Here is a 57,671-nt window from a genome sequence, read left to right as displayed (position 1 = left end):
TCGCGCTGGGTCAGTGCGTCCAGCCGTGACGTGGGCTCGTCGGCGAACACGAAGGCCGGCCGCAGCAGCAGCACGCGCAGCAGCGCCAGGCGCTGCAGCTCACCGCCGGAGACCTCGCCCGGGTGGCGGGCCAGCAGCGCCTCGTCCAGCTTCAGGCGCTGCAGCAGCGCGGGGATGCGCTCGGCCTCCAACCGGTGCAGCCGCACCAGATCGTCCAGTCCCTGGCGCAGGCGCTGACCCGGCGCGAAGGAGGCCACCGGGTCCTGGTAGAGCTTCTGGAAGCGCCAGGCCGGCACGCCGGCCCGCCGCTGCACCCGGCCGCGGGCGATCGCCTGCACGCCCACCAGCACATGGCCCAGCGTGGTCTTGCCGCAGCCGCTGGGGCCGACGACGGCCAGGGCCTGGCCCGCGGTGATCGTCAGGCTGGCACCGTCGAGCACGCGCCGCGGGCCGAAGTCCACGCCGATGTCGTCGGCGCGGATCAGCGGCTCGTCCGCGATGATGGCGACCCGGTCGGACCGCACCGGCCACAGCGCCGGCCAATGCCGGGGCTGCGCGGCGATCAGGGCCCGGGTGTAGTCATGCCGCGGTGCCTGCAGCACCGCGTCGGCGGGCCCGGCCTCGATGATGCGGCCCTGGCGCAGCACGGCCAGCTCGCCGCCGAGGTGGCGGGCCAGGTCCAGGTCGTGGGTGATGGTCAGCAGGGCCTGGCCCTGACGCTGTGCACGGGCCAGCAGATCGGCCACCTGGGCGCAGGCGCCGGCGTCCAGGCCCTTGGTCGGCTCGTCGGCGATCAGCACGCGGGCATCGCTCTGGCTGGCGCAGGCGATGCCCACGCGCTGGGCCATGCCGCCCGAGACCTGGTGCAGCCACTGGCCACCGGCCTGGGCCAGGCCGAGGGCCTGCAGATGCTGCGCGGCGCGGGCCCGGGCCTCGGGCCAGGGCAGGCCGGCGGCATGGCGTCCGGTCTCGGCGACCTGCAGGCCCAGGCGCATCAGCGGGTTCAGCGCGGTCCAGGGCTCCTGCGGCAGCATCACCAGTTCGCGGCCCCACAGGCTGCGCGTGCGCTCGCGCTGGCCATCGGTGGCCCGGCCCAGCACGTCGAGGCGGCCGTGGGCGGCCAGGGCCGCGGGCAGGGTGCCCATGATGGCCTGGGCCAGCAGCGACTTGCCGGCGCCGGACTCGCCGACCAGGGTCAGCCGCTGGCCGGCGCGCAGCGTGAAGCTGCAGCCGTCGAGCAGCCGCCGCGCGGGCAGGGCCCGCAGATGGACGCCCAGATCAGTGGCCTGGAGCACGATGTCGGACGTTTGGGTCATGCTGCGCTCTCCTGGGCTGCGGCGTCGGGGGCGGGGGCGGGGGCGGGGGCGGGGTCGGTCGTGCGCGGGCCGGTCAGCGCCTGCAGCGCGCCCAGCACCAGGATCAGCGCCAGCACCGGCGCGGCCAGCAGCCAGGGGGCGTCCTGCCAGTAGGGCAGGGCCTCGGTCATCAGCAGACCGAGCTCGGCCTGCGGCGGGCGCAGGCCCACGCTGATGAAGCCGAGGGCGGCCACGGCCAGCACGGCGGTGGCCACCGCATAGACCCACAGCCGGGCCAGCAGCGCGGCGGCCGGCCGCAGCACGTGCCAGTGCAGGATGTAGCCGGGCCCGAAGCCCAGCAGGCGTGCGGCCTGCACCGGCGGGCCGGTCAGCGCCGAGCGGGCGCGCGCACGCATCAGGCGGAAGAACTCCACCCAGGCCGTCAGCACCAGGCCGCCGTAGATCGCCCACTTCTCGCCCGGCGCCAGGGCCGCCAGCAGCAGCACCCACAGCAGGCCGGGAATGGCGGCCACCGCGTCGGCCAGCAGGCACAGCGCCCGGTCGGTCAGGCCGCCACGCAGCGCGGCCAGCAGACCGGCCGCCGTGCCCACCGCCACCGCCAGCGCGGCCGATGCGAGCGCCAGGCCGACCGAGGTGCGCAGCCCCTCGCCCAGGCGGGCCAGCTGGTCGCGGCCCAGATGATCGGTGCCCAGCCAATGCCGGACATCAGGGGCCTGCAGGCTGCCCATCAGATCCTGCAGATGAGGGTCCGGCGCCAGCAGCGAGGTCAGCCCCGCCACCGCCGCCAGCAGGCCGAGCACGCCGAGGGCGGCCCACGGCGCCGGGCGTGCGGGGGTCAGGTCGCGCATCGGTCATCTCCTCGTGTCGGTGCGGGCTGCGCTGTCCGCGTCGCGGGGGGCGCGGCGGTGGTGCCGGCGGTCCGCAACCGTGGATCGAGTCCCAGGTGCAGCGCATCGATCGCCCCGTGCAGCAGCACGAACAGCAGCGCCATCGTCAGCGCCGTGCCCTGCACCATCGGCACGTCGCGGGCGATCACCGCATGCACCAGCGCATGGCCGATGCCGGGCCAGGCGAACAGCGTCTCGACCACCACCATGCCCTCGACCAGCAGCACCAGCTGCACGCCGGCATAGGCCAGCGTGCCCAGCAGGATCTGCGGCAGCGCATGGCGGCGCAAGGCCACGCCCCGTGGCAGGCCCTTGACCTGGGCGAAGGTGTAGGCCTCGCTGTCCAGCACCCGCCGCGCCGCCTCGCGCACCACCTGCGTGAAGCCCGGGCACAGGGCCAGGGCCAGCGTCAGCGCGGGCAGGATCACGTGCTCGGGATCCTCGTGGCCGGCCACCGGCAGCCAGCCGGCCTGCACGGCCAGCAGTGCCGACAGACCGATGCCGATCAGGAAGGCCGGCGTGGCGCGCAATGCCGTCATCGCGGCCTCCACGCTGCTGCTGATCCCGCCATGTGGCCGCGCGGCCGCCCACAGGCCCAGGCCGAGCCCCAGGACCAGCGCCATCAGCCAGGCCACGGCCGACAGCCACAGCGTGTGGCCGAGCTGGTGCGCGACCAGCGCCGTCACCGGCTCGCCCAGCACCATCGACACACCGGCCTGGCCCTGCAGCAGCTGGCCCAGCCACTGCAGCCAGCGCGCGGCCGCGGGCCGGTCCAGGCCGAGCTCGGCGCGCACGGCCTCGGCCGCCGCGGCATCGACCAGGTCATAGCCGTAGCGGCCGGCGGCGATGCGGTAAGCGGCATCGCCGGGCAGCGATTCGGCCATCACGAAGCACAGCGTGCCGACCACCAGCAGCGCCGACACCGCCTGCAGCAGCAGGCGGCGCCAGAAGGCGGCGCCCATCAGCGGGCCCAGCCCATGCGGCTGATGCGATAGCTGCGCTCCAGCGGATCGACGCTGACGCCGGTCAGGCGCTCGCTGGCCGTCATCGAGTGCACGGACCAGGCCACCGGGATCACCGGCAGTTCGGCCTGCAGCACGGTGGCGATGGCCCCGCGCAGGGCCGAGCGCCGCCGCGGATCGACGGCACGGCTCATCGTGTCGATGCTCTGGCTGACCTGGGCGCTGTGCCAGCCCATCGCGCCCCAGTCACCGCCGCGCGGGCCGAAGTCCTGGATCAGGCTGCCCAGCGGATCCGGCACCAGACCGTGGTTGCGCGCCAGCAGCGCCAGCTCCAGCGTGCCGTCCTGGTGGCCGGCCGGGATCTCGCCCGAGTTGGTGATGCTGACGGCCAGATCGATGCCCACCGCCTTGAACTGCGCCTGGATGGCCGAGGCCATCGGCGGCAGCTCCGGCCGGTCGGAGAAGGTGCGCAGCGTCACCTTGAAGGGCTGGCCCTGGGCGTTGCGCAGCAGGCCGTCGGCGCCCGGCTGCCAGCCGGCCTCGCGCAGCAGGGCGCGGGCGCGTGGCAGATCCTGCGTCAGCGGGCTCAGCGTGGGCACATGCCATTCGGCGAGGATGGGTGCGAACAGCTGGGTGGCGGCGGCCTGCGGCGCGCGCAGCAGCGACTGGGCGATGGCCGGGCGATCGATGGCCAGGCTCATCGCCTGGCGCACCCTCAGGTCCGACATCAGCTTGTGGCCGGCGTTGACCTTCAGGTACAGGGTGCGCGGGATCGGCTGCAGGTGCAGCTTCAGGCCACGAGCCTGCTGCAGCGATGCATAACGCACCGGGTCATGCGTGTAGACCAGATCGGCCTGGCCCGAGCTGGCCATCATGCCGCGTGTCTCGGCCCGGCCCACGGCCAGGTAGTCGACCGCGGCGATGGCCGGGCGGGCGCCGTCGTAGCCGTCGAAGCGGCGCGTCTGCAGCGACTGTGGCGGGCGCAGCGCGCTGACCTGGTAGGGGCCCGAGCCGATCAGCTGGCGCACCGTGCCGTCGGCCGCATAGGCTGCCGGCGCCAGCACCAGCGTGCTGGCGTGCGACAGGAAGGCCGGCAGCGTGCTGAAGGGCTTGTCCAGCCGCAGCACGACCGCATCCGCCGCGGCCTGGATCTGGCGCACCCCGGCGTTGCGCAACAGGCCGGGCTGGGCCAGCGCGCGTTGCAGGCTGGCCGCCACGGCCTCGGGCGTGACCGGGCTCTGGTCATGGAAGCGCGCCCCCGGCCGCAGCGTGAAGCGCCATTCCAGCCCATCGGGCGAAGCGGCCCAGCTGCGCGCCAGACCGCCCACCAGCTGCCCGCGGTCATCGACCTCGACCAGCGTCTCGGCGATCTGCAGGCGGGCGAACACGAAGCCGGACTTCGACGGCTCCAGCCCGGCGACCTCCCAGGGGGCGATGACCTTGAGCGTGCGGTCGGTCTGCGGCGGGGCCGCGAAGGCCGTGACATTGCTGAGGCACAGCAAGGCAGCCATCGCGCCTTGCAGCCACTGTCGCCGCGGGATGCGGACAGTCTGGGAACTCACGGACATCGTTCAGATCAGGTGTGATAACGAATTCTCAGTATAAGTAATGTCGAAAGGATGAGGCCAAAGCCCGGCCCGAGTGCGGTGGCATTGCCTGGCGTGATGAAGGGCTGGCTGCCAGCCTCAGGCCGCGGTATAGGCCGTCTTCCACTGGCTGTAGAACTCCGCCGCCTGCGGGCCCTGTTCGCGCGGCCCCAGGCTGGAGCCCTTGCGGCCGCCGAAGGGCACGTGGAAGTCGACCCCGGCTGTCGGCAGGTTGACCATCACCATGCCGGCCTGGGCATGACGCCGGAAATGCGTGGCCCGCTTGAGCGAGGTGGTGGCGATGCCGGCGGCCAGGCCGAAGGGCGTGTCGTTGGCCAGGGCCAGCGCCTCGTCGTCGTCCCTGGCGCGCTGCACGCTGACCACCGGGCCGAACACCTCCTCGCGGTTGATGGCCATCTGCGGCGTGGTGTCGGTGAACAGCGTCGGCTGCAGATACCAGCCCGGCTGGCCGTCCGGGCTGTGGGCCATCGCCCGGCCGCCGAAGGCCAGCCGCGCGCCCTCGTCGCGCGCCCGTTCGATCGCCGCCAGGTCGACGGCCAGCTGCCGCTCGTCGATCACCGGGCCGATGTCGGTGCCGGGCTTGCGCGCATCGTCGACCCGCAGACGGCCCAGGCGCTCGACCAGGGCGGCGACGAAGCGGTCATGGATGCCGGGGGTGACGATCAGCCGTGACGAGGCGGTGCAGCGCTGGCCGGTCGAGTACCAGCCGCTCTGCACCGCGGCGTTCACCGCCACCTCCAGGTCGGCGTCGTCGAGCACCACCATCGGGTTCTTGCCGCCCATCTCCAGCTGGCAGCGGGCCATGCGCGCGGCGCAGGCCGCGGCCACGCCGCGCCCGGTGCGCACCGAGCCGGTGAAGCTGATGGCCGCCACCCGCGGGTCCTCGGCCAGCACCGGGCCCAGCTCCAGACCGCGGCCCATCACCAGGTTGAAGGTGCCCGCCGGCAGGCCGGCGCGCGAGAGGATCTCGGCCAGCGCCCAGGCCGAGGCCGGCACCGCTTCCGCCGGCTTGAATACCACCGTGTTGCCCTGCGCCAGCGCGGGGGCGATCTTCCAGGCCGGGATGGCGATGGGGAAGTTCCACGGCGTGATCAGGCCGACCACGCCCAGCGGTTCGCGCGTGAGCTCGATGCCCACGCCCGGGCGCACGGACGGCAGGGCATGGCCCTCCGGCCGCAGCGCCTCACCGGCGTGGAACTTGAAGATGTGGCCCGCGCGCGTGACCTCGGCCGCCGCCTCGGGCAGGGTCTTGCCCTCCTCGCGGGCGAGCAGGTCACCGAGCTCCTGGCGCCGCGCCAGCAGCTCGGCGCCCACCGCGTCCAGCACCTCGAAGCGCTGCAGCGGGGTGCTGGCGGCCCAGGCCGGTGCGGCGGCGTGGGCGGCGCCGATGGCCTCGCGCAGCTGCGCGGCATCGGCCTGGGCGAACTCGCCGATGCAGTCCCGGGTGTCCGAGGGGTTGATGTCGCGGCTGGCCGAGGGGCCTTCCAGCCACTGGCCGGCGATGAGGTTGCGGTGCATGGAGGATGTGGAGCTGACGGGAGAACTCAGGTGCGGGGGATGCCGGCGCGCTCGATGACGGCGCGCCATTTGGCGATGTCGGCGCGCATGCGCGTGGCCATCGCGCCGGGTGGGCTGGCCTGGCCGATCGCGCCCTGCTCCAGCAGGCCCTGCTGCACATCGGGCAGGGCCAGGGCGCGTCCGATCTCCTGATGGATGCGGCCGACGATGGCCGCGGGCGTGCCAGCCGGCACGGCGATGCCGTTCCATGACGAGGACTCGAAGCCGGGCACGCCGGCCTCGGCCAGTGGCGGCACGTCGGGCAGGCCGGCAAACCGGCGGGTCGAGGTGACGGCCAGCGCCGTCAGCGCCTGGCTGCGGATCTGGCCGAGCACGGCCGGCACGATCTCGAAGCCGATCTGCACCTCGCGGCTGCGCAGCGCGGTGACCAGCTCGCCGGTGGTGCGGAAAGGCACGAGGGTGACGTCGATGCCGGTCATCGCGCGGAACAGCTCGGCCGTCAGGTTCTGCGTGCTGCCGATGCGCACGGTGCCGATGTTGAGCTGGCCCGGCCGCGCGCGGGCGGCGGCCAGCACGTCGGCCACCGAGCGCAGGCCGGAGCCGGCGCCGGTGACCAGGGCCAGATCGAAGCTGGCCAGCGTCGAGACATGGACGAAGTCCTCCATCAGCCGGTAGGGCAGGTGCTGGAACAGCGACTCGGTCAGCGCCGTGCCGCTGCCGGCCATCAACCAGGTCTGGCCGTCCGGTCGCGCCCGGGCCACCGACTGCACCGCGGCCACCGGGATCGGCTTGTTGTCGATCACCACCGGCTGGCCGAGCGCCTCACCCAGACGGCGGGCGACCAGGCGGGCCACCAGATCACCGGCGCCACCGGCCGCGAAGGCCACCACCAGCTGGATCGGGCGCTGTGGCCAGGGGGCGTCGGCGGCGCGCACGCGCTGCGCGGTGGCGCCGAGAACCGGCCCCAGCGCGGCCGCTGCTGCGGCCAGCAGCCGGCGGCGGTCCGCCATCCTCAGGTCGCGCGTCATGCGGGCGACCCGGCGGCACGCAGGGCTCGCACCGCCGCGGACGGCACGTACTGCGGCGTCGAGTCCTCCCACACGCTGTCGGTGATCTGGCGCTGGTCGCTGCCGTCGGCGTTCATCACGAACAGCTGGCCGTAGGGCTGGAAGGTGTTGTCGTAGTGGCAGGCCTCGTCGCGATAGCCGGCCCGGCCGCTGTTGAACAGGATCTGCCGGCCGTCCGGCGTCCAGACGGCGTGGCCGTCGCTGGCCTCGTGCGTGGTCAGCCGCTTCAGATCGCTGCCATCGGGCCGTACCGTGTAGAGGTCGAAGTTCGACCAGATGCTGCCGGGCTTCTTCACGCCGCGGTTGAACAGGATGCGGCTGCCGTCGGGCGACCAGATCGGCATGTTGTCGTAGCCCTGGGTGATGCGGCGGACCTTGCGCGTCTCCAGGTCCAGCACCGCCAGGCCGCCGAGCGAGGCGCTGGCCGGATCCGGGTTGGCGATGCGGAAGACCACCTCACGGCCATCTGCCGAATAACTCGGAAAGCCGGCGTTGAACAGGCTGTCGTCGGTCAGCGGCTCCAGGCCGCTGCCGTCGCGCTTCACGCGCATCAGCCTGGCCCGTCCCTTGCCCCGCTGCGTGAACCATTCGCCCACGCCGAAGACGATCCACTGGCCGTCCGGCGACCACACCGGGAAGAAGGCGCCGGCCAGGCCGCGCTTGACCAGGCCCATGTCCAGGCCCGACTGCTTCGCGACGCTGTAGACCCGGCGGCGCTGGCTGCCATCGGCGCGCATCACGTCGACCGAGCCGTCGTCGCCCTTGGCAGTCAGCACCATCCAGCCGTCGGCCGAGAAGGCGGGCCAGACGTCGGTGTAGCGGTAGTCGCGGCCCGGGTCCCAGCTGTAGAGCGCTTGGTCCTGCTTCCAGCCCCGCCAGGTGAATTTCTCGTAGACGAGGGTCTTGCCGTCGGGCGACCAGCAGGGCGTGCGCAGGCCGCCGAGCTTGACCACGCCGGTGGCCGCCCGGGTCGAGTACAGGCCGTCCTCGGGCCCGCCCTTGCGGCGCCAGACGATCTCGTCGGCGCTGCGGTACTGCGGGCTGATCTTGAAGCCCGGCCCCTGGGTGTGCACGGTGCGCGCGCCGCTGGCGACGTCGACCGAGACGATCTGCGAATCGATCTGCAGCAGCAGGTCGGGGCGCAGCACCCAGTAGGTGTACTCGGTCTGGGTCTCGTAGAAGACGATGCGCTGGCCGTCCGGCGACCACTTGGGCGAGCCCAGGCAGTGGCCGGCGCGGCTGGCCACCTTGCGCAGGCCGCCGCGGCCATCGGCGCGGAGGATGTAGATGCTGAGTTCCTGCGTGTGCTCCCAGCCGGCGCCGTTGTGGTGGCCGGTCCACTCGGTGTCACGGTCGGACGAGAAGGCCAGCCATTGGCCGTCCGGCGACCAGGACGGGCGGAAGAAGCCGTTGGGCAGACCGGCCTGGCCCTGGACGCCGGGAATGCCCGTCAGGTTGAGGGCCTGCCCGGTGGCGATGTCCTGAACCCAGATGTTGGCCAGGAAGCCGTCGCGCGTGCTGACGTAGGCCACCCGACGGCCATCGGGCGACAGCACCGCGGCATCGTCGACGGCCGGTGAATCGGTCAGGCGCTGCACCGCGCTGCCGTCGGCGCGGGCGCGGTAGATGTTGCTGTTGCCCAGGCCGTCACGCTCGGAGGTGAACACCAGCCACTGGCCATCGGCCGAGAAGCTGGCGTTGTAGTCCAGCGTGCCGCTGTCGATCAGCTTGCGCTCGCCGCTGCCGTCGGCCTGGGCGATGTACAGGGCCGAGGCCGAGGGGCCGATGCGGTTGAGCAACAGGGGGCCGGCCGGGGCGGTGTCGGCCGCCGCAGCCGTGGCGGCCGCGGATGCGAAGGTCGAGCCGAGGGCGGACGCGCCGAGGGCGGCGGTGCCGGCCAGGAAGCGGCGGCGGGGGAGCAGGGTCATGGCGGTCTCCGTGTCAGGGCCGGTCGGGGCCGGCGTCGTGGTTCGCAAAGGTGGGGCATGGCTCGGGGCGCCGGGCGCCGCGAGCGTTCAGGGCGCGAAGGTCACGGCCAGTGGCGCGGCGAGGGCCGCCGACGGTCCGGCCGCACCCAGGCGGCCGTCGCGTTCGACCGGCCACAGCTGCAGCCGTCCGGTGCGCTGCAGCGCGACCGCCAGCCAGCGGCCGTCGGGCGACAGGTCCATCGCCCAGGGCAGTTCACCGCCGGCCGGCATGCGTTGGGCCAGACTCAGCAGGCCGGATGCGGCGTCCACGGTCCACACCTGCAGCGTGTGTTCACCGCGCTCGGCCACGTAGAGGTGGCGTCCGTCGCGCGACAGCAGCAGCTCGGCGCCGCTGCGGTTGCCGCTGAACGCCGGGGCGTTCAGCGCGACGGTCTGCTGCAGGGTCAGCGTGCCACGCGCCTCGTCCCAGTCCAGCACCATCAGGTCGGCCGTCAGCTCGTTGAGCAGATAGGCCTGGCGGCCGCCGGGCGCGAACACCAGATGGCGCGGGCCGCTGCCGGCCGGGACGACGAAGGCCGGCACCGCGGGCCGGGCCGGCGTGGGCCCGATGCGGCCGTCCGTGCGGTCATGCGGATGGATGAAGACCCGGTCGGCGCCCATGTCGGCGGCCAGCAGCCAGCGGCCACCCGGCGACAGCGCGAGCCCATGGGCATGGGGCGACGCCTGGCGCCGGTGCGGCCCGGAGCCCGTGTGGGTCACGATCTGCGATGGCCCCTGAGGTGTGCCGTCAGGCAAAAGCGCCAGCCGACCCACGCTGCCGCTGCCGAAGTGCGCGACCAGCACGCTGCGCCCCGCGTCGTCAAGCAACAGATGCGTCGGGCCGGCGCCGCCGGTGGCCGCGCGGCCGAGCTCGACCGCGCTGCGGCCGGTGAGCCAGACCGAGAGCTGGCCGCCGGCGGGCTCGTCGGTCAGCACGTACAGGCGCTGACCTTCGGCATCCAGGCTCAGCCAGCGCGGTTTCGGACCCTGCATCACCGGCCGGCCCTCGCCGAGCCGCGCCTCGCAGCTGTTCCAGTCCCAGGCCTGGACCGAGCCGCTCTCGCTGCTGCCGTACAGGGTGCCCTGGACCTGGCAGGCCGTCTGAGCGGCCGCCGTGGGTGGGATCAGCGCTGCCTGGCAGCCCGCCAGCAGAACCAGGCCGGCGAGCAGCGCCGCCGCCAGCCCTGCCGGCCGGCCCGGGTGTCGTGCCTCAGAACACATGCTTGAGTCCCGTCTGCACGCCGAGCGAGCGGCTGTAGGTCTCGGTCTTGGCGATGCCCACGTCGGCCGACAGGCTGGTGCGCTTGCTCAAGGGGTGGACATAGCCCAGGCCCAGCTTGGCCGTGGCCTGGCCGTTGGTGACCGGGAAGGCCGCGTAGGGATTGGGCGTGGTGGCCACTGTGGCCCCGGGCGTCACCGCGTTCGGATTGAAGCCCTTGGCCGGGTCGTAGCGGCCGACCGCCAGGCGTACGGTGCCGGTGCCCACCGGCATGTGCGCGCCGAGCAGCCAGGTGGTGGTGGTCGGATTGCCTGCCACGTTGTTCTGGCCGAAGGACAGGTTGGCCATCGGCTTGATCCAGCCGAGATCCAGCGATCCGGCCAGCATCGTCGAGCGGTTGTTGATCGCGTCGCTGCGGTGCGAGTCGTTCCAGGCCAGCGCCAGCCACAGCGGGCCCTCGTTGTACTGCAGCGCTGCACCCACGTTCCGGCCGTTGGGCGAACCGGTGGCCGTCGCCGAGGTGCCACCTTCTCCCAGACCGACACCCAGCTGCACCGACAGGCCCCTGAACTTCGGCGACAGGTAGAGCGCCGAGTTGCGCTGCGCTGCCACGAAGTTGCCGCCGCGGGTGTAGCCGGCGAAGCTGGCCACGTTGTACTCGTAGCCCCAGGGGTCGGAGGCGATGCCGACGTTGAAGTGCGGCGTGGCGGTGCGGCCCAGCCGCAGCTCGCCCCAGCGCTGGCTCGACAGTCCGACCCAGGCCTGCGAGTTCCAGAAGCCCGCGTTGTAGCTGCGCACGCCACCGGTGTAGGTCACGCCGTCGCGCGGTTCGGTCGAGCCGGTGTCGGGCTGGAATCGGTGCTCGATCAGGAAGTTGGCCCGCAGGTCGCCGTCCAGCACCTCGCTGCCCTTGAGGCCCAGCCGCGCGCTGGACGACGAGTGCATGGTCCAGGCACCGCGGGTGCCGATCTGCCAGTCACTGAAGTGGGCCAGATTGGACTGCCCCGTGTCGGCCTTGGACACGGCGATGTCGATGATGCCGTAGACGCTGACATTCGACGTTGGGGGCGGCGTGGTCTGCGCCAGCGCCGTGGCGGCGGCCAGCAGCAGGGCCGCGGCGGCGATCGGGGTATGGATGTTCATGTCTCCTCACTGCGTGGTCGCTGCAGATGGGACTGCAGTGCGCGCAGCGTAGGAGAGCGGTCTTCTCAAGCCACTGAACGAATCCGAGATTCGCTGGCACTTTTCGCGGGCGCCAGGGTAGACCCGCGGACCCGCCTGGAAGCGGCTGCGGCCGGCTGAAGCCGGGCAGCGCCGGTTCAGGCCGCCTTGCCGGCGCCCGCCTGGCTGGCGACGCGAAACTGGCTCGGTGACTGCCCGACCTCCTTGCGGAAGAAACGGGTGAAGTAGGCGGTATCGCTGAAGCCCAGGTCGTAGGCGATCTGTTCGATCGAGCGCTCGCTGAAGATCAGGTTGCGTTTGGCCTCGATGATCAGCCGCGCGTGGATGAGCTTGATCGGGCTCAATCCAGTGGCCGCCAGGCAGGCCGAGCGAAGCTGCGTGGCCGACACCGCCATCAGTGCCGCATAGTCCGGCAGTTTGAGGTTCTGCCGGTAGTGCTGGTTGATCAGCATGCGGAAGCGCTCGGCCAGGCGGATGGCGTGGCGGGTGGCGCCGTCCTTGTTGATCTCGTCGAGCCGCGTGCCGCGCACCAGCATCAGCATCAGCGAGACCAGCAAGGCCTCGGTGCCCACCGCATGGCCGACCATCTTGGAGCGGGTCTCCTGCTCCATGCGGCGGATCAGGTCGTAGAACTCGGTCGGGCCGTCCTCGCTGTAGCTCAGCGGGATCACCCGCGGCTGTGACCACAGCTGCACGAACTCGGGCAGCCGGGTGTTGGTCTGCGCCAGATAGGACAGCTCGATGGTGACCACCCAGCGGTCGGCGTCGAGCTCGTAGTCCAGGCCGTGCACGCACTCGGGCGGCAGCAGCAATGCGCAGGGGGCCTCGAACGGAATCTGCGCGCCCTCGCGGTTCATCACGCCGCGGCCGTGGCGCACGAAGATCACCTGGCCATAGGACGGGTGGACGTGCGGCTCGGTCTTCCAGCGGCCGCGCTCGGTGACGTGGCCGACGTGCACGAACCAGCTGTCGTCCCGGTCCTCACGTTCGACGTAGAGGCGCACGCTGGGCACCGGTGCGGGGGCGGGCGCCACGGCGGGATGCTGCGTGGCGGCCTGCTTGATCGCTGAATAACTGGTCATGACTGCGGATGACAGTCGGGGCGGGCGGGCGCGGTGACGCCGGGAGGCTGGCCCCGGATGGCGGAAGCCCGTGCACGTCGGTAGGCGTGCACGGGCAGGGCGGATCGTGCCGCATGTCGGATGGTGGGGAACTCCGTGAAGTCCCTTTGTCCGTGAGGCAGGCTCAGTGCCGGATCGGTGTGGCGGACGCGATCGCCTGCTGTGTACGGACTGTCGCCCGCTGCACAACCTTCACTGTGCTCCCATTCCAGACACTGTCCACTTCGACGATCACGTAGTGACCGGATCCCGAGCCCCGGATCGCCCCGGTGCGACGTTGCGGCGTCTCACTCATGTAGATGTTGGTCGTCGTGGCGGCGATCGGGCTGTCCGCGGCATCGCGCAGATCGTAGGTATCCATGACGACGAAGTCATCGGTACGCAGCATGCCCTTGCTGTCCGGAACCGCATCTCCCTTCATGCGGATCACGGCACCGCTCATGTTCGTGTCGTACTGAAGTGCGACAGCCGTGAGACGGCCGTTCTCCAGGATCGGTGTCACGTTCTGAAGGGTCGACGGGGTCACCGGATGGCTCATGCCCGTCGGCAGCCAGCCCGGAACCTGATCAGCGGTGACATTCGTGCCGATGCGCAGCCAGCTGCTGTTGTAGAAGCGCGTCCCCGCTCCTGCCTTGCCGGTAGGGTAGTAGATGGCACCCCCGGTCTTCGGATCGATGAAGTTGGGCATCAGCCGGTTCGTGTTCTGGACGCTGGCCAGCTCGAAGGGCTTGTTCAGGTCCAGCTTGGTCCGTGCCATCGCGGTCGTCCGGCTCTGGCTGAGCAGCCATTCATAGGCCGCATCCAGCCGGCGCGACCAGATGGGGGCGATCTGGCTGGATCCTCCGTTGAACGTGACCCAGAACAGACCGCGGGACTGATCGCCATAGCGGTTGGGTTGCGCGAGAAAGTTGCGCAACGCCAGCTCCTGATCGTCCTTGGGCGCATGAGGATCCATGATCCACAGCCGTGGAATCTCGTAGTCCACGAGGTCCTTGTACAGATGGTTCTGCTCGGTCCAGAGGTTGTTCGACAGGAAGTTCTCGGACGAGTTCATGACCATGACGTTGTCGTCGGAGGTCAGGAAGTGATAGTTGTTGATGTCATGCCCGTCGTGGATCTTGCTGCCGTCACTGCCCCAGTGGTAGTTCCAGATCATGTCGTCGGTGGACGGGTAGTAGCGGGGGGTGTTCGCGGTGGTCTCGACATAGGTCGGATCGGTCATGCCACGAGCGAACACCTCATCCTTGTAGTAATTCTGGCCCCACTGGTTGTCGTACATGAGGATGCCGGCGAAGTAGTTGTCCCGCAGCACATTGGTCTGCAGGATCATCATGCCGCCCACCGACTGTCCTGCGCCGTAGATGTGGTCCTGGCTGATCGAATAGCGCTGCTGCAGGTCATCCCACAGTTTGACCAGCGCCGAGTAGTGTGCGGTCGTGCCCGAGTTGTCGCCCACGCGTTGCGTGTAGACCGGAACGACCACGATCATCCCGGCCAGCCCGTGCCGGGTCTTGACCAGGTTCTGTGCCCAGTCCGACGCCATCACGGTCGCGCCACGGGACTGTGCCGCGGCTGCCAGTGGATGAGTGCCGGCATTGAATGCGGGATGGTTGACCGTGACCAGCGCGTACTTCTTCGACGGGTCATAGTCGGAGGGGACGAACAGGGCGTAGTCCATGTCCACGGCTTGCAGCGTGCCGGTCTGCTCGGAGTAGCAGTTGAGTGCCGTGAAGCTCGGACCGGAGGCGCCATAAGCGCCGGGCGTATTCGTGTAGAAGCGGAATCCTTCCAGGCCGCTGATCGTGTAGGTGCCCGCCAAGGCGGCTCGGGCGGTGCCGGTCTGACCGGCGGTGTAGTTCATGACCTCATGCGTGCCCGGCGTGATCGTGTGGGTGCGGGTCTTGATCGTGCCGGTCTGGGTCACTCCGGCGGACAGCGCGTACGTGAAGCCCTGCTCCGTCGCGTGCTGGTAGTCCTGGTAGACCTCGATGACCACGTAGCGGCCGCTGCCGGATCCACCGGTGGACGACATCGCGGGCTGGTCGTTGACGTACACCTTGGTCACGTCACCGATCTGGCCACTGCCGTCGTTCACGGAGTTGGCAGTCCATGTTCCCTGCCAGACATCGAGCGCGTAGCTGGCTTTCGTCACGTCCGCCCCGGCCATGTCCATGCCGTACTCGATGACGATGGCCGTCAGCTTCGCGCCATCCGATGCGATGCGTCCGATGGTGCGGACACTGACGATGCCGTCATCCGCGGCCATCTGGGCGGTGGTCGCGGCACCGTTGTCGGCCTGGGTCGAGATGCAGCCTGACAGGGGGGCCGCACCGATGACGAGGCAGGCAATGACGCCAGCGATGGGTAAGCAGGCACGGTTCAGACGCTGGATGGAGGTCATGGGGGTGGGTCTCCAGGATTGATTTGACGTGTACGGCCCGGGGCGCAGGCCCCCACTCAGAACATGTACTTCACGCCCGTGATGACCGAGCTCTGTGCGCGTCCGGCCGGCGGTGCCGCCGACGGCGTGCCCGACGAGGCCGACAGGGCCGACGTGCCCTTGTTGCGGAGGTGGGCGAGCGTCACGTAGGCCTGCAGGTCCTTCATCAGCAGCCAGCTGCCGCGCAGGTTCAGGAGATCGGCGCCGTTGGGCGAGTCGTCGAAGCGCAGGGTGGCGACCATCGCGTCGACGGTGAAGGCGGTGTCGGGCACCGGCGTCTTGACGGCCAGCCAGTACAGCCGGCTGCGCGGGGTGGCCGCGCTGCCCTGGTTGTCGCGCGCCAGCAGGCCGGCGCCGACCTGGCTGCCGCCGATCCTGCCGAAGGCGTTGAGGGTCCAGCGGCTGTCGGTCTTCGACGGGCTGGTCAGGCCGCCGAAGGTGGCCGGCACGGCCGGCGTGCTGCTGGTGGCGGCCACCGCGGTGGTGCCGCCGTACTGGCGTTCGTAGGCGGTGGCCACGCCCCAGCCGCCCGGGGCGTAACGCAGCATGGCCGACCATTCTCGGCATTGGGCCTTGTCCACCGCCTCGCCGGCGCAGTTGGTGGCGGCGGCGCTGGTGCTGCCGGCGCTCGGGCTGGCATCGCGGCCGACGCTGTAGTTGAAGCCGCCGGTGATGGCTCCCCAGGTTCCGGTGTAGGCGATGGCGTTGTCGGCGCGGGCGTTGGGCACGCCGCTGTCGAGCGTGCCCAGGCCGTGCGAGCCGGCGCCGAAGATGTCGGCGTCCTGCATGCCGTGGAAGCGCATCGTCAGCTGTCGGCCGAGGCTCACGGTGCCCCAGCCGCCCTGCAGGCCGACGAACGCCTGGCGGCCGAAGATGCGGCCGCCCTGGCCGAGCGTGCCCAGATCGGCCGAGATGCCGGCTTCCAGCGCGAACAGGCCCTTGATCGTGGGCATCATGTCGCCGGTGTTGCCGCGGATGCCGAAGCGCGAGGCTGCGGTGCCCGAGCCCACGCGCACGCTGGTGGTGGTGCCGCCGGCGCCGTCGTTGCGGCCGTCGATGATCTCCACGCCCTCGTCGACGAGGCCGTAGACGGTGACAGAAGGGGGAGCGGCGGGGCGGGCGGCCTGGCCCAGGGCCAGGGTCGAGCTCAGACACAGGCAGGCGCAGGCCAACCCGAGCGTGGTGCGGTTCATCGGTCGTGTCTCCAGGCCACGTCAGGTGGCCGTGTGTGTGCGCGGGCCGGTCTTTCGCCGGCCATCGTCGGATCTGCGGACCGGTCGTGGGCCGCCCGGTGGCGGCCGCGACGGCCCGCGGGGCGGGGGATCAGCCCAGGGCGCCGGTCGTGTCGTCGAACAGCTCGTCCACGCTCATCCGGTGCGGGATGATCTTCTGGTCGAGCGCCCAGTCGATGGCCAGCTGCAGGCCCTTGCGGTTGGCTTCCAGGCCCAGCGGCGGGAAGACGGCCGGCACCTTGCCGGCCTCCTGTGCGGCGGCGCGGCTCTCGCGGATCATGCGGTAGATCTCGCGCACGATGTCGGGCCGTTGGCGCGACAGGTCCTGGTGGACGACGAACATGTGGTTGATCGGCACCACGCCCTCGCGGGCGAACCAGGCCTGGGCCGCATTCTGGGCGTCAGGCACCAGGGTGCGCACGCGGCTGTCCTTGGGCATGTCCTCGCCCAGCAGCGCGGCCTTGAGCTCGCCGGCCATCATCATGTCGGGGATGACCGCGCCCTTGGGCAGGCGCACGCAGTTCGGCGGATCCTGGTACTCGGCCAGGTGGCCGTCGCCCAGCGTCATCCAGGTGACCTTGTCGAGGTCCACACCATGCTCGTGGCGCAGGATGCCTCGGATCCACAGGCCGGTGGTCTGCGCATAGGTGCGCACGCCCACGCGCTGGCCCTCGATGTCCTTGGGGTCGACCTGGCCGAAGTCGATGTTGAAGCCGGCGCAGTGGTGCTGGAAGCGGCCCGAGATCGGCGCCGGCAGCAGCACGTAGGGCTTGCCGTAGGCCTTGGCCTGCAGATAGGTGACGATGGCCAGTTCGCCGCAGTCGTAGGCGTTCTCGCGCACCATGGCCTTGAAGCCGTTGTGCGCCGGCGTGGGGCCGCAGCAGTCCAGGCGCACGAGGTCCGAGCGCACGCGCCCGTCCTTCATCGCGAGGGTGACCGGGTAGTCGGCCAGGTTGGTCTTCAGCACGGTGACGGATGCATCCACGTCGGACATGAGGGGTCTCCGATGCCGGGGTCTCGCCCCGGGCTCTGGTTCAGGGCGAAGGGGGGAGGGCGGGCGTGGGTGCGCTCACAGGCGCACCTCGATCAGGCAGGGGCCGCGCTCGCGGGTGGCGTCGGCGATCGCGCGGTGCAGGTCCTCGGCGCGCTCGACGGCCACGGCCCGCACGCCCATGGCGCGTGCCATCGACAGCCAGTCGATGCGCGGGCGCTCCAGCTCGATCATGGACAGCGCGCGTTCACCCGGGGTGCCGGCGCCCATGTTGGCGTACTCGGCCTTCAGGATCGCGTAGCTGTGGTTGGCGAAGATCAGCGTGGTGATGTCCAGGCCCTCGCGGGCCTGGGTCCACAGCGACTGGATGGTGTACATCGCGCTGCCGTCGCCGACCATGCAGACCACCGGCCGGTCCGGGCAGGCGATGGCCGCACCGGTGGCCACCGGCGTGCCGTAGCCGATCGAGCCGCCCATGTTGTTGATCAGGTCGTGCGGCCGGGCGCCCATCGTGTGGCCCAGGGTCTCGCGGCCGGTGGTCAGCGATTCGTCGACCAGGATCGCGTTCTCGGGCAGGGCCGCGGCCAGCGCGTGGGCGATCGACAGCGGGTTGAGCGCACCGCTGGGCACCGGCGTCTCGATGCGCTCCTGGCGGCGCGGGCGGACGTCGCGCGCGCCGAGTTCGTCGAGCAGCATCTCGAAGGCCAGCGTGCTGTCCTCGTCGGCCTCGACCAGCGGGTGCACCCGCGTGCCCGGGGCCTTCAGCAGGCTGGGCTGGTCCGGGTAGGCGAAGAAGGCCACCGGCTCGCGCGTCTCGACGGTGATGATGTGGCGCCAGCCCTTGAGGAACTCGGTGGCCTGTTTGACGGCGTACGGGATGCGCACGATGGGCACGCGACCGGCACCGCGCTCGATGCGCGCGGTGAAGAACTGCGAGGCCAGCGTGGCGCCGGTGGCCGCCGCCACCTGGCCGGCGCGCTCCAGCGCCGCGCCGCGGCAGGCCTGGTTGGCCAGGATGATCAGCGTGGGCTCGCCCGAGCGCAGCACGCGGGCCACGTCGGCCACGCGTGCCGCATCCGGCGCCTTGCGCACGACGGCGGCCGGCGGCGGCGGCGTTGCCGGGCGGGCGGCCTGCCACGAGATGTCGCCGGGCAGGATCAGCGTGGCGATGCGGCCCGGATGCGCGCGCGCCTGGGCCACGGCCTGGGCGGTGTCCCAGGCGATGGTGTCGGCTGACTCCGCCCGCCGCACCCAGTGGCTGAGTGGCCGTGCCAGGCCCTCGATGTCCGAGCCCAGCGGTGGATCGTGCCGCAGATGCGACAGCGAATGCTCGCCGACGATGTTGACCATGCCGGACGACGCACGTCGGGCGTTGTGGATGTTGGACAGGCCGTTGGCCAGACCCGGCCCCAGGTGCAGCAGGGTGGAGGCCGGCCGCCCGGCCATGCGCCAGTAGCCGTCGGCCGCGCCGGTGGCCACGCACTCGTGCAGGCACAGCACGCTGCGCATGCCGGGGTTCTCGAGCGCGGCCAGGAAATGCATCTCCGAGGTGCCGGGATTGCCGAAGCAGACATCGACCCCCTGGCTGACCAGGGTGTCGACCAGGCTGTGTGCGCCGTTCATGCCGGGTGCCTGCCTGTGCTCAGTAGCCGGACTGTTCGCGGGCCAGGCCCACGACGCCGTAGGTGCGCTGCGGCGCAGCCATCAGGAAGCGGTAGCCCTCCTCCATCAGGCGGCGGTGGTTCTTGGCCGTCACGTGCGGGTTGCCGACCACCACGTCGTGCTTGTGGCAGATGGAGACGATGCGGCGCATCGCGTCGGCCACCTCGGGATGCTCGTACTGGCGCGGGAAGCCGAGGGCCTGGCTCAGGTCGCCTTCGCCGATCAGGATGAAGCCGATGCCGGGCACGTTGGCCAGGATGTCGTCCAGGTTCTCGATCGCTTCCGGGCTCTCGCACATCAGGCCGACCAGGATCTCGCCCTCGGGTGCCAGCGGCCACACGTCGGCCTTCTTGTAGTAGTCGGCCATGCTCAGGCCCCAGTAGCGCGCGGCCGTCGCCGGGCCGTCACCGCGCACGCCCTTGGGCTCGTACAGCGGTGCGCCCTTGGGTCGTGCATAACGACAGGACGCGACGGCATTGCAGGCCTGCTCGACCGTGGCCACGTGCGGCCAGACCACACCGTAGGCCCCACGGTCCAGCACCTGCTTGGCGAAGCTCTGGTTCATCTCGACGCCGTTGGCCGGGATGCGGGCCAGCGGCGTGACCGCCGGGGCCAGCGAGCCGCTGTCGGCGATCTGCTTGCGGTTGAGCAGGTACTGCAGCGCATCCCCGAAGGCCGCCACGTCGTAGGGGTTGTGCTCCATCTCGAAGACCAGACCGTCATACGGCGCATCGCTGAAGTCGATCGCGCTCTGGCGGTCGACCTTGCTGAAGGCGGTGAAGGCCGGCTTGCCGGATTCGAAGGCGCGGATCACGCCGTTCAGTCGATTCGAGGTGCTCATGTCGAAACTCAGGTACGTAGGTGTCGGACAGCGCTCCGCGCAGCCCCCTTCCAGAGCCGCCCACGAAGCAGGTATTCATCCAGCGACCGCCGCGGAACCGGCTCCGCCGGTCCGCCAGCGGTGCCCCCCTGGGGGGGCGCGCGTCAGCGCGTAGGGGGGGGGCCTGGCCTCCAATACATGAAGCCCATCCCCTCCCCCGTGCCCGCCGCCGTGCGGTAGCAGGGCACGTAGTCCACCAGCGTCATCTGCGCGCCGGTGTGCTGCAGGGCCATCATCACGCTCACGTAGAGCTTGATCTCCGAGGTGCCCGACTGGTAGCTGCGGTCGTCGATGGCGGCCAGACCGGCATAGTCGTAGTCGCCCAGCAGCTTCATGATGCGGCGGTCGAAGTCCTCGTCGGCGACGAAGTGCGACAGGCCGCCCGAGGCGATGACGCCCACCCGCACGTCCTCGGGCCAGTCCTCGATGGCCTGGCGCAGGATCTCGCCGAAGCGGATGCAGCGCGCCATCGACGGCTGCGTCGGCGGGTAGAAGCAGTTCATCAGCACCGGCACGTGCGGCGGCGGCTCGCCGCCCATCACCCGTTCGTAGACGAAGCCGAAGGCGTGCGGCACGACCGGGTAGTCGGGCAGCGGCTTCATCCACACGTTGTCCGGCCAGGCGTAGAGGTCGCTCAGGTCGAAGTCCGATTGCTGGAAGCGCTCGATCAGGTGGCGGGCCAGCGCCGGGTGGGTGGCGTGCACCCGGTGTTCGGCCGGTCCCCAGGCAGCCTTCTGCGGCGGGCCGTTGTGGGCCTCGGCGCCGCTGAAGATCGCGATCGACGGCGAGTGGTGGATGAAGATCTCCTTCTGGTCCTTGCCCAGGATGATGGCCACGTCGACCTCGGCCTCGCGCCAGGCCTGGGCCATGCGGTCCAGCGCGGCATTGCAGCGGGCGTGGCGGCTGCGGCGCTCGTCCAGCGTCAGCAGGGGCTCGAAGGCGGCCTCGCGGTGGGCCTCCAGCTCGGGGTAGGTCCAGGTGCGGTTGCGGAACCACAGTTCCGGGTTCCTGCGGTCGCGCTCGCCGTTGGTCAGCCAGTCCTCGGGCGCCTGGCCCAGCATGCCGCTGTGGGGCACGGCCATGCCGAATACGATCTTTGCCATGGGGTGTCGGTGTGGGATGGAATGAGGGTCTCAGCCGTCGATGCGCGGCGACCACTTCGGCCGCAGCAAGACGATCGTGTTGAGGGCACCGATGACGAGGAACAGCACGATCACCTGCATCGGCAGCGTGTAGCCGCCGCTGCGCTCCAGTAGCCAGCCCGAGAGCGAGGCCGAGACACCGCCGGCCAGGCTGGTGGCCACCTGCTGGATGCCGGTGGCCAGGCCGATGGCCGGCTTGGGGATCAGCGTCAGCTTGCACAGCGCCAGGTTGTTGGCGGTGGCCAGGCCCAGCAGCGTCAGCGACAGCACGTTCCAGAACAGCGCGCCGTCCAGCGTCGCCGCATGGGCGCCCAGCAGCACCGTGCTGCCGCCGACGAAGCCGGCGACGACGAAGGCCTTGCGCACGAGGACCGCGTCACGTCCGGCGGCGATCAGCCGGTCGGCGATCCAGCCCGCCAGCGTGGCGACGATGGCGATGCCGGCGAAGCTGAAGAAGGTGTACAGGCCGGAGTCCTTCAGCGACAGGCCGCGCTGCTCGACCAGGTAGGCCGGCATCCAGGTCATGCAGTAGAAGGTGAAGTAGCCGTAGCAGAAGTTGTTGACCATCGCGCCCCAGATGACCGGGCTCTTCATCAGGCTGCCGAAGCTGACCTGCGCGGCATAGGCCTTGGAGACCACCAGCTGCTGCGGGTCCGGCAGGTCGTTGCGCACCAGGCCGAGCCAGGGCAGCAGCCACAGCAGGCCCAGCAGTCCGGTGGCCAGGAACATCGCCTGCCAGGACCAGGTGACGATCATCCAGGCCGCGATCGGTGCGCCGATGGCCGGGCCGAACTTGCCGCCCGCCGACAGGATGCCGGCCGCCAGCCCCTTGTGCTGCTCGCCCATGTGGCTGCCGATCCAGCGGTAGCTGGCCGGCACCACGATGGCCTCGCAGGCGCCGACGATCAGGCGCATCACGAACAGGCCGGCCAGGGCCGTCACCGCCCCGGTGGCGGCGGTGGCCAGGCACCAGGCCGCGAAGCACACGGTGTAGGGCCACTTCACGCCGTAGCGGTCGACCACCCAGCCCATCGGCAGCTGCATCAGGCCGTAGGCCCAGAAGAAGGTCGCGTTCAGCAGGCCGCGGTCGACGTTGCTGAGGCCGAACTCCTGGATGAAGTGCTTGTCGGCCAGTGCCGACGACAGGCTGGTGCGGTCGATGAACGAGATCATCAGGCCGAGCATCAGCAGCCCGAGCACGGTCCACATGCCGGCACCCTGCATCGGGCCCGTCGCGGCCGGGGCGGTGGCGGCCGGACGGCCGGGCAGGGCCTGCGGGGGCAGCGCAACCGCCTTGGCGTGGGTCTCCATGGTCTTCTTCTCCGTCTTCGTGGTGCGGTCGGCGGGCTCAGGCCAGGGCCGGATACAGGCGGCGTGCGGTGCCGCCGAAGATCCAGGCCTGGTCCTCGGCGCTGAGGCTGGCCAGGCCCGCGCGGGCGGTGGCCAGGATCTCGGCCAGACTGCCGGGTGAGGTCGGGAAGTTCGAGCCCCAGGCCAGGCGCTGCGCACCGAAGGCCTCGACCACGCGCGCGAAGAAGGTCTCGGCGCTGGCCTGGCCCTTCTTCACGTCGCCGAAGATGCGCGGCGTCAGCTTGAGATGGACGTTGGGCAGGTCGGCCAGCTCGAACAGGCTGCGCGCGGCCGCATACGGCGGGCCGTCGAGCACGTCGGGGCGGCCGAGGTGGTCGAGGATGATGGACACGCCGCTGAACCTCTCGGCCAGCAGGCGCACCTGCGGCAGGCCGACGGGGCCGGTCTGGATGCACATGGGCAGGCCGAGTTCGGCCAGCATCTCCCAGGCCTTGAAGCTCTTCGGGTTGTCCAGCTCGCTCGGGTCGAAGTCCTGGGTCGAGCCGCCGGTGAAGATGCGCAGGCCGGCCAGGCCCTGCCGGGCCCAGCCCTGGATCACCTGCGGCACGTCGTCGGCCAGCATGTCGACCGAGCCGACGGCCACCAGCCGGTCCTTGTACTGGTGGCAGCCGTCGACCACGTAGCGGTTGTCGAAGCCGTAGGTGGTCGACGAGTGCACGACGGCGGCCTTGGCCACGCCGGCGGCGTCCATCGCGGCGATCAGCGTGTCGACGGTGCAGGGGCGCTCCTGCGACCAGTCCGAGCGCTTGCCGAACAGTGGCGCGGGCGGGTAGCGCGTCTCGTCGTCCGAGATGATGTGGGGGTGGATGTCGATGATGTTCATCTCAAGGTCTCCTTGGCTCGGGCTCACAGGCCGCGGGCCTTGAGCAGCGCGTCCAGGCGCGGATACACGCGGCGGGCGTTGCCCTCGAAGATCGCGTGGCGGTCCTCGGCGCTCAGCGCCGCGCACTGGTCGACATAGCGCTTGGTGTCGTCGAAGTAGTGGTTCGTCATCGGGTCGCGGCCACGCACCGCGCCGATCATCTCGGAGCCGAACAGCACGTTCTTCGTCGGCACCACCTGGGTCAGCAGCGCCACGCCGGGATGGTGGTAGACGCAGGTGTCGAAGAAGACGTTGTCGAGCAGGCCTTCCAGCGGGCGCTGGGCGATCTCCAGCGACATGCCGCGGTAGCGGCCCCAGTGGTAGGGCACCGCGCCGCCGCCGTGCGGGATGATCAGCCGCAGGCTGGGAAAGTCCTTGAACACGTCGCCCTGCAGCAGTTGCATGAAGACCGAGGTGTCGGCATTCAGGTAGTGCGCGCCGGTGCCGTGGTGGCAGACGTTGCAGGAGGCGGCCACGTGGATCATGGCCGGCACGTCCAGCTCGCACAGCGCCTCGTAGACCGGGTACCAGCTCCGGTCGGTCATCGGCAGGCCGGTCCAATGGCCGCCGCTGGGGTCGGGGTTGAGGTTGACGCCGACGAAGCCCATCTCCTGGACGATGCGCTTCAACTCCGGCACCGAGTGCTTCGGCGGCGCCAGCGGCGACTGCGGCAGCATGCCCACCGGCACGAAGTTGTCCGGATAGAGCTCGCAGACCCGCTTGACCAGGTCGTTGGAGATCGTCGCCCACTCCAGGCTGGTGCGCTCGTTGCCCAGGTGGTGGCTCATCAGGCCGGCGATCGGCGAGAACAGCGTGATGTCGCCGCCGCGCTCCTTCTGCAGGCGCAGCTGGCCGCTCTCGATCGCGTCGCGGATCTGGTCGTCGCTGACCCGGGCGCCCGACAGCGGCGGCGCGTGGGCCGGGTCGTTGGCCGAGGCGATCTGCCGTGCGCGCCAGTCGCGGAAGGACGGCGGGACGGTGGTGAAGTGGCCGTGGCAGTCGATGATCAGGCTCATGGTCGTGCTCCGGTCTTCAGGCGTTGGGGTCGACGAAGAGCTCGGCCATCGACAGGCGGCGCGGCGTCAGGCCCTGCTTGAAGGCCGTCTGCTCCAGCGCCTCGATGGTCTTGCGGTTGGCCTCGATGCCGTAGGGCAGCGGGTCGTGGCCGACGATCTTGCGCAGCTCGATGTACTTGCGGTCGGTGGCCGTGCCGTCGCGGCGGCCGGCCTCGACCTCGTCGAGCGTTGTCAGATAGGCCTGCTTGGCCTGGTCGAAGGCCCGGTAGAGCGACTGCGCCACCCAGGGATGCTCGGCCAGCACCGCGTCCTTGACGACGATGGTGCCGTGCATCGGGTAGATGCCGGTGCGCGCGTGGTACGCGGCCTCCAGCTCGGTGGCATCGGGCAGCAGGTCGGGGTAGTGGGCCTCCACCTCCTGCCAGCCGCCGGTGGGGTTGCCGGTGCGGCCGATGCCGGCGGCGGCGTCGAAGCCGGCGGCCAGCTCCCCGGCGGCCATCATGTCGGCCAGCGGACGCGTGGCGTGGACGACGTTGGGCGGCAGCTTCAGCTCCTGCACATGCTCCTCGTCATCGACGACCCAGGTCACCTTGTCGTTGTCGACGCCGAACTCGTCGATCAGGACCTGGCGCGTCCACACGCCGGTGGTCACCGAGTAGGCGCGCACGCCGACCTTCCTGCCCTCCAGGTCCTTGGGATGGGTGATGCCGGCATCGGGGCGCACCAGCAGTCCGCCGTGGTGGAAGCGCCGCACGACGAAGATGGGCAGGCCGACGAAGGGCCGGCCGTAGGCGCGGGCGATGAGGTAGGTGGTGGGCGCCAGCTCGCAGACGTCGAATTCCAGATCGCGCACCATGCGGCGGAAGGCGCCGATCTGCGGCTTGACGGTGACGAACTCGGCCTCCACGCCCTCGATCGGGATGGTGCCGTTGCGGAGGGCGGCGGTGTGCGGGTGCTCGGCGATGGCGAGCTTCAGGCGGACGGGACGGGCCACGGGTTTCTCCTGGTCTCTCGGCGCCGGGTCGGTGGGCGGGGCCCGGCGGCGGTGTCTGGGGGCCGACCTCGCAGGGCCGGCGTGACGCAAGAGTAGGAGGGGGCGCCGGCGCGTCCCAGCCACAAATCGGAGAATCGCTGGCACTTTTCGCCGCGTGACGGGCTGCACAGTCCGTCGGCCGATCCGACGGGTTTCGTCGGCACGCCCGCGCCGCTAGACTGATCAGGATGAACCCTGATGTCGCCCCGCCCATCCCCGATCTGGGATGGCGCTCAGCCCCTCATTACTGGCGTTTTCTCATCAACCGGCTGACGGGGGGCGCGGCCAACCAGATGCTGATGGTGGCCCTGGGCTGGCAGATGTACGACCTGACCGGCCGCGCCTGGGACCTGGGCATGGTGGGCCTGGCGCAGTTCCTGCCGATCCTGCTGCTGACGCTGCCGGCCGGCCACCTGGTCGACCGCCATGACCGGCGCCGGCTGCTGGCGCTGAGCCTGGCCGTGCAGGGCGTGGTGGCGGTGGTGCTGGCCACCGGCAGCCTGTCGGGCTGGGTGAGCCCGACCGTGGTGCTGGTGATGTCGGTGCTGCTGGGCGCCGGCCGCGCGCTGCAGATGCCGTCGCAGCAGGCCCTGCTGCCCGGCCTGGTGCCGGCGACGCTGCTGCCGCGGGCGATGGCCACCTCCAGCTCGGTGATGCAGGCCTCGATCATCGGCGGGCCCGCGGCCGGCGGGGCGCTGTACGCCTGGGGTGCGCGCTGGGGTGAGGGCGCGGTCGACGGTGCGGGCGTGGCTGCGGTGGCGCACACCGGTACCGCTGAGGCGGCGGGTGCCGCCGTCGCCCAGACCGCCGCCCATGCCGCTGCGGCCGCGCAATACGGTGCCGCGCTGGTCTACGGTGTCGCGCTGCTGCTGCTGGCGGTGGCGATCGCGGCCGTGCTGACGATCCGGCCCGGCGCCACGCCGGCGCGCCGGCCCTCGGCCGGCTGGAAGGACGTGACCGCCGGCCTGCACTACATCCGCCAGCGGCCGGTGATGCTGGGCGCCATCTCGCTGGACCTGTTCGCGGTGCTGCTGGGCGGCGCCACCGCGCTGCTGCCGATCTTCGCGCGCGACATCCTGCATGTCGGACCTGAGGGGCTGGGCCTGCTGCGCGCGGCCCCCGCCTTCGGCGCCGTGCTGACCGGCCTCGCGCTGGCCCGCTGGCCGCTGGAGCGCCGGGCCGGCCGCTGGCTGCTGACGGCGGTGGCCATCTACGGCGTGTCGATGATCGGCTTCGGCCTGGCCACCAGCTTCGCGCTGGCCTTCGCCGCGCTGCTGGTCAGCGGCGCGGCCGACATGATCAGCGTCGTCATCCGCCAGACCCTGGTGCAGCTGGAGACGCCCGACGACATGCGCGGCCGCGTCGGCGCGGTCAACACCGTCTTCATCGGCGCCAGCAACCAGCTCGGCGAGTTCGAGTCCGGCGTCACCGCGGCGGCCTTGGGCCCGGTGGGCTCGGTGCTGCTGGGCGGCTTCGGCACGCTGGCGGTGGTGGCGCTGTGGTGGCGGATCTTCCCGGATCTGGCGCGGCGGGATCGGTTGGTGGTGGAGGGGCGGCCGGCGGCGGCCGCGGGCTGACCGGTTCCCCGCTCATCGGCCGGCCTTCATCCGTCGATCTCGGTCCACTTCAGTGTGGACCGCGACGATTCGACCGTCTTCTCGATGAAGCGCACCCCGCGCGCCCCTTCGTCCACGCGCGGATAGTCGGCTTGCGCCCGACTGGCCGGTTGGCCCGTTTGCAGCCGGGCCTGCAGGTCGTTCGCCACGCCGGCATAGATGTTGGCGAAGGCTTCGATGAAGGCCTCCGGATGGCCTGCCGGCGTGCGTGTGGCCTGGGTGGCGGCGTCGTGCAGCCAGGCCGAGCCGCGGGTGAGCACCTGCAAGGGCCCACCCAGCGGGGTATGGATGAGTCGGTTCGGGTCCTCCTGGCGCCACATCAGCGAACCCTGGTCCCCGATCACGCGCAGGCGCAGATCGTTCTCGGCGCCAGCAGCGATCTGTGACGCCATCAGCACGCCGCGTGCCCCACCCTTGAAGCGCAACAGCAGGCTGCCGTCGTCATCGACCTGGCGCCCGGGAACGAAGCGGGTCAGGTCTGCGCAGATGGATTCGATCTCCAGCCCGGTGACCGTTGCGGCCAGTTGCTCGGCATGGGTACCGATGTCGCCGATCGCGCCGGCGATGCCGGTCCGGGCGGGGTCGGTGCGCCAGTCGGCCTGTTTGCTCTGCACCTGTGTGGTCAGCCAGCTCTGGTTGTATTCGACGATCACCTTGCGCAGCGTGCCCAGTTGGCCAGTGCGCACCATTTCGCGCGCTTGGCGGACCATGGGGTAGCCGCTGTAGTTGTAGGTGACGCCGAACAGCGTGCCACGCCGGGCCACCAGATCGACCAGACACTGTGCCTGTGCGCTGGTGTGCACCAGCGGCTTGTCGCAGACGACATGGAAGCCCGCATCGACGAAGGCATGTGCCACGTCGTAGTGCACATGATTGGGCGTGACGATGCAGACCAGGTCGACCCGTTCTGACGCGGAGCGCGTGAGCTCATCGGCCAGCAAGGCCTGCCAGGTGCCGTGGTTGCGCGCATCGGCCAGACCCAGATCCCGGCCTGAGGCCCGACCCTTTTCCGGCGTCGACGAGAAGGCGCCCGCCACCAGCTCGTAGCGTGAGTCCAGGGCCATGGCGTGGCGGTGGATGACGCCGATGAAGCTGTCGCGTCCACCACCCACCATGGCGTAGCGCAGTCTTCGGGGAGCGGTCGTGTTCGTGATCATGCGGAGCCGGCCATGCCGGCCTGTCTGGATTGGTCGAAGGCCGCGTCAAAGGCCCCGTGAGCCGGCGCGAAATCAAGTCGGCGGCAGAAGGCGGCGCTCTCGGTGGCGCCGTGGACGCGGTCCATGCGCGCGTCCTCCCATTCGATGGACAAGGGGCCTGCATAGCCCACATCGTTGAGCGCCACGATCAGCGATTCGAAATCGATCATGCCGCGCCCGACGCTGCGGAAATCCCAGCTGCGCCGGGCATCGCCAAAGCTGGTGTGGCCGCCAAAGGTGCCCACCGTGCCGTCGCCGCGGCCCCACCAGACGTCTTTCATGTGCGCATGGAAGATACGCGGGCCGAACTGGCGGATGAAGCGGATGTAGTCCACGCCCTGGTAGCCCAGATGGCTGGGGTCGAAGTTGAAGCCGAAGCGGGGATGCTGGTTCACGGCTGCCAGTGCACGCTCGCTGCTGGCGATGTCGAAGGCGATCTCGGTGGGGTGGACTTCCAGCGCGAAGTCAACGCCGCACCGGTCGAACACCTCGAGGATGGGCGAGAAGCGCCGGCCGAAGTCGGCGAAGCCGGCGTCCCAGAAAGACTGTGGAGTGGGTGGGAAGGCGTAGATCGAGTGCCAGATCGAGGAGCCCGTGAAGCCGGTGACGGTCTTGACACCGAATTTCGCGGCGGCCCGTGCCGTGTCGGACAGCTCGGCAGCGGCGCGCTGGCGCACGCCTTCCGGGTCGCCGTCGCCCCACACGTGGGTGGGCAGGATGGCCTGGTGCCGGGCATCGATCAGGTCACACACCGCCTGGCCCACCAGGTGGTTGCCGATGGCTAGGCAACGCAGGCCGTGTGCATCCAGCAGGGCCCGCTGTGCGGCGCAGTAGCCCGGCTCGTGCAGCGCCCGCTGCACGTTGAAATGATCGCCCCAGCACGCCAGCTCCAGGCCGTCATAGCCCATGCGTCTGGCCAACGGCGCGAGCTCGGCCAGCGGAAGATCGGCCCATTGGCCGGTGAAGAGGGTGATGGGGCGGCTCATGTCGGGTCACCTGTGGAGGGGGTCTTCGCTTCAGAAGGGCGAATCAGGGAAATAGAAGTCCTTGGCCTTGTCCTTCGTGATCAGCACCGAGGGCACGATGGTGGTGGCCGGCAGCTTCTGCCCCTTCAGACGAGCCTCGGCCGTCATCACGATGGCGTCGTACATGAACTTGGGCGAGTACGAGACATTGGCCTGGATGCGCGGATCGCTGCCGTCCATCAGCGTCTTGATGCTGCCCTTGGCGCCCGCGCCGCCGAACACCAGCTTGATGTCGGTGCGCTTGGCCTGCTCGATCGCCTTGATCACGCCCACCGACATGTCGTCGTCCGCCGCCCACACCGCATCGATGCGCTTGAAGCGGGTCAGGTAGTCCTGCATCACCTTGAAGGCGTCGTCACGGTTCCAGTTGCCGTACTTGGCGTCCAGCAGCTTGATGCCAGGGTGCTTCTTCATCACCGCGTTGAAGGCATCCATGCGCTCGTTGTCCAGCGTGGTCTGGATGCCACGCAGCGCCACGATCTCGCCTTTGCCGCCGAGCTTGCCTGCGATGAACTCGGCCGGAATCCTGCCGAAGGCCGTGTTGTCACCGGCGACATAGGCATCCTGACCGGAGGGGTTGGTCAGGCCGCGATCCACCACGGTGACATACACGCCCTTGCCGTGGATCTGTTCCACCGGCTTGGTCAGCGCGGCCGACTCGGAGGGCAGCACGACCAGCGCGTTGATCCTGCTGACTGTCATCAGGTCCTGCAGCTGGTTGGCCTGCTCGCTGGCGTTGGCGGCGGTCTTGATCGTGATCTTCAGGGCCGGGTATTTCGTCTCCAGCTCCTTCTTGGCCACGCCGGCCCACCACACGATGCCCGCCGCGAAGCTGTGCGTGGCCGTCGGGATCGACACGCCGAGATGGACCGGGGTTTGCGCCTGGGCGCCCAGGCCGAAGCCGGCGGCGGTCAGCGCCAGAAGGGTTCTGCGAGCGATCTTCTTCATGGGATGTCTCCTTGGTGGTGGGGTGGGGGAACGGCTGCCTCAGCGCCGGCGCTGCATGAACGCCACGGCGATGATCACGACACCCTGCACCGCCGCGTTGAGGTACACGCTGATGATGCTGGTGAGGTTGAGGATGTTGCTGATGACCGAAAGCAGCACCGCGCCGATGACGGTGCCTGCGACGCTGCCCGCGCCGCCCTTGAGCGCCGTGCCGCCGACGATCACCGCGGCAATCGCCTCCAGCTCCCAGAGCAGGCCGGTGGTGGGCGAGGCCGATCCCAGGCGAGGCACGTAGAGCAGCGTGGCGATGCCGACGCAGGCTCCCAACAGGCCGTAGGTCAGCAGCTTGATGCGGTCCACGTCCACCGCCGCGTAGCGGGCCACCTGCTCGTTGGAGCCGATGGCCTGCACATAGCGGCCGTAGGCGGTGCGGTTCAGCAACAGGCCACCTAGCGCCGCCACGGCCACGAACACCCAGACCGGCACCGGAATGCCCAGCAGTGCGCCGTAGTAGACAGGCGCATAGGTGTCGGCCAGCTTGTCGTCCAACGTGATGGCTCCTCCGTTGGACAGGTAGGTCAGGTAGGCCCGGAAGATGCCCAGCGTGCCCAGCGTGACGATGAAGGGCTCGATGCGGCCACGTGTGATCAGCAAGCCGTGCGCAAAGCCGAAGACCGTGCCCAGCGCCACCGCAGACAACGCACCGATGGTCACGGTGACCCAGGGCGACAGTCCCTGCGAGCCCAGTGCATTCATCACCCAGATCACGCAGCCGGCGATCAAGGCGGCCATCGATCCGACCGAGAGGTCGATGCCGCCGCTGATGACCACGAAGCACATGCCCACGGCGATGATGCCGATGAAGGCGGTGCGGGTCAGCACGTTCAGCGCGTTGGCGGGGGTCGCGAAGTCGCTGTTCAGCAGCGTGCCGACAAGGCAGAGGGCGAGCAGGCCCGCCACGGGCCCCAGGCCGTGCAATCGCGCCCAGAGCGAGGTGGGCGCCGACGATTCAGTGCGTTCCTGTGGCATGGCGGATCAAGACCTCTTCATTCAATTGGGCGTCAACGTCGAGCGTGGCCTGCTGTCGGCCGCCCCGCATGACCACGATGCGGTGACAGCAGCCGATCAGCTCCATCAGCTCGCTGGAAATCACGATCACCGCGCGCCCTTCGCGGGCCAGGCGCTGGATCAGTTCATAGATGTCGCGTTTGGCGCCCACGTCGACGCCGCGCGTCGGCTCGTCCAGCACCACCACCTTGGGGTTGGGGTGCAGCACACGGGCCAGCGCCAGCTTCTGCTGGTTGCCTCCTGACAGCGCGGACGCCTTGATCGCCGTGGAGCGGGTGCGGATGCCGAAGTCGTGCACCGCCTGCTGCAGTGCCTGCTGCTCGGCTGGCGGGCTCAGCCAGGGGCGACAGTACGGGGCGAGCGCCATCAGCGTCAGGTTCTGCCGCAGCGGGAAGTCCACATGCAGTCCCTTGCCCTTGCGGTCTTCGCTCAGGTAGGTGAACCCCAGGTCTGCCGCCTCGCGCGGGCTGCGGATGCGCACAGGTTCGCCGCCCAGTGCCAGATGCGCCACCGTGGCCGGTCGCAGGCCCAGCAGGCCCTCGAACAGCTCGGTCCGCCCCGCGCCCACCAGGCCGGCAAAGCCGAGGATCTCGCCGGGCGCGACCTCGAAGCCGATGTCCTGCGCCCAACCCGGCACGTTGAGGCCCTGCACCTGCAGCAGCGGCTGCCGTCCCTCAGGGCGTGCGTCACGCGGCGGGTACAGATCACTGAGCTCGCGGCCGATCATCAGCGACGCCATCTGTTGACGGCTGAGGTCTCGGGTGGCGCTGCGGGTGACGAAGCGCCCGTCACGCATGACGATGAGCTCGTCGGTCACCCGTTCGACCTCGTCGAGCTTGTGCGAGATGTAGAGGATGGTGACGCCGCGGGCCTTGAGCCGGGCCATCAGCGCGAACAGGCGCTCGGTCTCGCCCGGGGTCAGGGTCGCGGTGGGCTCGTCCATGACCAGCAGGCGCGCCTGGCGCTGCAGTGCCTTGGCGATCTCGACCAGTTGCTTCTCGGCCACGATCAGCCGGCCCACCAGCGTGTCCGGATCGGCGCGCAGGCCCACCTCCTCCAGCACGGCGGCGGTCTCGGCCCGCATGGCCTCGTCGTCCAGCCAGAGCCGGCCCTTCTTCAGCTCGTGGCCGAGAAAAACGTTCTGCATGACCGTCAGATCGTCGGCCAGCGCAAACTCCTGGTGGATCATGGCGATGCCGGCGGCCTCGGCGTCGCGCGGCCCGGTGAAGCGGACCTCGCGGCCGTCCAGCAACAGGTGGCCGCCGCTGGGCCGCTCGTAGCCGGCCAGGATCTTCATCAGCGTGCTCTTGCCTGCCCCGTTCTCGCCCAACAGGCCGTAGACGCGTCCGGCGGGCAGATCGAACGACACGCCGTGCAGCACCTGCACCGGGCCGAACGCCTTGGTGACTTGATCGAATTGCACCGTGAAGCTCATGTCGCCATCCCCTCTCGCCGGGAAGGCACTGACTGCCGCAGCACTTCCTGCAGAGCCAGCACGCCGGCACCGATCACGCCGGCCTGCTCGCCCAGCGGTGACAGGCCGATGTCCAGGTGCCGGGTCGACAGCGCCAGCGAGCGTTGGTAGACGCTCTGGCGCAGCGACGCGAGAAAGAGCGGGCCGATGCGGGTGATGCCGCCACAGATGAACACATGGGAGGGATTGAAGAAGTTCACCACCGACGCCAGCATCTGGCCGACCAGGGCGCCTGACCGCTGAACGATGGCGTTGGCGGCCGCGTCTCCCAGGCGGCTGGCCGTGCCCACATCCTCTGGCGTGAGGGTGCCGCGCTCCGACAGCACCTGGGCCAACCAGTCGCTCTGGCCCCCGAGTGCGGCCTCCTGACCCAGGCGCGCGATGGCCGGGCCGGCGGCCATGGCCTCCACACAGCCGACGTTGCCGCAGCGGCAGCGCGGGCCCGCCGGGTCCACGCACAGGTGGCCGACATCGCCCGCCGAGCCGGTGGCGCCGCGATAGACCTCGCCGTGGCAGACCACACCGCAACCAATGCCGGTGCCGACCTTGATGACCAGGAAATTCGGCAGCGCACGGCGCAGCCGCCAGCTCTCACCCAGTGCCATGAGGTTCACGTCGTTGTCCACCCAGACCGGCGCGTCGAAGTCGGCGCGCAGGTCGTCGCGGATCGAATAGCGGTCCCACCGCGGCATCAGCGGTGGCTCCACCAGCTGCCCGCTGCCGAAATCGACCGGGCCAGGCACGCCGACGCCGATGCCCAGCACGTCCGAGGCCTTGAGCTGGAGTTGGGCCAGCAGTTGACGCAACAACGCCCGGATACGGGTGAAGACGGCACCCGGTCCGTCACCGACATCGATCGCCTCGCCGTGTCGCGCCAGCACCTGCAGATCGGGCGCCAGCACCGCCACCTCCACGCTGGTGGCCCCCAGGTCCACGCCCAGCAGCACACCGATGCTGCGGTGCAGCTGCAACGTCTCGGCGCGCCGACCGCCCGAGGACGCCTGCGGCCCGACCTCGTCGAGCCAGCCCTGCTCGATCAGCCCGGCCACCAGCGCATTGGCCCGCGTGCGGGAGTAGTTCAGGTGCGAGGCCAGCACGTCACGCGAGGGACCATGCGACCAGAGCACACCTTCAAGCGCGCTCAGTTCGGCGGCGCTCAGCGGGGCTCGGCGGCTCATGCTGAACCTTTCTGAACGGCCTGCACCGCCGGCCTGGCCGCACGGGGCCGCCGAACGATTGCACGGGCACACCACGGTGGGGCTCGCATCACGTCCTGTCTCCATCTGTTGTTGTCGTTCGCACCGATCAGCGTCGGCGCGAGACAAATACTAGGAGGCGAGGTTCGGCCCGACAATATGGGACTTCGGCGTTTTTTGGGCCAATGTGAGCGTGCACTCCACCCGAGCTCGCTGGCCTCTCGCGACGGCTGTGCTCAGGGGCGCGGTGCGCTCCCGCGTCGCACGAAGTGCTTCTGCAGGTACTCGTAGCTGGCCTTCAGTGACGTCAGCGGATCGTCATCGATGAAGTTGGCGTCCTGCTCGACGATGTACCACTCGGTGCCGGCGCGGCGCGCGGCGCCGATGATGGCGGGCCAGTCCAGCGTGCCCCGGCCGATCTCCCGGAACAGGAAGGAGCGCACGGTGGGCTGGTCAGGTGCGGCCGCCTTGTCGAGGCCGATGTCCTTCATGTGCAAGGACTTGGCCCGAGCGCCGAGCTCGTCGATCAGCGCCTCGGGATTCACACCGGCGCGTGCCGCCCAGTGCACATCCAGCTGGACCGGCATCGGCACCTTGCGCAGCATCTCCGCGTACGCGGTCTCACCGGCCTCGGTCTTCACGAACTCCATGTTGTGGTTGTGATAGTGCATCTCGATGCCGGCCTCCGCGAACTTCTGGTGGTAGGCGGCGAGTTGCGCGATCAAGGTCTGCCGCGCGCTCGCGGTTTCCATCTCCGCGGTGGTGTACGCATAGACGACCCGCTGGCTGCCGAGCTGGCGCATGTTCTCGATCAGCTTGTCCATGCCGCCCGGGGCGGCCAGTTCGAACTGGTTGGTGTGCACCGAGGCCACCTTCAGCTGGTGGCGGTCGAGCATCTCCTTCCACTCGGCGCCGCTGAGGCTCCAGAAGCCCGCCAGTTCGACGGCCGGGTAGCCGATCTCCTTGAGCTTGCCCAGCATGTAGTCGACATGGCCGCGCGCGTTGCCGTACTTGCGGGTGGTCCAGAGCTGGACCGCGATCTGGCTCTGCTCGATCATCGGGCGCGGATGCGCGGTGCGGCCGGCGGCATGGGTCACCGATGGCATGGCCAGGACCCAGACCGCGGCGCCTGCCGCAACCATCAGATTGCGGCGCAAGTGGTTGAGCATCGTGTTGTCTCCTCAGGGGTGGATGACGCATCCCGAGCCAGTACCGGCGCGGTGCGGACCTGACGGGAAGTCGTCGGTCGAGACCACTCTAGAAGGCCGTCAGCACGGCGGGCAAGGCCGGACTTCGGCCTATTTCGGGCGTCAGGCATCCCCGGTCTGTCAGGTTTCGGGCGTCAGGCATCCCCGGTCTGTCAGGTCTCTGCACCGTGGGCGTGCCCCTGCAACGACTGGATGCGGACCCTGCGCCGCGGCGGCCGTTGTGCGGTGTGACCTAGCCCCTCAACCGCCACGCCCGCGGCGTGCACCCATACCGCCGCTTGAACGCGGTGGCGAAGTTGTGGGCGCCGGCATAGCCGGCGATCTCGGCGGCCTGGCCCACGGTCACGCCGTCGCGTTCCAGCGCCAGGCGGGCGGCGTCCAGCCGGCGCTCGCGCAGGTGGTCGAACAGCGGCCGGCCCTGGAAGGCGCGGAAGGCGCGCTGCAGGGCGGTCGGGCTCATCGCCGCCTCGCGGGCGATGGCCTCCAGCGTCAGCGTGGCGGCCGGGCGGCTGTCGATCCAGGCCAGCAGCTCACGCAGGCGGCGCTGCTCGCGCGGGGGCAGCGCGGCGGGGGGGCGGGCCGCGGCCGACGGTGTGGCCGTCCAGGTGTCCGTCGGCCCCTCCATCAGCCCGTCCATCAGCCCGTCCGCCGGTGGGCCCATCCAGGCGCCTGTCCCTGCGCCCGTCCGCCCGCCCGCGGCCTGCCGCGCCTGCACCAGCGACTGCAGGGCCTCGGACGCCAGCTCCACCGCGCGGGCCTCCAGGTACCAGCGGCGGAAGGGGTCGGTCAGCGCCGGTGGCCGCGCGATCTGCTGGGCCAGGCTGAGCGCGCGGGCCGAGGGCGTCCACGCGTGGCGGGCCAGGTGCTCGTCGCAGAAGTGCTGCAGGGCCGCCATGGCCGGGCCCTCGGCGCAGCCGCTGGCGGCCAGCCATTCGGGGCGCAGCGTCAGGCTGACCTTGGCCTCGCGGCGGCCGCGCCGCCAGTGGCGGCGGAAGGTCTCCGGCTCGGCCAGTGCCACCACCGAGCCGGGCACGTGCAGCCGGCCGGCCGCGTCGCGCCGGGGGCCCAGGCGCAGGGCCAGGTCGCCATAGGCGATCTCGGTCTCGCCCTCGACCAGCAGGCCGATCTTCAGCCCCGGCTCCAGCGTCAGCTGGGTGGTCATGTCGTGCAGGTCCTGCACGCGGGTGCGCTGCAGCACCAGGCCCGGGCGCAGCGTCAGGCTCTCGAACTCGCCTTGCAGCACCGGGGCCTGGCCGGCCAGCGGGGACAGCGAGAAGCGGTAGTCCCGGCCCACCGGCGCGACGGTGCGCAGGATGTCGTCCTTGCGCACCCAGCCGGGGTCCGTGGCGGGTTCCGTGGCGGTGGGCGCATCGGGTGTCGCGGCAGAGGTTTCGGCGGCCCGCGCAGAGGTCGCGGTGCGGCGGGCTGAGGAGAATGCGGGACTGCTCATATGGGAATGATTCGCATTCTCCATCAATCCAGCCGTCCCAGCCCATGAACCGCCCCGTCCGTCCTTCCGCCTTTCCCGTCCGACAGCCGCTGGCGCCCCGTGCCCCCGCGGGCCGACCGGTGCTCCGGCCGGTGGCCCGGGCCGCCCACGGCCTGTGCGGTCTGCTGCTGACGACCGGCGCGGCGCTGGCCCAGACCCAGACCCCGTCGACGAGCCCGGCCGGTGACGGTGCCGCGGCGGCCGTGCCGGCATCGGCGGCATCGGCCACTTCGGCCGCCGCGGCCGCGGCGCGCCGTCCGGAGGCCACCGCCCAGCTTCAGGCGCTCAAGGTCAAGGCGCGCCGCGAGGCGGCCGATGACCTGCCGCCGGCCCAGGCCGGCGGCATGGCCGCCACCGGTGCGCGTCTGGGTCTGCTGGGCAACCAGGATGTGCGGGACACGCCGTTCGCCGTCACCAGCTACACCGCGCAGCTGATCGAGGACCAGCAGGCCCGCACCGTCGCCGACGTGCTGCAGAACGACCCGTCGGTGCGCTTCACCACCTCGGGCGGTCACACCCAGGAGAACTACCGCCTGCGCGGCTTCGACGTCCACAACTCGGACGTCGCCTTCAACGGCCAGTACGGCCTGGCCCCGCTGGGCAGCTCGACGCTGGAGTTCGTCGAGCGGGTGGAGGTGCTGCGCGGGCCGAGCGCGATGTTCACCGGCATGGCGCCCAGCGGGGGCATCGGCGGCGTCGTCAACCTGGTGCCCAAGCGGGCCGGCGACACGCCGCTGGCCCGGGTGCGCCTGAGCCACGAGACGGGCAGCCAGCTCGGCACCGCGCTCGACCTGGGCCGCCGCTTCGGCGAGGACCAGGCCTTCGGCGTGCGGGTGAACGCCGCCTACAGCGACGGCGGCACGCCGCTGCAGGGCCAGGACCGCACGCGCCGGCTGCTGTCGGCCGCGCTCGATTACCGCAAGGCGGGACTGACGGCGTCGCTCGACCTCTACGACAGCCAGCAGTCGTTCGCCGGTGGCACGCCGGCGATGTACGGCTTCGCCACCGCGAACCTGCCCGCGGTGCCGGACCCGACCGTCAACGTGCTCAAGGGCGCGGCCGGCCGCTTCAGCAACCAGGGCGCGGTGGCGCGTGCCGAGTACGCGTTCAACGCCGGGCTGTCGGCCTTCGCCAGCGTGGGCGCGCGCCGCTACACGCACCAGGGCTTCATCTCCGGCACGCATGCGCACAGCGTGCAGGCCGACGGCAGCGCCCAGGTGCGTGGCGTGGCCCAGCGGGCCTATGACGACAGCGAGACGGCCGAGCTGGGCGCCCGCCTGAACCTGCAGACCGGCCCGGTGCGCCATGCGCTGGTGGTGCAGGCCTCGCGCCTGGGCCTGGAGGCGGGCTCGCTGGTCAACGTCACCGCCATGCAGGCCAGCAACATCTACACCCCGGTCACGCCCACCCTGCCGGCGCTGCCCACCGGCGACATCCCGCGCACCAGCCAGGCCACGCTGTCGAGCCTGGCGCTGGTCGACACGATGAGCCTGTTGCAGGACCGCCTGAGCGTGACGCTGGGCCTGCGCGAGCAGCAGGTCAAGCAGCTCAACTATGACGAGCGCGCGCTGACGCCGGCGCTCGGCGTGGTGGTCAAGCCCTGGGGCGAGTCGATCTCCCTGTACGGCAACCATGTGCAGGGCCTGAGCCAGGGCGGCACCGTCAGCGATGTCAATGCCACCAACCACGGCCACCAGTTCGCGCCCTACAAGACCACGCAGCAGGAGCTGGGCCTGAAGTGGCAGGCCGGGCCGATGCTGCACACCGCCAGCGTGTTCCAGATCGAGGTGCCGACGATGATGAGCACCGGCCCCAGCAGCAGCCCGACCTACACCGACGGCGCCGAGACCCGGATGCGCGGCCTGGAATGGTCGTCCAGCGGCGCCCTGACGCCGGTGCTGCATGTGGTCGGCGGCGCGTCCTGGCTGCACAGCGCGCTGACGGCCACGCAGGGCGGCGTCAACCAGGGCAAGGAGGCCTTCGGCGTGCCGCGCTGGCAGGGCAATCTGGCGCTGCAATGGGCCACGCCGGTGCCCGGCCTGCAACTGCAGGCGCGGGGCGTGGCCACCTCCAGCGTCTACCTGAACAACGCCAACACCTGGCAGCTGCCGGGCTGGGGCCGGCTGGATCTGGGCGCCTCCTACGACACGCGCGTGGCCGCGCGCAAGCTGGTGCTGCGCCTGAACGTCGACAACGTGCTGGACCGCCATTACTGGTCGGGCAGCTTCGCCGAGACGCGCGCCACGCTGGCCGAGGGCCGCGTGATCCGCACCTCGGCCACGATGGACTTCTGACGATGGCCAGGTCCCGTGTCCCTGTCGACCCCATCGACCCTCGCGCACCGGGCGCACCGGGCGCCCCCGACGCGTCGATGCATGCCCCGCGGCGCCGGGCGGCGCTGGGCCTGGGCGTCGGTCTGTCGCTGGCCGGCGTCGGCGGTGTGACGGCGGCCGCGCCGGTGGCGCCCGCTGCGGTCGGCGCTGTTGCGGCTCCTGTTGCTGCTGCGCCAACGACCGCCGCGCGCTGGTCGCCGGTGCGCCTGCCCGCCGCCCGGCAGATCGACCTGCACGATGCGGCCACCGGCCGGCCCTATCGCCTGTTCCTGTCGCAGCCCGAGGGGCCGCCGCCGCCGGGCGGCCATCCGGTGCTCTACGTGCTGGACGGCAACGCGGCCTTCCCGGTGGCCGCCTTCCTGGCCCGCGGCTTCGCCAGCCGGCGCGAGCGCACCGGCCAGCCGCCGGTGCAGGTGGTGGGCATCGGCTATCCGGGCGAGGCCGACTTCGACGTCCAGGCCCGTCTGCGCGACTACACGCCGAGCCCCGGCGCGCTGCCGGGCGGCGCGCGGGAGGGGGGTGAGGCCGACCGCTTCCTCGATTTCATCGAGCGCCAGGTCCAGCCGCTGGTGGCGCGTGAGCAGGCCGTCGATGTCGGGCGTCAGGCGCTGTTCGGCCATTCGCTGGGCGGGCTGCTGGTGCTGCATGCGCTGGCCACGCGCCCGCAGGCCTTCAGCACCTGGCTGGCCTCCAGCCCGTCGCTGTGGTGGGATGGCTACCGCCTGCTGCGCCAGCCCTTGCCTGCAGCGCCGGCCGCCGCAGACCGCAGTCGCCTGCAGATCAGCGTGGGTGCGCTCGAGGATGCGCCGCCGACCGGACCGCTGACGCCCGAACTGAGGGCCCTGCTGGATCAGCGCAAGATGGTGGCGCCGGCCCGCGAGCTGGTGCGCCGCCTGCGCGCCGAGCCCGGCTGGGCCGACCGCGTGAGCTTCCATGAACTGGCCGACGAGGACCACGGCCCGGCCTGGCTGCCGGCGCTCAGCCGCGGCTTCCGGCGGCTGCTGGCCGAGGCCTGAGATGGCCGTGCAGTGGCGGGCACGGGCCCGTGGCGGTAGCAGCGGCAGCGGCGGCAGCGGCGGCCGCGCGTGCGCGCCGCCTCGGGCGCGTCGGGTGGGCCCGCCATCGCGTCGCGCCGCCCTTTCCAGCTTCACCGCGCCCGAGGGCGCCAAGGACGCACCATGACGCTGTGGATGATGTCGGGCCTGGCGGCGGGGGCGGCCGCCGTCGCTGCCGTCTGGCTGGCCTCGGCGCACGGGCCGCTGGCCGGTGGCCCGTGGCATCGGCCGCGCGGGCTGCAGGCGCTGGCCCTGCTGCTGCTGTGGGCGGCTGCGGCCTGCCTGGGCCGTGTGCTGCAGGGCCTGACCGTGGCCTTCGTCATGCTGAGCGCGCTGATGGCCGCCGCGGTGCTGCTGCCCCACCTGGGGGCGCTGTGGCGCGTGCGGCCGGGGGTGCGATGAGCGCGCGCCACACGGGCCGCGCCGGTGCCACACCGCCGCGCCGCGACTGGGTGTCGAAGACGCTGGCCGGCGCCCTGCTGGGTCTGCTCCTCGGTTTCGGCGTCAGCCTGCTGCTGGCCGTGGCCTTGCGCGCGCTGCCGCTGTCGGTGCGCGGCCAGCTGGCCATGTGGTCGGTGGCGCCGGTCTGGCTGCTGGTCTGGGGCGGCGTCTATTTCTTCTCCAGCGGCCGCCGGGCCTGGGCCTGGCTGGGCGCGGCCAGCGTGCTGGTGCTGGGCGCCGGCCTGCTGCTGCGGCCGTTGATCGTCTGACGGAGCCCGAGCATGAAGTCCGAGCATCTGCGCATCTACAAGACGGTCCACACCTGGACCGGCATCGTCTGCGGCATGGCGCTGTTCATCGCCTTCTATGCCGGTGCGCTGACGGTGTTCAAGCAGCCGCTGCAGCGCTGGGCCTCCAGCGCGGTGGTGCAGCCGACGCTGCCGCTGGAGGCGGTGCAGCCGCTGATCGTGCGCACCCTGGCCGCCGCGCCCGAGGCCCGGCGTGACTTCACCGTCTGGCTGCACGACGACGCGTTGACCGGCGCCCGCGCCGCGCAGGCCTGGCTCGGCTGGCAGGTGCACGACGAGGCCGCCGACGAGCACGACAGCGCCGCCGTGCGCCACCGCACCGCCACCCTCGATGCCACGGGCGCCGTGCAGGTGCAGGCCTTGCCGCCCTCGCAGGTCTCGCCATTGGCCGATGTCATCGACACGCTGCACCGCGTGCTGGGCCTGCCCACCGACAGCGATCCCCACCGCTGGATCATGGGCGTGGTCAGCGCGCTCTACGCGCTGGCGCTGTTCTCGGGCGTGGTGGTGCTGCTGCCCACGCTGGTCAAGGACCTGTTCGCGCTGCGCGTGGGGCCCAACCTCAAGCGCATGTGGCTGGATGCGCACAACGTGGTCGGCCTGTTCAGCCTGCCCTTCCACCTCGTGATGGCGCTGACGGCCGTGGTCTTCGCCTTCCACGACCCGATCTACGGCCTGCAGGACGATCTGATCCACCAGGGCCGCTGGGCCTCGGCCTTCGCCCGTGGCGGTGCGCCGGCCCGGGCCACCGCGCCGCGCGATCCGGCCGCGCTGCTGCCGCCGGCGCGGCTGCTGGCGCTGGCCCGCCAGCAGGCGCCGGGCCTGGCGCCCGAGGCCCTGCAGTACCTGGCGGTGACGACGCCGCGCGCGGCCGTGCGGGTCTGGGGCCGCGATCCGGCGGCGGTCTCGCCACGGGCGCGCGGGGGCTTCCTGGCACTCGACCCCTACAGCGGCCGCGTGCTGAGCACGGATTTCCTGCCCGGCCGGCAGAGCCCGGCCAACCAGTGGATCGCCAGCTTCTTCGCGCTGCACATGGCGGCCTTCGGCGGCAGCGAGGTGGCCTGGCTGTACTTCGTGCTGGCGCTGGCCGGGGCCTGGCTGTTCTACAGCGGCAACCTGCTGTGGGTGGAGTCGCGCCGCAAGCGTGCGCCGCGCGGCCAGGGCACCGCGGTGGGCCAGCGTCGCGACGTGCGCCTGATGGCTGCGGCCACCGTCGGCGTCTGCCTGGGCTGCGTCTGCGGCATCTCGCTGATGCTGGCGGCCACGCGCGGGCTGCACGGCCGGGTGGCCGATCCGCTGGCCTGGCACCACGCGCTGTACTACGGCGCCTTCTTCGGTGCGCTGGCCTGGGCCTTCTGGCGCGGGGCGGCCCGTGCCGCCGTCGAGCTGCTGTGGGCGGCGGCGGCGCTGACCGCGGCGATCCCGCTCGGCTCGTGGGCCGCCCCTGCGCTCTGGGGCGGGCGATCGCCGGCCGAGGGCGGGGAGGTCTGGGGCGGCGTCGAGCTCACCGCCTGGGTCGGTGCCCTGGTGCTGGCCGGCCTGGCCCATGCGGCGGCCCGACGGGCCCGCACCGGGCCGGCCGACAGCGTCTGGTCCTGGCGGACCGAGCCGGTGCTGAGGCCGGCCGCAACGTCACCCGCAACGCCTCCCGCAATGCCCCCCGCGGCGATCGCCGCGGCCCCGTCGCGGGCCCTGGCGGCTGGCTCACCGGCCGAGCCCTGAGCGGCGCTGGCGGTCGGTGGTCGGTGGTCGACCGTCAGTGGGCGGCGGGCAGCGGGCAGCGGGCAGCGGTGGCCACGGTGTCGGCCGCCGTCGCCGGGCCTCGCGCGCCGCGCCTGCCGCGCCGCGCCCGCCACAGTGACCCCGGTCACACCCGGTCACGCATGCGGACGCTGTCCGCCGCCGTGATCCTGTCGCGCCCCCGCCATCGGCCGCTACAGTGCGCGCGGTCCGGAGGGACGGGGCACCGGCCGTCAGGACCGGTGCGGGCGCGGCGGTGGTGTGGGGGCAGGATCGATGAGGGGCCGGAGGCGGGTGGATCGGGCGCGGGCAGGGCCGGCGCGGCCGTGTGGGGGCGCGGGCGTGGAGGCGCGTGCGTGCGCTGGTGCGGGCGTTGGTGTGGGTGCGGATGCCGGTGCCGGTGCCGGTGCCGGTGCCGGTGTCAGCGTGTGGCCCGGCCTGATGTCGGCCGTGCTTGCCACCGTGCTGTGCGCCTGGCCGGGCGGCGGCGAGGCCGCGTCGGCGCGGGGGGCGCAGGCCTCGCGCGCGGGGCCGGCCGTGAGCCTGGCGGCGCGGGGTGCCCGTGGCGTGATGCGGGCCGCGCCGCGGCCGGCGTCCGCGGCGAGTGCCGTGCCGGTGGCCGCCCTGCCGCGCTGGCAGCCGACGCGGCGCGATCTGCCCTATCTGCCACCGCCGCTCGCCGAGGGGCGGGATCCGGCCGAGGATGCCGAGGCGGCGATCCGGGCCGGCCTGGCGGCGCGGGCCGGCGCAGGGTGTGCCTTCGGCGTGGCGGGCGAGTCCCTGTCGACGGCGCGCGGGCCGGCGGTGGCGCTGGGGCTGGATGCCGTGCTGCGCCTGGCCCTGTGCCAGGATCCGCGCGGCCGCCAGACGCTGGCGCGCTGGCAGGCCGAGCAGGCGCAGTGGGCGATCGAGCGCTCGGCCGCACGGCCGCGACTGGAAGCGGGCTGGTCGGGCTCGCGCACCCTGTGGCGCCAGCGGCTGCCCGATGAACCGGCCGAGACCACGGCCGGTCGGGTGCTGGACCGGCAGCTCAGCCTGAGCTGGCTGCTGACGGACTTCGGTCAGCAGCAGGCGCGCGAGGACATCGCCGAGCAGGCCGCGCGTGCCGCGCAGTTCCTGCACGATGCCCAGCTGCAGGCGCTGGTGCAGGAGGCGGCCGAGGCGGCCATCGCGCTGCAGCAGGCCCGGCTGCAGCAGGCCTGGTCCGCCTCGGCCCTGGCCTTGGGCCGGACGCTGCTGGCCCGCACGCACGAGCCCGGCGGACCCGACGCGCCGACCGGCGTCGAGGCGCTGGAGCTGCGTGTGCGGCTGGACCGCCAGCAGCACCTGGTGCAGCTGGCCGAGGCCGGCGTCGACGAGGCCCGCGCGGCGCTGGCGCAGCGCCTGGGCCTGGATCTGAGGGCCCCGCTGCCCCTGGCCTGGTGGGCCGTGGGGGAGGCTGAGGATGGGCGTCAGGCCAGCTATGAGCAGTTGCTGCGCCAGGCCGCCGATCACCATCCGCTGCTGGCCTCGGCCGAGGCCGAGTGGGCGGGGGCCCAGGCCGAACAGCGGCTCGCGCAGCGTGCGCAGCGGCCGCGGCTGAGCCTGCAGGGCGGCTGGCGCGAGGGCCGTGACGTCAGCGCCGTGCGCAGCCGTGAGCGCCAGATCGGCCTGCAGCTGGCCGTGCCGCTGTGGAGCGGCGGTGAGGCCGCGGCCGGGCGTGACCGGGCCCGCGCCCGGTCCGAGGCCGCCCGGGCGGGGGTCGATCAGGCGCGCCAGCAGATGGCCGGCGAGGTCTGGTCGGCCTGGCGTGCGATGCGCGAGCATGCGCGGGCCTTGCCGCTGCTCGATCGCCTGCAGACCGGTGCGGCCGCCCTGCTGGAGGCGCGCCAGCAGGCCTGGCTGGACGGCGACGACGATCTGGTCGATGTGCTCGATGCCCACGACGAGCTGCAGGATGTCGCCGAGCAGCGCCATGCCCATCTGGCGGCCCTGCAGCTCGCCCGCTTGCGCCTGACGCTGATGCTCGGCGGACTGGCCACCGACTGAGATCCGGCGGGCTCACCGGATGAGCCTGGATGGCCGTCGGTTCCGCCGGCTGGATACGACCTGCGGCCGACCGGAAACGGGTGTAGCCAAGCGTGAGCGGGCCCGGAAACAAAGCGGCAACATGGCAGCATGCGCGTCCAGGCCGCAGGGCAAGCGGCGAGCAGGAGAGGCCATGCAGCAGTACCGAAGCGATCTGTCGATCTTCCAGGAGCGTGAATCCGAGGCCCGTGGCTACTGCCGCCGCTTCGACACGCTGTTCACCCGCGCCGTCGGCAGCGAGCTGTTCGACGCGGACGGTCGGCGCTGGATCGACTTCCTGGCCGGTTGCGGCTCGCTGAACTACGGCCACAACGACGCCGACATGAGCGCGGCCCTGATCGCGCACATCCAGCAGCAGGGCCTGGCCGTGGGCATGGATCTGCACACCGGCCCCAAGAAGCGCTTTCTGGAGCTGTTCGCGCGCCATGTGCTGGCCCCGCGGGGCCTCAACCATCGCGTGATGTTCACCGGCCCGACCGGCACCAACGCGATCGAGGCGGCGCTCAAGCTCGCGCGCAAGGTCACCGGCCGCCACAACGTCATCGCCTTCACCAACGGCTACCACGGCGTGTCGATGGGCGCGCTGGCGGCCACCGGCAACGGCTACAACCGCATGGGCCAGGGCGCGCTGCTGCCGGGCGTCACGCGCCATCCGTTCGAAGGTTATTTCGGTCCGGGTGTCGACACGGCCGACATGCTGGCCCAGCTGCTCGACGATCCGTCCAGCGGCATCGACAAGCCGGCGGCCATCCTGCTGGAGCCGGTGCAGGGCGAGGGCGGCCTGAACCAGGCCAGCCGCGGCTGGATGCAGCGCATCGCGCAGATCGCGCAGCGCCACGGCGCGCTGCTGATCGTCGACGAGGTGCAGGCCGGCTGCGGCCGCACCGGCAGCTTCTTCAGCTTCGAGCCGCTGGGCGTGGTGCCCGACCTGATCGCGCTGTCGAAGTCGATCTCGGGCTACGGGCTGCCGATGGCCCTGCTGCTGGTGCGGCCCGACCGCGACCAGTGGCGTCCGGCCGAGCACAACGGCACCTTCCGCGGCAACAACCACGCCTTCGTCACCGCGGCGGTGGCCATCGAGAAGTACTGGCAGGACGACAGCTTCAGCCAGGGGGTGGCCCAGCGCGCGAGCCTGGTCACGCGCGAGCTGCAGGCGATGGCGGCCATGGTGCCCGGGGCCTACCTCAAGGGCCGCGGCCTGATGCAGGGCCTGCACGTGGGCAGCGGCGCGCTGGCCGACCGTATCCTGCGCCGCGCCTTCGAGCGCGGCCTGGTCATCGAGGCCGCCGGCCCCGAGGACGAGGTGATCAAGGTGCTGACGCCGCTGAACATCTCCGCGGCCCTGCTGGCCGAGGGCCTGTCCATCCTGCAGCGCGCGGTGGCCGAGACGCTCGGCGTGCCCTTGCCGGTGCGCGCCGCGCAACCGGTGGCCGGGCGCCCGGCGGCTTCGCAGCCCGCGGCCACGGCCGTCGCCGCTGCCCACGCCGATCTGGCACAGGCCGCCTGAGCATGGCCTGGGAAGACACGGCGCTGCGGGCGTCGCGGCAGGGGCGTGCGCTGGCGCAGCCCGACCTGGCGGTGGGCACCGCCCCCATCCTGATGCGCGAGGACATCGACCACGCGCCGCGCGTGCGCCCTGGCGAGCGCATGCACCAGCTGTTCGAGGCCCGCTGTGATGCGCTGTGCGCCGCCGGGCGCGCCTCGCACCTGGCCGTCGATGCCGGCACGCTGCGCTGGACCTATGCCGAACTGGATGCGCAGGCCAACCGTCTGGCGCACGAGCTGATCGCGCGTGGCGTGCGGGCGGGTGACCGCATCGCGCTGCTGTTCGACAAGACGCCGTGGTCGTACGCGGCACTCCTGGCCGTCGGCAAGGCGCAGGCCGCCTACGTGCCGCTGGACGGCAGCTTCCCGGCCGACCGCATCGCCTTCATCCTGCGCGATGCCGCCGTGGGCTGGGTGCTGGCCGCGCAGGCCCACGAGGCCCTGCTGTGCGCGGCCGTCACCCATCCGCCCGACGATTCGCAGGCCGCCGCCACGCCGCCGGCCCGGCTGCTGTTCGTCGAGCCGATGGCCGAGGCCATCGCCGCTCGGTCGGTGTCTCGTCCGGCCTTCGCTCCGCAGGACGCGGCCGCCGATGCGCTGGCCTACATCATCTACACCTCGGGCTCGACCGGCCGGCCCAAGGGCGTGCCGATCGACCAGTCGCAGATCGTCAACTTCATCCGCGTAGCCGCCGAGGTCTACGGTTATCAGGACGATGACCGCGTCTACCAGGGCCTGACCCTGGCCTTCGACTTCGCGGTCGAGGAGATCTGGGTGCCGCTGGTCGTCGGCGCCACGCTGCTGCCCAGCGGCGCCGGCGGCAGCCTGCTGGGGGCCGATCTGGCCGATTTCCTGCAGCGCCACGCGGCCACCGCGCTGTGCTGCGTGCCCACGCTGCTGGCCACGCTGCCCGAGGCCCTGCCGCAGCTGCGCTGGGTGATGGTCTCGGGCGAGGCCTGCCCGCGCGATCTGGTCGCGCGCTGGCACCATCCGCAGCGCCGCCTGCTCAATGCCTACGGGCCGACCGAGGCCACCGTCACCGCCACGCTCGGCCAGCCGCGGCCCGACCGGCCGGTGACCATCGGCCGTCCGCTGCCCACCTACGCCATCCTGGTGCTGGAGCCGGCCGCGCAGCCGGGTGAGCCGGTGCGGCCGCTGCCCACGGGCGAGGTCGGCGAGATCGCGATCGCCGGCATCGGCATCGCGCGCGGCTACCTGAACCGCGAGGACCAGACCCGCAAGGCCTTCGTCGCCGACACCGTCGGCGTGCCGCACAACGCCTCGGGCCGCCTCTACCGCACCGGGGATCTGGGGCGTGTCAACGCCGAGGGCGAGGTCGAGTATCTCGGCCGCATCGACACGCAGGTCAAGATCCGCGGCTACCGCATCGAGCTGGCCGAGATCGAGTCCCTGCTGCTGCAGGTGCCGGCCGTGCGCCAGGGCGTGGTCAACCCCTGGCAGCCGACGCCGGGCGTGACCGAGCTGGTGGCCTACGTCACCGCCCGCCCCGGCTGTGACGCGGCCACGCTGGCCGACCTGCCTGCCGAAGTGCGGGCCCATCTGGCCGCGCGACTGCCGTCCTACATGGTGCCGGCCTGGGTCGAGGTGCTGCCCGAGATGCCGATGCTGGCCAGCGACAAGGCCGACCGCAAGGCCCTGCCGCCGCCGGTCTCGGCCCGTGCGGCCGGCGTGCCGGGTGACCGGCCGGTGGTGGCGCCGGCCGATGCGCTGGAGCAGGCGCTGGTCGAGGAGCTGGCCGCCGTGCTGGGCGTGGCGGCGGTCTCGGTGTCGGTCACCGACCACTGGTTCGATGAGCTGGGCGTCAATTCGCTGCTGCTGGCCCACCTGGCGGCCCGCCTGCGCGATCGGCTGCAGCGGCCCGATCTGGCCTTGCGCACGCTCTACGGTCATCCCAGCGTGCGGGCGCTGGCCGAGCAGCTGCGCCTGCCCGCGACGGCCGCCGCGGCCGCGGCGCAGGCCGAGGTCGATGCTGCCGTCAGCCCGCCCGACTGGCGGGCGCCGCCCGCCCATCGCGCGCGCGACGCCGCGGTCTTCGCCTGCGGGCTGGCCCAGGCCGCCCTGGCTGCCGCCTGGATCGGGCTGCATGCGGCCGTCCACTGGCAGGGCTGGCACTGGGTGATCGATGCGCCGGACTGGCCACGGGCCTTCGGCCGTGCCGCCGGCTTCACCGCGGCCTGGCTGCTGCTGGCACTCCTGGCGCCGGTGGCGCTGAAGTGGGCGCTGGTCGGCCGCCAGCGCAGCGGCAGCTTTCCGGTCTGGAGCGGACGCTACCTGCGCTTCTGGGCGGTGCGCGAGGCCGTGCGGCGCAGCCCCGCGGCCCTGCTGTCCGGCACACCGCTGATGCCGGTCTATCTGAGGATGCTCGGCGCGCGGGTGCATGGCCAGGCCTGGATCGGTCTGCAGGAGCTGCCCGCCACCTTCGACGGCCTGGACATCGGCGCCGATGCGGTGCTGTCACCGCACGCGCGGCTGGCCGGCTACCGGGTCGATGCGGGCCAGGTCTCGATCGGGCCGGTGCACATCGGTGCCGGCGCGGTGGTCGGCGACACGGCCTGGGTCGACATCCACACCCGGATCGGCGCGCAGGCGGTGCTGGCCCATGCCAGCAGCCTGCAGGCCGGCCAGTCGATCGCCGACGGCCGGCAGGCCCATGGCTCGCCCGCCCGGTCGGCGACGGATGCGGAGCATGCGCCACTGCGTGTGGCCGAGCGTCAGGCCGGTCTGGCCGCGCCGGGCCGGCTGCGGCGCAGCGTGTTCAGCCTGGTCTGGAGCCTGGGCCTGGTGCTGCCCTTCATGCTGGGGCCGCTGGCGGCCCATGCGCTGTGGGGGCAGGACGCCGGCAGCGCGCCGGCCTGGGTGCGGATGCTGGGGGCCTGGGTCGATGACGACCATGGCGCGTCGCGCGCGGGCTGGCTGCTGGCGGTGGCCGTGCTGTGGTGCGCGGTGCTGGTCGGCGGCCTGCTGTTCGTCGCCAGCGTGCCACGGCTGCTGGCCGCGGGCCTGCGCGAGGGCTGCCTGCATCCGATGTACGGCTGGCAGTACGGCCTGATGCGCGTGGTGCGCGGCCTCAGCAACGTGCCGCTGTACAACCAGTGGTTGGGCGACAGCTCGGTCATCGTCCACTACCTGCGGGCGCTCGGCCAGCGGCTGCCGCAGCTGCTGCAGACGGGCTCGAACTTCGGCCTCGCGCAGCAGCATGACGTGCCCCGCCTGTGCACCTATGGCAGCGGCACCATGGTGTCCGACGGCCTGATCATGGTGAACGCGGACGTCGGTGCCCGTGGCTTCCAGATGCACGCGGTGGCGTTGGGCGCGCGCAGCTTCCTCGGCAACGGCGTGCTGGTGCCGCCCGGCCACCGCCTGGGCGACGACTGCCTGCTGGCGACCAAGGTGATGGTGCCCACCGCCGGTGCGTTGCGCGAGGGGGTGGGCCTGCTGGGCTCGCCGGCCTTCGTCATTCCGCGCAGCGTCGCACGCGACCGGGCGCTGGTGCAGGCCGATGGTCTGCACGATCCGCAGCGGCGGGCGGCCGCGCTGGTGGCCAAGAACCGCGCCAACGCGGCGGTGATGGGCGCCTGGGTGCTGGTCCACGGCGGCCTGTTCCTGCTGCTGGCCCTGCTGTGGCACGAGGGCTATCCGCTGCTGGCCCGGCATGGAGGCTGGTTCGCCGCCGGCTTCGCGGTGCTGTCGGTGCCGCTGTCGCTGGCCTGGCTGCTGGGCGTCGATGCCTTGTCGCGCGGACTGCGGCCGCTGCAGCCGCTGCAGGTCTCGCTGCTGGATCCGCGGTTCTGGCGTCATGAGCGGCACTGGAAGCTCGGTCTGGCCAACGACCATCCTCTGGTGCAGGCCCTGGCCGGCACGCCGATGCGGGCCTGGATCTGGCGCCTGTCCGGCATGTCGGTCGGCCGCCGCCTGTTCGATGACGGCTGCGGCATTCCCGAGAAGACCCTGGTGCGCCTGGGCGATGACTGCACGCTGGGCGCCCATGCCACGCTGCAGGGCCACTCGCTGGAGGACGGCGTGTTCAAGAGCGACCGGCTGTGGCTGGGGGATGGCGTGACCGTCGGCGCCAGCGCCTACGTCCACTACGACACCCGGCTGGATGACGGCGCACAGGTCGCCCCCGACAGCTTCGTGATGAAGGGCGAGCGGCTCGGCCCGCGCGCGCGCTGGCAGGGCAATCCGGCGCAGGCGGTCAGCGATCCCGCTTGAACCGGGCCTGCGGCCGAGACTGAAGCCGGACCGGCAGCCGGCCCTTGCGCCGTCAGTGCCGGTGCGGCCCGAGCGCCTGCAGCGCGGGCGGCAGGGCCTGCAGCAGGGCCCGGGCCGGCCGCACCTGACCGCCTTCCTGCGCAGCATGCCGGCCGGCCCGCCGGGCATCGGCAAAGGCCGGCAGATCCGGGGTGCGCATCGGTCCGGGTGTTCGGGAGCCCTCGACCAGATGGGCCTGCGCCAGTGGCACCCAATGGCCATCCTCATGGTCCGCGAGCCAGCGTCCGGGCAGGTCGGCGGCCTGCCAGCCCGGGCGCCACCGGGCGGGCGCCTGCAGGAACAGCAGCAGGTGCAGCGGCGAATCGAAGAACTGCGCCTGCCCGTCGCGGTGCAGCACCTGGGCGGCCCAGCGCGGGTGGCGGGCGACGAACATGCCGCAGACCGGGCAGCGGGACCGGGCCGAGGGCGTCCGCGGGGCATCGCGGGCGATGCCGCTGGCCGCGTCCCAGGGCTCGGGCGGGGCGACGATGCAGATCTCGGTGCCCGGGCCGGGGGCGTCGGCGTTGCCGGGGGCCGGGCTCTCGCGCCCATCGGCCCGCAACCCGTCCCGGCGCTGCAGCGGTGGCGCCAGCACGGACACCAGCGACGCCCCCAGCGCGGCCGTGCCGCCGCCCAGGCCGAGTGCCGTCCACAGCAGCCGCCGACGCAGGGGACGCATGCTCACATCCGTGCGTTGTCGTGCAGGGCTCCGCCCGACAGATCGACCATCTCCGGCCGGATCTCGGCCCAGGCCAGCGTGCGTCCGCCGTGCGCGGCCTGGAACTGGCGGGCGGCTTCCAACGTCGAGAACGAGGCGGCTGTCGGCCCCATCGAGCCGTGGCGGCGGCTGCCCAGCACGTAGTGGGCGTGGCGGGCGTCGATCCAGTGGCCCTGCGGCCGGTCCCAGTCGGCGCGGGCCATGTCCTGCACCCAGGCGCCGTGGACGGTGCGGATCTGCTCGGGCTGCAGCAGCGCGTGCAGCAGCTCGGTCGTGTCGCAGAACCAGGCCGGGCCGCTCTGGCCGGCCAGCCACAGCTGGCCCTTGGGGCCGGGGTAGTCGGCCAGCAGCATGCCGTCCAGGCTGCAGCTGGCGGTGGCGCCGGGCTCGACGGCCGCGGTGGTCGGGCCGTCGCCGCGGCTGCAGCCGCCGAGCGTGCCCAGGCCGCCCGCGGTGGCCAGCGTGCCGAGCGCAGCCCAGCCGCCGGCACAGCGGCACAGCGTGCGCATCAGGCCGCGGCGGCCGGCATCGGGCGCCGGGCCGCCGGCCTCGGTGGCGTGGGGGGCGTGCCGGTGCGGCCGCAGGGCCGGGGCGAGGTGGGGGATCAGGTCGATGGACATCGCGGTCAGGGATTGAAGCGGCGGCAGGCCAGGGTGAGCGGGGCGGCGATCCAGGCCAGCATCGCCCCGTGCATCAGCCAGGGGTTGCCGAGGGCCGGTGGCACCAGGGCCGCCAGCCCGTAGCTGCGGCGCACCTCGTCGAGCGAGAACACGTTGAGCAGGCGGAAGATGTCGGCCGGGTTCAGCAGCAGCAGCCAGGCCGCGCGTTCGCCGTCCAGCCAATGGCCCAGATCGCCGCCGGTGGCCACCAGCAGGCCCAGCAGCAGCAGGTCGAACACCAGCACCAGCAGCAGCCAGCAGGCGATGGCCCAGCCCGAGGCGCGGGCCCGGTCGGTGGTGACGGTGGAGATGCCGAGGGCCAGGCTCAGGAAGGCCAGGCCCAGCAGCACCGCGCTGCCGACGAAGCCGCCGCAGCTGGCCACGGCCGCCGCGCCGAAGCGCCAGACCAGCAGGCCGGCCACACCGGCCAGACCGCCGGCCGTGGCCAGCGTCAGCGCACCGGCCAGGCCCAGGTACTTGCCCAGCAGCAGCTCGCGGCGCGTGATCGGCAGCGCCAGCAGCAGGTCCAGCGAGCCGCGCTCGCGCTCGCCGACCACGCTGTCATAGCCCAGCAGCAGGGCGATCAGGGGCACCAGATAGATCGTCAGGCTGACCAGGCTGGTGATGGTCAGCTCCAGCGAGGTCGGGCCGATCAGGCCCGAGCCCGCGCCGCCGAACCAGGCGATGGCCAGCGAGAAGGCGGCGAACACCAGCCCCACGCCCAGCACCCAGCGGTTGCGCAGGCGGTCGCGCCATTCCTTCTGGGCCACGGCCAGCAGCGGGCTCATGCGGCGCTCCTCAGGTCGAAGTACACGTCCTCCAGCGTGGGCTCGTGCAGCTGCAGGTCGTCGAGCGGGGCCTGCGCCAGCCGGCCCAGCACGGCCATCTTGTGTCCGCGCGGCAGCTGCAGCTGCAGCCGCGTCGCGTCCAGCCGCTGCCAGCGCAGATCGCCGGGGGCCGCCATGGGGGCCAGCGCGGCGGGCAGGGCGTCCAGTTGCATGGCGCTGGCCTGCAGCACCAGGCGCAGCGGCAGGTCCGATCGCTCGCGCAGCGCCTGCACCGAGCCCTGGGCCACCAGCCGGCCGCCGGCCAGCATGGCCAGGCCATCGACCCGGCCCTGCAGCTCGGCCAGCACGTGCGAGCTGATGACCAGCGTGACGCCGGCCGCCCGCAGCCGGTCGAGCTGGGCGTAGAAGTCGCGGGTGCCGGCCGGGTCCAGCCCGGTCGTCGGCTCGTCGAGCAGCAGCAGCTCGGGCGTGCCCAGCAGCGCCTGCGCGAAGCCCAGCCGCTGGCGCATGCCCTTGGAATAGCCCCGCACCGGCTTGCGGCCGACGCCGCCCAGCCCGACCTGCTCCAGCAGCGGCGCGCACTGCGACAGCGGCGCCCCCTTGAGCCGGGCGAAGAACTGCAGCGTCTCCAGGCCGTCCAGGTTGTCGTAGAGCACCAGGTTCTCGGGCAGGTAGCCGACGCGGCGGCGCGTGTCGGGGCCGGCGGTGCCGCGCACCTCGCGCCCGGCGATCCACAGCTGGCCGCTGTCGGGCGTGATCAGGTTGAGCAGCAGCTTGAACAGCGTGCTCTTGCCCGCACCGTTGTGGCCGATCAGGCCGAACAGCTGGCCGCGCGGCACGCCCAGGCTCACCGCGTCGAGCGCGGCATGGCCGCCGTAGCGCTTGACCACGGACGCCAGCCGCAGCGCGGGATCAGTGGAAGTGGCGTCCAAGCCAGGTGCTCCAGTCGGTGTGGGTGGGGTGCATGCGCGGGGCGGCATCGATGACGCCGGGCGCCCGCAGCACCGGAAACTGCTGTGCGGCCAGGCGCAGCGTGTGCACCGCCGGGCTGCCCAGCAGCAGGGCGGTGACGGGATGGCGCACCTGCAGCCGGTCCATCAGGTCGTTGGCCTCGTAGGGGATGTCGCCGCGGCCGTCGGCATTGCGGTCCCAGCCGCGGTAGGCCGACCAGTGGTTGCCGGCCTGAGGGGCATCGGCGCGGGCGCCCCAGGCCTCGTCGCGGCTGCCGACGTAGCGCACGCTCTCGCGGTTGGCGATGAAGTCGTTGGACTCGACGCGGTTGCGGGTCGAACCGGCGGCCAGGTGGACGCCGATGCCGTTGTCCACCACCAGATTGCGCTGCAGGGTGGCGTACTCGACGTCGTAGATGAAGAAGCCGCGGGCGTTGCCGGCCACCACGTTGTCCTCGACCACCGTGTCCTGCACGGTGCGCAGCATGATGCCGTGGTCGGAATTGCCCCAGGTGCGGTTGCGGCGCACGATGTTGTCGCGCACCTCCATCAGCGCCAGGCCGCCGCGGTTCAGGTAGCTGTCGTTGTCCTCCCACAGGTTGCGGTAGGAGTTCATGTAGTGGGTGCCGTAGCGGCTGTGGTGCAGGCGGTTGCCGCGGAAGACGGCGTCGTGGGAGACATCGACGTAGAGCGCGTCGCGCACGAAGCTGATGTCGTTGCCGATGATGCGCGCGCCGCGCGTGTCGTAGAGCTGGATGCCGTTGCCACGCTGCGGGGAGTTGACATCGCGCAAGCCGGTGATGCGGTTGCGCTCGATGCGCACGTCCTGCGCCTTCTCGATCCACAGGCCGAACAGGTTGTAGGTCAGGTCGCAGTCGCGCACCACGGCGCGGTGGCTGCCGGGCTGGATGTAGATGCCGGCGTGCTGGCGCTGCAGGTCGTGGCCGGAGTCGCGCACGATCAGCCCCTCGATCGTGACGTCAGGCGAGGCCACGCGCACGGTGTCCGCCTGCTGGCCGCCGCGGATCGTCGGCCGGTCGATGCCGCGCAGCGTCAGCGGCCGGGTGATGCGCAGCGCGCCGTCGTAGCGGCCGCGCGCGATCTCGACCACGTCGCCCGCGGCCGCGGCGTCGATCACCGGCTGGATGGCCTGGCCGGCCTGCACCCGCCAGGTGGCGGCGGCCGCCGGCAGGCCGAGTGCGCAGCCCAGCAGTGTCGCGGCCAGCCAGCGCGCGGCGCGGCCCTGGCCGGCACGGGTCATGCCGCCAGCCATCCCGCCCCCTTGAGCGCCAGGAACAGCGTGGCGCCGATCAGCAGGTTCTTGAAGCCGACGTAGCTCAGCATGTCCATCCAGCCGGCCACGCGGTAGCGGGCCTGCCACCAGGGGCCGTCCTTGACGTAGCGGCGGCCGTGCATGCGGATCAGCACCTCGTACAGGCTCCAGCCCACCCAGCCGGCGATCAGGGCCACCGCCGACAGCCGCCCCTGCGCGGCCAGAGCCCAGGCCAGCGTGGCCGCCGCCGCCAGCGACAGCCCGGCGATCTGCAGCGCGCGCTGGCTGCGCCAGCCGGCGCGGCTCCAGGGCCAGAGGTGGTCCTTCAGTTCCAGCATCAGGCGTGGCCCCAGGCGGGCCGCGGTGCCGTCGGCACCGGGATAGGGCTGCACCGCATCGGTGGGCAGGCGCGGATCGGGGCCCTGGGCGGCGCGCGGGCCGATGGCGGGCACCGCATCGATCGGGATGAAGTAGCCGTCGCGTCCGATCGGCGTGATCAGCAGGCCGTCGCGCTCGCGGCGCTTGCGCTCGCGCGCCAGCGGCGGGCAGGCCTTGGCGTCGGTGTACAGCACCATGCAGTCCAGGCAGTGCAGGCATTCGCGGTGGTCGATGCGGCCGGCCGCGTCGATCGCCTGGGCGCCGCAGCCGACCGCGCAGGCCTTGCAGCTGTTGCAGTCCTGCTTGCGCTTCAGGCCGAACCAGCGGAAGGTGCTGGGCATGGCCAGCGAGGCACCCAGCGGGCAGAGGTACTTGCAGTAGGGCCGCTCGATGACGATCGACAGCCCCAGCAGCACGGCCACGAACAGGCCGTAGGGCCAGGGCCGGTTGGCGATGCCGACCAGGAAGGTGGTCTTGAACGGCTCGATCTCGGCCAGCATCTCGGCGCGGCCCATGTCCACCATCGACACCGCCAGCAGGCCGAGGAAGATCGCGTACTTCAGCCACTTCAGCCGGTCGTGCAGGGCCTGCGGCACCGGCTTCTGCCAGCGCTTGAGGCCGAGCTTTCCCGCCAGCTTGAAGATCGCCTCGGACAGCGAGCCGAACGGGCACAGCCAGCCGCAGAACAGGCCACGGCCGAACAGGAACACCGTGACGATGATGAAGATCCAGAACACGAACACGTAGGGGTCGGTCAGGAACAGCGACCAGGTCCACTGGAACAGCAGGCTGTGGAACCAGGTCAGCACCTGCGTCACCGACGGCTGGGCCATCACGCCGAAGCCCACGAAGCCGATGGACAGCGCCCAGGCGCTGTACTTGAAGGCGTTGACCGGCCACTTGTTCCGGTGTGTGGACCGGCGGGTCAGCCGCTCGCGCAGCGCGTAGACCACGCCCACCGCCACCAGCAGCGCCACGAAGGCGGCGATGCCCGCCGCCTGCGTCTTCCAGATGCGCACCCAGGGCGCATCGGGCTCGTGGACGGCGGGACGGCCTCCGTCCAGCAAGGCCGCGGGCAGCCAGTACTTGCTCTCGAACACCGCGAAGCTGCGCTGGCCGGTGGCACGGTCCACCCGGTTGCCGAGGAAGGCGAGCGTCCAGGGCCAGGCGGCCGAGAAGCCGGCCGAGCGGATGACGAAGATCGCCGATTCGGTGGTGGCCGGCGCGCCGGGGGCCTCCAGCCCGTAGAGGTTCAGGTAGTCGAGGTCGCGGAAGGTGAACGCGTCGGCGCCCTGCCGCACCTGCACGCGGTCATAGAGGCCGCCGCGCACATAGCCCGAGCCCTTGAACGATTCGGCCCCCGCGCTGCGCACGATGAACAGCGCGCTCTCGCCGGTCTTCAGGCGCGAGTGCAGGTTGTCGTAGCCGCGCTCGCCCAGCAGGCTGCGGCCGATGTCGGGGTGGTTCAGGTCGCCGAACCACAGCTCGATGAAGGGCTCGCCGGTCGCGGGCAGGCCCACCTGTTCGGGCTGGACCCGCAGTCGCTGCACGGCGCCCATCTCCACCAGGTCGGCCCAGCCGTAGCGCCGGCCGCTGGCGTGCCAGCGTGCGGCTTCGCGCCGCGTGGGCTCGATCAGGCCCACCTGGCGCGCCACGGCGCTGCCCGACAGCTGCATCACCTGGTTCTGCGCCACCACGGTGACGGTGGCGCCCGAGATGGCGTCCAGCCCCAGCACGTTCTCGTCGGGCCGCGACGGGCCGACCTCGATCCGGTCCTTGACCGACTTGCCCAGGTACTGGTCGTTGAACTTCACCAGCGCCGATTCGGGGATGCCGAGCAGCAGGATGGGCTCGGAGTGCTTGAGCACCTTCACGCCGACGTAGCGGCCCTGGCGGTCCATGCCGATCAGCGTGACCACCGGCTTGCCGGAATAGGCGGGCGTGTCGGTGATGTCGGTCGACAGCATCACCCAGCCCAGCACGGGGGCCCGGCCCTGGGCATCCGGTGCCCCTCGGGCCTCGACATAGGGCGGCTGGCCCTGGCGGGGCGAGAAGCTGTGCGCGCCCGGAAACACGGCCTTGCAGTCGACCCGGGCACACAGATCCGGCGCCGTGGCCAGATCGGCCGGCAGCGCGGCCTCGTAGGCCAGGTGGTCGGCGGCCGCCGCCCGCACGGCCGACACCGGCACGGCCAGCGACAGCATCAGGATCAGCGTCAGGTGCCACAGCGCCCGGGTGAGCAAAAGGGCTGCGGCCCGCGCCGTCCGATGACGGAGCGGCCCACGGACCGCAGCAAGTCGCTCACTCACGGGGACACCTTCGGACATGGCCGGCTCAGAACGTGTGAACGAAATGCGCCCCTGAACCGTTGAGCATTGCATGGACGCTACGACGGTTGGAGACGAGGGTGAGCAGACCCAACAAGGTCTGTTCGGTGAAGGGGAGTTGC

Annotated in this window: 43 protein-coding genes (1 of these 43 running past the window's edge); 9 read left to right on the top strand and 34 right to left on the bottom strand. The window is 71.7% G+C overall.

All coding sequences use genetic code 11. The annotated features are described in order from the left end of the window. The 20 genes from AACH11_RS19980 to AACH11_RS19885 form a co-directional block, all read right to left on the bottom strand. Positions 1-1,316, bottom strand: the 5' portion of a protein-coding gene (locus tag AACH11_RS19980) for an ATP-binding cassette domain-containing protein (RefSeq protein ID WP_341376033.1). It extends 193 nt beyond the left edge of the window; only the first 1,316 of its 1,509 coding nucleotides appear in the window; its start codon is at positions 1,314-1,316; its stop codon lies beyond the left edge, outside the window. Then, the gene (locus tag AACH11_RS19975; RefSeq protein WP_341376032.1) at positions 1,313-2,164 is read right to left on the bottom strand and encodes an ABC transporter permease; all 852 of its coding nucleotides are present in this window, start codon (positions 2,162-2,164) and stop codon (positions 1,313-1,315) included. The genes AACH11_RS19980 and AACH11_RS19975 overlap by 4 nt, the downstream gene beginning before the upstream one ends. After that, a complete protein-coding gene (locus AACH11_RS19970; RefSeq protein ID WP_341376031.1) occupies positions 2,152-3,165 on the bottom strand; it encodes an ABC transporter permease in 1,014 nt (337 codons plus the stop codon). The genes AACH11_RS19975 and AACH11_RS19970 overlap by 13 nt, the downstream gene beginning before the upstream one ends. Beyond that, on the bottom strand, positions 3,165-4,727 hold the full coding sequence (locus tag AACH11_RS19965; RefSeq protein ID WP_341376030.1) for an ABC transporter substrate-binding protein: 1,563 nt from the start codon (positions 4,725-4,727) through the stop codon (positions 3,165-3,167). The genes AACH11_RS19970 and AACH11_RS19965 overlap by 1 nt, the downstream gene beginning before the upstream one ends. A 123-nt stretch (positions 4,728-4,850) precedes the next feature. Then, positions 4,851-6,290, bottom strand: a complete 1,440-nt coding sequence (locus AACH11_RS19960; RefSeq protein WP_341376029.1) for an aldehyde dehydrogenase family protein — start codon at positions 6,288-6,290, stop codon at positions 4,851-4,853. A gap of 26 nt (positions 6,291-6,316) precedes the next feature. Next, on the bottom strand, positions 6,317-7,318 hold the full coding sequence (locus tag AACH11_RS19955) for a tripartite tricarboxylate transporter substrate-binding protein (RefSeq protein ID WP_341376028.1): 1,002 nt from the start codon (positions 7,316-7,318) through the stop codon (positions 6,317-6,319). Continuing rightward, positions 7,315-9,285, bottom strand: a complete 1,971-nt coding sequence (locus AACH11_RS19950) for a hypothetical protein (protein ID WP_341376027.1) — start codon at positions 9,283-9,285, stop codon at positions 7,315-7,317. The genes AACH11_RS19955 and AACH11_RS19950 overlap by 4 nt, the downstream gene beginning before the upstream one ends. 87 nt (positions 9,286-9,372) lie before the next feature. After that, positions 9,373-10,545, bottom strand: coding sequence for a lactonase family protein (locus AACH11_RS19945; protein WP_341376026.1), 1,173 nt, complete (start codon positions 10,543-10,545; stop codon positions 9,373-9,375). After that, complete coding sequence (locus tag AACH11_RS19940) at positions 10,535-11,686, bottom strand: porin (protein WP_341376025.1); 1,152 nt, start codon at positions 11,684-11,686, stop codon at positions 10,535-10,537. The genes AACH11_RS19945 and AACH11_RS19940 overlap by 11 nt, the downstream gene beginning before the upstream one ends. Positions 11,687-11,862: 176 nt before the next feature. Then, positions 11,863-12,807 (bottom strand): helix-turn-helix domain-containing protein, encoded by a 945-nt coding sequence (locus AACH11_RS19935; RefSeq protein WP_341376024.1) that lies wholly within the window; start codon positions 12,805-12,807, stop codon positions 11,863-11,865. Positions 12,808-12,970: 163 nt separating this feature from the next. After that, a complete protein-coding gene (locus tag AACH11_RS19930) occupies positions 12,971-15,247 on the bottom strand; it encodes a hypothetical protein (protein WP_341376022.1) in 2,277 nt (758 codons plus the stop codon). A gap of 56 nt (positions 15,248-15,303) precedes the next feature. Further along, complete coding sequence (locus AACH11_RS19925; protein WP_341376021.1) at positions 15,304-16,479, bottom strand: porin; 1,176 nt, start codon at positions 16,477-16,479, stop codon at positions 15,304-15,306. Positions 16,480-16,609: 130 nt separating this feature from the next. After that, positions 16,610-17,512, bottom strand: a complete 903-nt coding sequence (locus AACH11_RS19920; RefSeq protein ID WP_341376020.1) for a substrate-binding domain-containing protein — start codon at positions 17,510-17,512, stop codon at positions 16,610-16,612. Positions 17,513-17,587: 75 nt separating this feature from the next. Continuing rightward, complete coding sequence (locus AACH11_RS19915; protein WP_341376019.1) at positions 17,588-19,132, bottom strand: acetolactate synthase large subunit; 1,545 nt, start codon at positions 19,130-19,132, stop codon at positions 17,588-17,590. A 19-nt stretch (positions 19,133-19,151) separates the two neighbouring features. After that, positions 19,152-20,012 (bottom strand): HpcH/HpaI aldolase family protein, encoded by an 861-nt coding sequence (locus AACH11_RS19910; protein WP_341376018.1) that lies wholly within the window; start codon positions 20,010-20,012, stop codon positions 19,152-19,154. Between the two features lie 143 nt (positions 20,013-20,155). Beyond that, on the bottom strand, positions 20,156-21,154 hold the full coding sequence (locus AACH11_RS19905) for a DODA-type extradiol aromatic ring-opening family dioxygenase (protein WP_341376017.1): 999 nt from the start codon (positions 21,152-21,154) through the stop codon (positions 20,156-20,158). Positions 21,155-21,184: 30 nt separating this feature from the next. Further along, on the bottom strand, positions 21,185-22,504 hold the full coding sequence (locus AACH11_RS19900) for an MFS transporter (RefSeq protein ID WP_341376016.1): 1,320 nt from the start codon (positions 22,502-22,504) through the stop codon (positions 21,185-21,187). Between the two features lie 37 nt (positions 22,505-22,541). Then, a complete protein-coding gene (locus tag AACH11_RS19895) occupies positions 22,542-23,387 on the bottom strand; it encodes an amidohydrolase family protein (protein ID WP_341376015.1) in 846 nt (281 codons plus the stop codon). A 23-nt stretch (positions 23,388-23,410) separates the two neighbouring features. Further along, on the bottom strand, positions 23,411-24,436 hold the full coding sequence (locus AACH11_RS19890; RefSeq protein WP_341376071.1) for an amidohydrolase family protein: 1,026 nt from the start codon (positions 24,434-24,436) through the stop codon (positions 23,411-23,413). 22 nt (positions 24,437-24,458) lie between these two features. Further along, positions 24,459-25,436 (bottom strand): ABC transporter substrate-binding protein, encoded by a 978-nt coding sequence (locus AACH11_RS19885; RefSeq protein ID WP_341376014.1) that lies wholly within the window; start codon positions 25,434-25,436, stop codon positions 24,459-24,461. 227 nt (positions 25,437-25,663) lie between these two features. On the opposite strand from AACH11_RS19885, the gene AACH11_RS19880 reads away from it, so the two are divergent. Continuing rightward, positions 25,664-27,052 carry an MFS transporter gene (locus AACH11_RS19880; protein ID WP_341376013.1) on the top strand — a complete coding sequence of 463 codons (1,389 nt, stop codon included), beginning with the start codon at positions 25,664-25,666 and terminating at the stop codon, positions 27,050-27,052. 26 nt (positions 27,053-27,078) lie between these two features. On the opposite strand, the gene AACH11_RS19875 is transcribed toward AACH11_RS19880, so the two are convergent. The 8 genes from AACH11_RS19875 to AACH11_RS19840 all read right to left on the bottom strand — a co-directional run bounded on the left by AACH11_RS19875 (position 27,079) and on the right by AACH11_RS19840 (position 36,536). Then, complete coding sequence (locus tag AACH11_RS19875; protein ID WP_341376012.1) at positions 27,079-28,248, bottom strand: Gfo/Idh/MocA family protein; 1,170 nt, start codon at positions 28,246-28,248, stop codon at positions 27,079-27,081. Further along, a complete protein-coding gene (locus tag AACH11_RS19870) occupies positions 28,245-29,273 on the bottom strand; it encodes a sugar phosphate isomerase/epimerase family protein (RefSeq protein WP_341376011.1) in 1,029 nt (342 codons plus the stop codon). Before AACH11_RS19870 ends, AACH11_RS19875 begins: the two co-directional genes overlap by 4 nt. Before the next feature lie 30 nt (positions 29,274-29,303). Continuing rightward, complete coding sequence (locus AACH11_RS19865) at positions 29,304-30,260, bottom strand: substrate-binding domain-containing protein (RefSeq protein WP_341376010.1); 957 nt, start codon at positions 30,258-30,260, stop codon at positions 29,304-29,306. A gap of 39 nt (positions 30,261-30,299) precedes the next feature. Then, positions 30,300-31,289 (bottom strand): ABC transporter permease, encoded by a 990-nt coding sequence (locus AACH11_RS19860; RefSeq protein WP_341376009.1) that lies wholly within the window; start codon positions 31,287-31,289, stop codon positions 30,300-30,302. Further along, a complete protein-coding gene (locus AACH11_RS19855) occupies positions 31,270-32,763 on the bottom strand; it encodes a sugar ABC transporter ATP-binding protein (RefSeq protein ID WP_341376008.1) in 1,494 nt (497 codons plus the stop codon). Before AACH11_RS19855 ends, AACH11_RS19860 begins: the two co-directional genes overlap by 20 nt. Then, positions 32,760-33,980, bottom strand: coding sequence for an ROK family protein (locus tag AACH11_RS19850; RefSeq protein ID WP_341376007.1), 1,221 nt, complete (start codon positions 33,978-33,980; stop codon positions 32,760-32,762). The genes AACH11_RS19855 and AACH11_RS19850 overlap by 4 nt, the downstream gene beginning before the upstream one ends. A gap of 254 nt (positions 33,981-34,234) precedes the next feature. After that, positions 34,235-35,167, bottom strand: coding sequence for a sugar phosphate isomerase/epimerase family protein (locus tag AACH11_RS19845; protein ID WP_341376006.1), 933 nt, complete (start codon positions 35,165-35,167; stop codon positions 34,235-34,237). 271 nt (positions 35,168-35,438) lie between these two features. Then, on the bottom strand, positions 35,439-36,536 hold the full coding sequence (locus tag AACH11_RS19840; protein ID WP_341376005.1) for a helix-turn-helix transcriptional regulator: 1,098 nt from the start codon (positions 36,534-36,536) through the stop codon (positions 35,439-35,441). A 164-nt stretch (positions 36,537-36,700) separates the two neighbouring features. Between AACH11_RS19840 and AACH11_RS19835 the strand changes: the two genes are divergently transcribed. The 8 genes from AACH11_RS19835 to AACH11_RS19800 all read left to right on the top strand — a co-directional run bounded on the left by AACH11_RS19835 (position 36,701) and on the right by AACH11_RS19800 (position 50,417). Further along, complete coding sequence (locus tag AACH11_RS19835) at positions 36,701-38,989, top strand: TonB-dependent receptor (RefSeq protein ID WP_341376004.1); 2,289 nt, start codon at positions 36,701-36,703, stop codon at positions 38,987-38,989. 2 nt (positions 38,990-38,991) lie between these two features. Continuing rightward, the gene (locus AACH11_RS19830) at positions 38,992-40,044 is read left to right on the top strand and encodes an alpha/beta hydrolase (RefSeq protein ID WP_341376003.1); all 1,053 of its coding nucleotides are present in this window, start codon (positions 38,992-38,994) and stop codon (positions 40,042-40,044) included. Positions 40,045-40,206: 162 nt separating this feature from the next. Continuing rightward, positions 40,207-40,485, top strand: coding sequence for a hypothetical protein (locus AACH11_RS19825; RefSeq protein WP_341376002.1), 279 nt, complete (start codon positions 40,207-40,209; stop codon positions 40,483-40,485). Next, on the top strand, positions 40,482-40,793 hold the full coding sequence (locus tag AACH11_RS19820) for a hypothetical protein (protein ID WP_341376001.1): 312 nt from the start codon (positions 40,482-40,484) through the stop codon (positions 40,791-40,793). Before AACH11_RS19825 ends, AACH11_RS19820 begins: the two co-directional genes overlap by 4 nt. Positions 40,794-40,805: 12 nt before the next feature. Beyond that, positions 40,806-42,554, top strand: a complete 1,749-nt coding sequence (locus AACH11_RS19815; protein WP_341376000.1) for a PepSY-associated TM helix domain-containing protein — start codon at positions 40,806-40,808, stop codon at positions 42,552-42,554. A 459-nt stretch (positions 42,555-43,013) separates the two neighbouring features. Then, positions 43,014-44,600: a TolC family protein gene (locus AACH11_RS19810; protein WP_341375999.1), complete on the top strand. Its 1,587-nt coding sequence runs from the start codon at positions 43,014-43,016 to the stop codon at positions 44,598-44,600. 172 nt (positions 44,601-44,772) lie between these two features. Further along, the gene (gene ectB / locus AACH11_RS19805) at positions 44,773-46,146 is read left to right on the top strand and encodes a diaminobutyrate--2-oxoglutarate transaminase (protein WP_341375998.1); all 1,374 of its coding nucleotides are present in this window, start codon (positions 44,773-44,775) and stop codon (positions 46,144-46,146) included. Positions 46,147-46,148: 2 nt separating this feature from the next. Beyond that, on the top strand, positions 46,149-50,417 hold the full coding sequence (locus tag AACH11_RS19800; RefSeq protein ID WP_341375997.1) for a Pls/PosA family non-ribosomal peptide synthetase: 4,269 nt from the start codon (positions 46,149-46,151) through the stop codon (positions 50,415-50,417). A 52-nt stretch (positions 50,418-50,469) separates the two neighbouring features. Here the strand turns inward: AACH11_RS19800 and AACH11_RS19795 are convergent, their stop codons facing one another. The 6 genes from AACH11_RS19795 to AACH11_RS19770 form a co-directional block, all read right to left on the bottom strand. Beyond that, positions 50,470-51,135, bottom strand: a complete 666-nt coding sequence (locus AACH11_RS19795) for a nitrous oxide reductase accessory protein NosL (protein WP_341375996.1) — start codon at positions 51,133-51,135, stop codon at positions 50,470-50,472. A 2-nt stretch (positions 51,136-51,137) separates the two neighbouring features. Continuing rightward, entirely contained in the window at positions 51,138-51,683 is a 546-nt protein-coding gene (locus AACH11_RS19790; protein WP_423228778.1) for a nitrous oxide reductase accessory protein NosL, read from the bottom strand. Positions 51,684-51,799: 116 nt separating this feature from the next. Next, positions 51,800-52,621, bottom strand: a complete 822-nt coding sequence (locus AACH11_RS19785) for an ABC transporter permease (protein WP_341375994.1) — start codon at positions 52,619-52,621, stop codon at positions 51,800-51,802. Continuing rightward, positions 52,618-53,553, bottom strand: coding sequence for an ABC transporter ATP-binding protein (locus AACH11_RS19780; protein WP_341375993.1), 936 nt, complete (start codon positions 53,551-53,553; stop codon positions 52,618-52,620). The genes AACH11_RS19785 and AACH11_RS19780 overlap by 4 nt, the downstream gene beginning before the upstream one ends. Beyond that, positions 53,534-54,832, bottom strand: coding sequence for a nitrous oxide reductase family maturation protein NosD (locus tag AACH11_RS19775; protein ID WP_341375992.1), 1,299 nt, complete (start codon positions 54,830-54,832; stop codon positions 53,534-53,536). Before AACH11_RS19775 ends, AACH11_RS19780 begins: the two co-directional genes overlap by 20 nt. Further along, positions 54,829-57,426: a 4Fe-4S binding protein gene (locus AACH11_RS19770; protein ID WP_341375991.1), complete on the bottom strand. Its 2,598-nt coding sequence runs from the start codon at positions 57,424-57,426 to the stop codon at positions 54,829-54,831. Before AACH11_RS19770 ends, AACH11_RS19775 begins: the two co-directional genes overlap by 4 nt. Between the last annotated feature and the right edge of the window lie 245 nt (positions 57,427-57,671).

This window comes from Pseudaquabacterium rugosum, from assembly GCF_038066575.1.
Classification (GTDB): Bacteria; Pseudomonadota; Gammaproteobacteria; order Burkholderiales; family Burkholderiaceae_C; genus Pseudaquabacterium; species Pseudaquabacterium rugosum.
Note: the sequence above shows the minus strand (reverse complement) of the source record. Positions and strands in the feature narration are given on the sequence as shown.

Bases quoted from the DNA above. Each gene is read 5' to 3' on its own strand.
- ectB (WP_341375998.1), top strand. From the start codon at position 44,773: ATGCAGCAGTACCGAAGCGATCTGTCGATCTTCCAGGAGCGTGAATCC.
- AACH11_RS19775 (WP_341375992.1), bottom strand. From the start codon at position 54,832: ATGACCCGTGCCGGCCAGGGCCGCGCCGCGCGCTGGCTGGCCGCGACA.
- AACH11_RS19865 (WP_341376010.1), bottom strand. From the start codon at position 30,260: ATGAAGAAGATCGCTCGCAGAACCCTTCTGGCGCTGACCGCCGCCGGC.
- AACH11_RS19930 (WP_341376022.1), bottom strand. From the start codon at position 15,247: ATGACCTCCATCCAGCGTCTGAACCGTGCCTGCTTACCCATCGCTGGC.
- AACH11_RS19785 (WP_341375994.1), bottom strand. From the start codon at position 52,621: ATGAGCCCGCTGCTGGCCGTGGCCCAGAAGGAATGGCGCGACCGCCTG.
- AACH11_RS19875 (WP_341376012.1), bottom strand. From the start codon at position 28,248: ATGATCACGAACACGACCGCTCCCCGAAGACTGCGCTACGCCATGGTG.
- AACH11_RS19845 (WP_341376006.1), bottom strand. From the start codon at position 35,167: ATGCTCAACCACTTGCGCCGCAATCTGATGGTTGCGGCAGGCGCCGCG.
- AACH11_RS19835 (WP_341376004.1), top strand. From the start codon at position 36,701: ATGAACCGCCCCGTCCGTCCTTCCGCCTTTCCCGTCCGACAGCCGCTG.
- AACH11_RS19825 (WP_341376002.1), top strand. From the start codon at position 40,207: ATGACGCTGTGGATGATGTCGGGCCTGGCGGCGGGGGCGGCCGCCGTC.
- AACH11_RS19820 (WP_341376001.1), top strand. From the start codon at position 40,482: ATGAGCGCGCGCCACACGGGCCGCGCCGGTGCCACACCGCCGCGCCGC.
- AACH11_RS19925 (WP_341376021.1), bottom strand. From the start codon at position 16,479: ATGAACCGCACCACGCTCGGGTTGGCCTGCGCCTGCCTGTGTCTGAGC.
- AACH11_RS19880 (WP_341376013.1), top strand. From the start codon at position 25,664: ATGAACCCTGATGTCGCCCCGCCCATCCCCGATCTGGGATGGCGCTCA.
- AACH11_RS19920 (WP_341376020.1), bottom strand. From the start codon at position 17,512: ATGTCCGACGTGGATGCATCCGTCACCGTGCTGAAGACCAACCTGGCC.
- AACH11_RS19975 (WP_341376032.1), bottom strand. From the start codon at position 2,164: ATGCGCGACCTGACCCCCGCACGCCCGGCGCCGTGGGCCGCCCTCGGC.
- AACH11_RS19795 (WP_341375996.1), bottom strand. From the start codon at position 51,135: ATGCGTCCCCTGCGTCGGCGGCTGCTGTGGACGGCACTCGGCCTGGGC.
- AACH11_RS19955 (WP_341376028.1), bottom strand. From the start codon at position 7,318: ATGACGCGCGACCTGAGGATGGCGGACCGCCGCCGGCTGCTGGCCGCA.
- AACH11_RS19910 (WP_341376018.1), bottom strand. From the start codon at position 20,012: ATGAGCACCTCGAATCGACTGAACGGCGTGATCCGCGCCTTCGAATCC.
- AACH11_RS19790 (WP_423228778.1), bottom strand. From the start codon at position 51,683: ATGCGCACGCTGTGCCGCTGTGCCGGCGGCTGGGCTGCGCTCGGCACG.
- AACH11_RS19895 (WP_341376015.1), bottom strand. From the start codon at position 23,387: ATGAACATCATCGACATCCACCCCCACATCATCTCGGACGACGAGACG.
- AACH11_RS19900 (WP_341376016.1), bottom strand. From the start codon at position 22,504: ATGGAGACCCACGCCAAGGCGGTTGCGCTGCCCCCGCAGGCCCTGCCC.
- AACH11_RS19905 (WP_341376017.1), bottom strand. From the start codon at position 21,154: ATGGCAAAGATCGTATTCGGCATGGCCGTGCCCCACAGCGGCATGCTG.
- AACH11_RS19860 (WP_341376009.1), bottom strand. From the start codon at position 31,289: ATGCCACAGGAACGCACTGAATCGTCGGCGCCCACCTCGCTCTGGGCG.
- AACH11_RS19800 (WP_341375997.1), top strand. From the start codon at position 46,149: ATGGCCTGGGAAGACACGGCGCTGCGGGCGTCGCGGCAGGGGCGTGCG.
- AACH11_RS19815 (WP_341376000.1), top strand. From the start codon at position 40,806: ATGAAGTCCGAGCATCTGCGCATCTACAAGACGGTCCACACCTGGACC.
- AACH11_RS19850 (WP_341376007.1), bottom strand. From the start codon at position 33,980: ATGAGCCGCCGAGCCCCGCTGAGCGCCGCCGAACTGAGCGCGCTTGAA.
- AACH11_RS19940 (WP_341376025.1), bottom strand. From the start codon at position 11,686: ATGAACATCCATACCCCGATCGCCGCCGCGGCCCTGCTGCTGGCCGCC.
- AACH11_RS19830 (WP_341376003.1), top strand. From the start codon at position 38,992: ATGGCCAGGTCCCGTGTCCCTGTCGACCCCATCGACCCTCGCGCACCG.
- AACH11_RS19870 (WP_341376011.1), bottom strand. From the start codon at position 29,273: ATGAGCCGCCCCATCACCCTCTTCACCGGCCAATGGGCCGATCTTCCG.
- AACH11_RS19935 (WP_341376024.1), bottom strand. From the start codon at position 12,807: ATGACCAGTTATTCAGCGATCAAGCAGGCCGCCACGCAGCATCCCGCC.
- AACH11_RS19950 (WP_341376027.1), bottom strand. From the start codon at position 9,285: ATGACCCTGCTCCCCCGCCGCCGCTTCCTGGCCGGCACCGCCGCCCTC.
- AACH11_RS19915 (WP_341376019.1), bottom strand. From the start codon at position 19,132: ATGAACGGCGCACACAGCCTGGTCGACACCCTGGTCAGCCAGGGGGTC.
- AACH11_RS19960 (WP_341376029.1), bottom strand. From the start codon at position 6,290: ATGCACCGCAACCTCATCGCCGGCCAGTGGCTGGAAGGCCCCTCGGCC.
- AACH11_RS19770 (WP_341375991.1), bottom strand. From the start codon at position 57,426: ATGCTGTCGCTGGCCGTGCCGGTGTCGGCCGTGCGGGCGGCGGCCGCC.
- AACH11_RS19970 (WP_341376031.1), bottom strand. From the start codon at position 3,165: ATGGGCGCCGCCTTCTGGCGCCGCCTGCTGCTGCAGGCGGTGTCGGCG.
- AACH11_RS19810 (WP_341375999.1), top strand. From the start codon at position 43,014: ATGTCGGCCGTGCTTGCCACCGTGCTGTGCGCCTGGCCGGGCGGCGGC.
- AACH11_RS19855 (WP_341376008.1), bottom strand. From the start codon at position 32,763: ATGAGCTTCACGGTGCAATTCGATCAAGTCACCAAGGCGTTCGGCCCG.
- AACH11_RS19945 (WP_341376026.1), bottom strand. From the start codon at position 10,545: ATGTGTTCTGAGGCACGACACCCGGGCCGGCCGGCAGGGCTGGCGGCG.